This is a genomic window from Methylorubrum zatmanii, assembly GCF_014845115.1.
GTDB classification, from domain to species: domain Bacteria; phylum Pseudomonadota; class Alphaproteobacteria; order Rhizobiales; family Beijerinckiaceae; genus Methylobacterium; species Methylobacterium zatmanii.
Window position 1 is genome coordinate 1 of record NZ_NKUI01000030.1, and the last position, 48017, is coordinate 48017.

Consider the following 48017-nt stretch of genomic DNA (forward strand, 5'->3'; position numbering starts at 1 on the left):
CGCCCCGTACGCCCACAAGTCAAATACCCTGAAGGTCCCTGGTTCAAATCCAGCCCCCGCAACCAACACCACCGACACACCACCTCCCGCTCAAGACCAACCGACACAACCCGCAGGGCCAAATGCCACGCGGGATTTTCGACGTTCAGACCTCAGGCAATCTGAAGAGACGCGGTCGGAACCGACGCCCCTCCTCCGGAACCGGCCCTAGCTTCAAGAGGGGGGGGGCGTTCCCCGGTCACAGCTGCTCCGCGTACCCCCGAAACAGGCGATCCCGCCTCGCGACCACGCCGACCGGGCCGCCTCACTTCCAACAACCGAACGAGCGCTCATCGGCCTCAGGCCCTGGATCGCTCCGGCTCCGCCTCGCGATGACGGGACCCAGGATGGCCACGTCTCGTTACCGACGTGATCCTTCAATGCTGCCCCCTGTCCGATGGCCAGGATCGTCACACCCAACACGGGTCACGCCGAGACGGCACGTGCTGTCCGTGCCTGGTGGCCTTCGTATCCTGGCCTCCGCTGGCCTGACGATGGCGATACAAAAGCCCGCCGTCTTCCTGCGGGGAGACGGCGGGCCATTTGGTCACGGAAAGCCAGGGGCCTGGCGTACCCTCACGCGAACACGTATCCGTCCACAATCCGCAACCCGACTTCGCGGCCGGCGGCGAGGCGCGCCGTGTCGGAGGCCTCGACCACCACGACCTTGGCGCCGGGACGGTCGACTTCGATGCGTTGGCGCCCTTGCGTCCGATACGAGGAACGGACCGTACCGGTCAGGTGGGCGGCGTCGGCTTCGGCGAATTGCAACTGCCACGGCCGGGCGTAAAGCTTGACCGGGCCGACCAAGCCTTCCGGCGCCTTGAGCGGGGTCGGACGGCCGCTGACCAGCACCTGTCCGTCCTGCGCGATCGCCTCGACCTCGATCGTGTCGCCGAGGAACTTGAGCACGGTCGGCGAAACCGGATGCTCCTGCACCTCGTCGGGGGTGCCGACCTGTTCCAGACGGCCACGGTCGAGCACGGCGACGCGGTCGGAGAGTTCGAGCGCTTCGTCCTGATCGTGGGTGACGAAGATCGTGGTCTGGCCGGTACGGTCGTGGATCTCCCGCAGCCAGCGGCGCAGATCCTTGCGGACCTGCGCGTCGAGGGCGCCAAAGGGTTCGTCGAGCAGGAGGACTCGAGGCTCGACAGCGAGCGCGCGGGCGAGCGCGATGCGCTGACGCTGGCCGCCGGAGAGCTGGCTCGGATAGCGGTCGGCGAAGCCCGACAGCTTGATGAGGTCGAGCAGATTGCCGACACGGCGCTTGATCTCGGCCTTGTCCGGCCGCTCCGAGCGCTTCCGCGCGTTGAGCCCGTAGGCGATGTTCTGCGCCACCGTCATGTGTTTGAACAGGGCGTAATGCTGGAACACGAAGCCGACGGCTCGCTGCTGCACCGGCACCTGCGTGGCGTCGTCGCCGCCGAAGATGATCCGGCCGCGGTCGGGGAAATCGAGCCCGGCGACGATGCGCAGAAGCGTCGTCTTGCCCGAGCCCGAGGGGCCGAGCAGGGCCAGCAACTCACCCGCCCGCACGTCGAGGGTGAAATCGTGCAGGACGGCCGCCGTGTCGAAAGTCTTCGAGAGATTTTCGATCCGGATCGCGGCGGGCTTGCCCACCGGGTCAGTGACGCCGTGCGCCCGCCGCGATGTCGTCGGCGTAGCGCCATTCGAGGACGGATTTGATGGCGAGGGTGACAAGAGCGAGGCCGGCAAGGAGAGAGGCGACGGCGAAGGAGGCAACGAAGTTGTACTCATTGTAGAGGATCTCCACATGCAGCGGCAGCGTGTTGGTGAGGCCCCGGATGTGACCCGAGACCACGGAGACCGCGCCGAATTCGCCCATCGCCCGGGCATTGCAGAGCAGGACGCTGTAGAGCAGCCCCCAGCGGATATTGGGTAACGTCACCGTCCGGAATGCGTGCCACCCGGAGGCGCCGAGCGTCAGCGCCGCCTCCTCCTCCGTCGTGCCCTGTTCCTGCATCAGCGGGATCAACTGCCGGGCGACGAAGGGAAAGGTGACGAAGATCGTCGCGAGTACGATGCCGGGGATCGCGAAGATGATCTGAATGTCGTGATCGAGAAGGTAGGGGCCGAACAATCCGCGCGAGCCGAACACCAGCACGTAGATCAGGCCCGACACCACCGGCGAGACCGAGAAGGGCAGATCGATCAGCGTCACCAGCAGGTTCTTGCCGCGGAACTCGAATTTGGCGATGGCCCAGGCCGCGGCCACGCCGAAGACGAGGTTGAACGGCACGGCGATCGCCGCCACGATCAGCGTCAAACGGATCGCGGCCTGCGCGTCGGGCTCGGAGAAGGCGGCGAGATAGGCGGTCCAGCCCTTGGCCAGCGCCTGCGCGAACACCGTGAAGAGTGGCAGCACGAGGAACAGGCCGAGGAAGATCAGCGCGACGGCGATGAGCAGCCAGCGCACGAGGGGCCGCTCGGTCACGACGCTGGCCGGCGGCCTGACGGTCTCGCCGTGGGCGGATGCGAAGGGGCCTTGAGCCAGGGCCTCAGACATAGCCGAACCTCCGCCGGCTCCAGGCCTGGATCAGGTTGATGGCGAGCAGGGTCACGAAGGAAATCGCCAACATGATCACCGCGATGGCGCTCGCGCCCGCGTAATCGAATTCCGACAGCTTGATGACGATGAGCAGCGGCGCGATTTCGGAGACGTAGGGCAGGTTGCCGGCGATGAAGATGATCGAGCCGTACTCGCCCACGCCCCGGGCGAAGGCGAGGGCGAAGCCGGTCAGGACCGCCGGGATCAGCGGTGGCAGCACCACCTTGGTCAGCGTCGCGACGCGAGAGGCGCCGAGGATGGCGGAGGCTTCCTCCACCTCCTTGTCGATCTCGGCGATCAGCGGCTGCACCGTGCGCACGGCGAAGGGCAACCCGATGAAGACCATGGCGATGAAGATGCCCACCGGGGTGTAGGCGACCTCGATGCCGAACTTCGCCAATTGCTCCCCGACCAGGCCGTTCGGTGCGTAGAGCGAGGCCAGGGCGATGCCGGCCACGGCGGTCGGCAGGGCGAAGGGAAGGTCGACCACCGCATCGGCGAACTTGCGGCCGGGAAAGTCGTAGCGGGTCAGCACCCAGGCGACGATCCCGCCGAACACGGAGGCGGTGAGGGCGGCCAGCAGCGACACGCCGAAGCTGATGCGCAGGGCGCTGAAGACCCGCGGATCGGTGGCGACCTCCCAGATCCCGGAGAGACCAAGCCCCGACGCCCGCACCACGAGGGTGGCGAGCGGCAGGAGCACGATCAGGCCGAGGCAGGTCAGCGTGTAGCCGAGGGTGATCCCGAAACCGGGGATCACGCTCTTCTGGCGGAAGCGCCGCCGGGGTTTCACGGGCTCGCCCATGCGTTCAGCGCCCGGCCTTGCTCAGCTGATCGAACAGGCCGCCATTGTCGAAATTCGCCTTCTGGATATCGTCCCAGGAGCCCTGGAGATCCTCGATCTTGAACAACTTGATCTCGGGCAGCAGGGCGAGATCCTCCGGCTTGGCCACTTCGCGCTTGATCGGGCGATAGTGGTGCTTGGCGAAGATCGCCTGCGCCTTGTCGCTGTAGAGGAACTGCAGATAGGCCTCGGCCTGCTTGCGGGTGCCTCGCTTGTCGGCATTGGCATCGACCAGCGCCACCGGCGGCTCGGCGTAGATCGAGGTCGGCGGCACCACGATGTCGAACTTGTCCTTGCCGAACTCCTCCAGCACGAGGAATGCCTCGTTCTCCCAGGTCGGCAGCACGTCTCCGAGACCGCGCTGAGCGAAGGTCACGGTCGAGCCGCGGGCTCCGGTATCGAGCACGGGCACGTTCTTGTAGATCTGGCCGACGAAGGCGTTGGCCTTCTCCTTGTCCTTGCCGTCCTTCTCGTAGGCGTAGCCCCAGGCGGCCAGGAAGTTCCAGCGCCCGCCGGCCGAGGTCTTCGGGTTGGGCGTGATGACCTTCACATCCGGCTTGGTCAGGTCGGCCCAATCCTTCACGCCCTTCGGGTTGCCCTTGCGGACGAGGAACACGACGGTGGAGGTGTAGGGCAAGGCCTCGTTGGGCAGCTTGCTGCGCCAATCCGGGGAAATCTTCTTCGACAGCTTGACGATGGCGTCGATGTCGGAGGGGATGCCGAGGGTCACCACATCGGCGGGAATGCCGTCGATGACCGTGCGGGCCTGGGCGCCGGAGCCGCCATGGGCGGCGCGGACGGTGATCGTCTCGCCGGTCTTGGCCTTCCACTCCTCGGAGAAGGCGGCGTTGATATCCCGGTAGAGCTCACGCGTCGGATCGTAGGACACGTTGAGGATCTCGGTCTGCGCCTGCGCGCCTCCCGTGACAGCGAGACCGGCCGCCAGGGCGAGACCGAGGAGCGCCGCGCGCCGATGCGTCGCTGCGCCGAGCTTGATCGGATTGCCGTCGAACACGTCTCGCCTCCGCTACATGGACTGATGCTCGTCCATACAGGAGGAAGTGTTCGTTTTAACGAACGATGTCAAGCTAATCGGACGAGGCGGCGAGCCGCTGGCAGGGGCATTCGGATGGGCAACCCTGTTTCAAAGCTTGGCCGGCAAGTAGACAGGCGATAACATTCTCCTTTTTTGCGCTTATGCAAAAAATCCATCTAGAGGCGTTTCGTTCTCTAGAAAGAACGTTTTTTGTGCGTGTGGGGATTCAGACCTCAGGCCGAGGCCCACGTGATCGCCATCCACACCCCGCGCGCGACGACGAGCCACCATGTGATGGTGACGGCAAGGCCGCAGAGCAGGCCGAGAACGGCGAAACGGCGCTGGAGCGGAAGCAGGAGGGTGTCGAGCGCGAACTTCATCGGAGGGCGTCTTCTTCTGTGGCCGGTGGCACATCTCGGAATGGGCGCCCGGCGTCTCGCTTCGGACCTGATGACGTTCCGTCGCGAGACGTTCGGCGGCCCATCGGGCGGTTCCGGCCCGACATGGCAATCGCCGAACCAGACCGAGATCCCGGGCACGGTCCTGAGCGGCCCGGAGGCACCTGTTCCGCCGTGAGACGGAAGCGTCAGGCTTCGGATTTGCAGCGATGGGGGAAGAGCGTCCCGAAATTGGACGATCGCCTCATTCTGCGAGAAAGCTTTTCGACATGTCCCTGCCCGACCTCGCGACGAATGCCTCGCGGAGCGGTTCGCGTCCCATCCTGTTCGGGCTGCTTGCCGACGGCTCCGGCGCCGCGCGTTTCTCCGCCGGTCCGGCGCCACTCATGCCGTCTCCCGGTGAGCCGGCCTGCTCCCGGTTCTCCCCGTCCGCTGACTGGTATGGCCGCTGGGCCGTGCGGCCCCTTCGGGGTGTCCTGGCGGCTGGCCCGGATGCGGCCGCCCCGATCCGCCCCGAGGACATCGTGGTTCTGGCTCCGAGGCGTGCGTGATACCGCCTCCGCTCGATCGGAGCGGGTTGCGTCTCGGCAAGCCCGCGCGGCGTTTGAGCGAAGCCCCAATCCGCCCTCCCGAAGGGATCAACCGGACTGGGTATGAGACATCGGCGGCCATGTCTCTTCGAAAGCGTGGCTTCCGCGCTTCCCCGGATGGCGTACCATCCCCTAAACTCGCCGGATGGACGAACACGAGCTACATGAGTCGCGGGCGGCCCTCATCCTGATGGCCGTGGCAGTGCTCGCCGTGCTGTTGTTCGGCGCCGTGACCTTGATCGCGCAGGTCGGCTGACCGACGATCACTCCGAGAGTGCGCGAAGCTGCCGATCGATCGCCTCCAGGGCGCGGGCCTGCTCCGGCTCCGGTTCCGGGCCGCTGACATAGGCCAGCGTCACCCGGGCGATGCGAAGAGCCGTGGCGAGATCGCGCCCCTCACTCCGTGCCCGCTCGATCACGGCGGCGACATCCGCCATGACCTGCGCATTTCCCTCATATCCCCGCATGATGTCCGGGTCATCGATGTCCGGGCCGCGAATTGTGCGGCACCGCTTTCTCTAACATTCCCGGCCGGCCGATCAAATACAGGGGCGGTCGGCCCTCCGTGCGCGGGCCCGCCGGACGCGCATGATCGTCCTGTCGAGCCCTGCCGATGCGCCGGAAACCCGGCACGGCTCTCGGTTTTCGTGGCATTCGTCTCCGTCGATACACCCCGGCGAGAGACCCGCGACATCCATTGCGTGGGGGGAGGCGCCGACACGCTCGACACCTTCATCCGGCGGGCGGATCGACGCTCAGAGCACTTCGCTTCCGGCCGGGGCGGCGGGATGCGGCCGGGCCGCGTCGGCGGCGCCCTGGAACAGACGTTCGCTCGTCAGCTTCAGGAAGTAGAAGCCGAATTCGGGGTTCTGATAGTAGAGCTGCTTCACTTCGGAATAGGACAGGCAGCGGGCGCTGCCCGCCTCCACGCAGGCGAGCGAGCCGGTGCGACGGTTGCCGGGCGAGAGCATGCCGAGCTCGCCCACGATCTGGCCCGGCGTCACGTCGAGGTTGTGCTCGGCGATGCGGAAGCGCCCGCTCTCGATCAGATACATCTCGTGGGCCGGATCGCCCTTGAGGAACAGCACCTCGCCGGCGCGGAAGCGCCGGGACACGCCGAAGGGCTTCAGCCAGTCGAGGGAGAGGTCGCCCGAAGCCGCCTGCTCGGTGTCGCGCACGAGGCGGACCATCTCGTAGAGCCGCCACGCGTTGAACGGAATCTGGATCGCCTCGGTCAGCATCACCGGCACGCTGCCGATCAGGAAACCGTAGGTGATCACCGCGCAACTCGCGCACAGGGCGACGATGCGCAGGGGGATCATCGTGCTCATCGCCGAGGAGGCGACGGTGAGTGCCGTGCCGAGATAGCCGATCGCCTCGACCCAATCCATCGCGATCCCCTCCGCTCGGTCCTGCACCGCAGGCGCCGCCGGGTGTCTCCCCGTTCTTCGCTTGAAGCGGCGGTTCGCCCATCCCGCCGGGGGATGCAAGTGCGGAGGCACTCAGGCGGCGCGGTGAGGTTCAGCCGGCGAGGGTGTCGGCGACATGCTCGGCCGCGCGTTGCCCCTCCTCGTACGCGCCGCCGGCGGTGCCCCATTGCGCGCGGGAATTGGCTTCGCCCGCGAACCAGATCCGCCCGCCGACCGGCTCGCCGAGGAGATCCCGGGCGGGTGCGTGCCCCGGCGGGACGACGGCCCAGGAGCCCCGCGACCAGGGATCGTGCCGCCACGCGGTGACGGCGGGAATTGTGAGATCGGAAAGGGAGCCGCGGCCGAAATGCTCGGCCAGCACGGCGCGGGCGAGGCGGCGCGCCCCGTCCGGCCCGGCTCCGGCCGCATCCAGCGCGCGGGCGCAGGCTGTGTCCAGTTCGAAGTAGTGGAACGGGGTGTCGTCGATCCGGGTCAGCATCCCCGGCGGCTTGTGACGACCGCCGACGATGCTGGCGAGGCGGTCGCGGCCCCGGAACGGGGCGGAGGGCCAGTGCAGGACGATGTGCTCGTAGATCCCCGGCAGGAAGCCGTCGATCGCCGCGCGGATGCGATCCGGCAGGGGCGGATCGAACCGGACCTCCGTCCGCAGCACCGGCACCGGGACGGTGACGATGGCCGCTCGCGCCGCGATCCGCCCTCCATCGGCGAGGTGGACCCGTACGCCGGGGCCGGACCAATCCAGGGCGACGACCGAGCAATCGAGGCGGATCGGCAGGCCGAGCGCCAGCCGCGCCAGATAGGCGCCGTATCCGCCGCCGATGAAGAAGTTGTCGCCGTATTCCAGGCTCGGCCAATCGTGCAGCGACACCTCGTCGAGGGGGCGCCCCGAGACGAGGCCGTGAACCAGGGCGATGCGCGCGCGCCAAGGGCCGAGATGGTGCGGCAGCGCGCGGCCCGCCGGCCCGTCCGTCTCGCGGGACGCCGCCCCGGTGATCGCCCGGTCGGCGACCTCGAAGGCGCGGGAGAAGGCGGCCCTCTCGGCCATCCGCCCCGGCCTGCGCCCGACCCAGAGATGCTCGTCCTGGGCGGCCCGCCGCAGCGGTTCGCCGCGGGCATGGCCGAGGGCGACGAGCGGGTTGACCGGCCCGGCATGCAGCCAATGCGCGCCGAGATCGATGGCGTGGCCGCGCAGATGCGTCGTTACCGCCCGCCCGCCGACCCGTCCGCGCGCCTCCAGCACCGCCACCGAGAGGCCGCGGGCGAGCGCCTGCCGGGCCGCCGCGATGCCGGCCGCGCCGGCCCCGATCACCACCAGATCTGGGGAGGTGGGCAGGGGCGAGACGCGCGGCGCGACGATCGGGCGGAAGCGGGCGTGCTCTGGCGTGGGCGGCATGGTCACGGGGCGATCCGGGCGGCGGGTGCCCCTGATGTCGTCCGCGCACCGGTTCGCGGCAAGCTCGGCCGCGTCATTGTTCAGCGGGCGGGCGCGGCATTGTTCGGATCGAGCACCTCGACCGTCCCCGACTTGTCGCCGCCGGGCCGCGGGCTGCCGGTCAGGGTATAGATGCGGCCCTTGTAGGTCACCGCGCCGAAGCCGTGGCGGGCGGTCGGCAGGCGGGCGAGGGCGCGCCAGACATTGCCCGGCAAGTCGAAGGCCTCGACTTCGTCATAGGTCTTCCGGTTCGACTCGCCGCCGATGACGAAGACCTCGCGGCCGAGCACCGCCGAGGCGGTGCCGCTGCGGGCGGTCGGCAGGGGCGCCGCCTCGCTCCAGGCGTCTCGCACGGGGTCGTAGACCTGATTGGCCGAAAGATTCTTGCCCGAATCGCCGTCGATCCGTCCGCCGCTGGCGACGATGCGGCCCTCCACATTCTGCACCGAGAGGTGGTCGCGGGGCGTCGGCAGGTCGGCCGCCCTGGTCCAGGCGTCGCGGGCGGGATCGTAGACCTCGTGCGAGCGGACATTGCCGCGCCCCGAGCCGCTGCCGCCGACGACGTGGATCGTCCCGTCGAGCGGTGTCGCGCCACCGGCCGCGCGCGCCGTCGGCATCGGGGTGCGGGGCTGCCAAGTATCCTTGGCCGCATCGTAGGCCCAGACCCTGTCGGTCGCCTCCCAGCCGTTGACGTAGCCGCCGAACACGTAGATCCGCCCGCCCTGCTCGGCGGCCATGGTATGGTGGACCGGGTAGGGGAAGGGCGCGCCCTTGCTCCATGTGTCGGTCGCCAGATCGTAGATCAGCAGCTCGGTCGCGCCGTTATAGTCGCCGATGACGTAGGCCTTGCCGTCGAGGGCCGCGACCGCGACCTCCGAGCGCTCGGCCGGAGCCGAACTGGCCCCTGCCCAGGCGCCGACTTCGTGGGCGAGGGCGGCCGGGGCCGCGGGCAGGGGAGCCAGCAGGGCAAGGGACGCGAAGGGGACGAGGAGCGGGCGGGTCATGCGGAGCCTCCGGGCCGGCGATCACCGGGGCAACGCGTCAATCCTCCGCAAGAGCCGCCAGAACAACCTGCGTTCCGGCGGGATGGGGCTTGCGCGGCCGGCGCGGAGCGGCGAGAAACCGGCCCCGGGCGGGCGCGGATCATTGGAAGGACCGGGAGCGCGATGCTCATCAAGGCCGCCGTCGCAGCCCTGCGGCAGGTTTTCTCCCCCGCCCTGCGCGGCATCCTGTTCAAATCGCTGGCCCTCACGGTGGGGCTGCTCGTCGTGGTGTGGTTCGCCCTGACGCGGCTGATCCAGGCCTTCCAGGCGAGCCATCACATCTCGGCCGACTACCCGTTCCTCGACACGCTCGCCTTCTTCCTGGCCGGCGCCGGGTTGTTCGTGGCCCTGGCCTACATCATGCCCGCCGTCTCGATCCTGGTGGCGGGCTTCTTCCTCGACGACGTGGCCGAGGTCGTCGAGCGCAGCGATTTCCCGGCCGACCCGCCGGGGCGCGCTCTACCCTGGGGGAAGGCCATGGCCTCGGCGATTCGCTTCGCCGGTTTGGCGCTGCTGGTGAACTTCGTGGCGCTGATCCTCGTCTTCGTGCCGGGCGTGAACCTCTTCGCCTTCTTCGGGGCCAACGCCTACCTCCTGGGGCGCGAATATTTCGAGCTGGCCGCCGGCCGTTTCCGTCCCCTGGCGGAGGCACGGGCCATGCGTGAATATTACGGCTTCACAGTCATCGCCGCAGGCTGCCTGCTCGCCGGCCTGATGATCGTACCGCTCGTCAACCTCATCACCCCGCTCTTCGGAGTGGCCTTGATGGTCCACCTGCACAAGGGATTGGAGCGCCGGGCGCTTCCCGGCGGCGCCGGCACGGAGGCCCGCCTGCCGAATCGGCAGTGAGCGCTGCTCGACCCGCCGTACGGGCATCGGGGTCGTCGGCCTGATCGTCCCCGTCTCGCCTGCATGGTCGATGGTAGGCGTCGCGGCTTCCGAATGCGTCAGGCCGGCTCCGATGCTGGCGCTGTCGCCTCCGGACGCCCCGCCCGAGCCAGCGCCTCATCCCGAAAGGTGGTTGCCGCCTTTCGGAAAAGACGCTGTGCTCGACCGGCGTCCCGGACCCGTCTGGCGTGACCGGGCCGGGGCCACCGACCTGCGGGGATGACGGATGCGGATCACGGCCGAACACATGCCCCTGCCCGGTGGGCCGGCGCCGGGGGGCGGCCTCGGCACCATGGACGAGCGGTACGAGGCGAGGCTGCACAGTGAACCGGCGGCGCTCGCCCCGCTCTGGCATCGCCTGCAGCGGGAGGGGGCCTGCACCGCCTATCAGCGCTTCGAATGGATCGGCAGCCTCGTGCGCATCCTCGCGGACAAGCACGGGGCACGGCCGCTTCTCATCGAGGTGAGGCGTGGCGGTCATCCGGTGATGATCCTGCCGCTCGTATTCCTGCGCCGCCAGGGTCACCGGGTGATCGAGGCGCTCGATCTCGGCGCCTGTGAATACGCCGCGCCGGTGCTCGCCCCCGGCTTCGACCCATCGCCCGAGGAGGCGGAGCGGATCTGGCGGGCGGTGCGGGCGATCCTGCCGGCCGCCGATCTCATCCGCTTCGACCGCATGCCCGCCCGGGTACAGGGCGTGGCGAACCCTCTTGCGCTGCTGGCTGGCACGCGCCGCCTCGATCTCACCGCCTCCGGCTTCGTGCTGGAGGGCGATCCCCAGACGCTGCTGAAGCGGGTCTGCACCCCGTCCCTGTACAAGGATCTGTCCCGGCGCAACCGTCGCTTCGACAGCCTGCCGGGCGCCCGCTTCGTCGCCACCGCCGCCACCGCCGAGATGGACGCCTTGTTCGAGGTGATGATCGCTCAGCGTCGGGCCCGCTTTCACGAGCTCGGCCGCCACGAGCCCCTCGATCGCCCCGGCTTCGTCGACTTCTACCGCGCGGCCGCGCTCGCCGCGCCCGGCGGTCCCGTGTGGATGTTCGGCCTGTGGGCGGACGGCGAATGGCTTGCCGCGTCCTACGGCCTCGTCCACGGCGGAACCTTCCACGGCGTTCTTCTGACCATGGCCGGCGACAAGTGGCGCAGCCTCGCGCCCGGCCTCCTTATCGCCGCTCGCATCATGGTCTGGGCCCGGGAGCAGAAGCTCGACTATTTCGACTTCACGATCGGCCGGCAGGCCTACAAGCGCGGCTTCAATCCCATCGACCAGACGTTGTTCGAGCGGGCGGAGCCGGTCACCCTGCGAGGCCGGATCGCCCTCGGGCTGATCCGCGCCAACGCTTCGGCCAAGCGGCGCCTCGAGCGCCATCCGGCCCTGTTCGAGCGGGCCCGGGCCGGTATCCGGCTGCTGCGCCGCCTACGTGCCGAGAAGTCTTGAGACGAACTCCGGTATTTAATCCCTGATGGTAGGTGCGTACCAGCACAGACCGCTAAACAGCGCGGCTCTATAACAGCAGAGTGCCGAGAAATTTCAACTCAGCGCGCTGGATTAAAAGCCATCAGGGGGATGAACACAAGATGAAGATGCGAGTTTCCGCCGCCGTTATCGCCGCCATGCTCGGCGTGACCGCTCCGGTTTCGTCCGCGATGGCTTTTAATCCCTATGCCAGTTCCGCCGTCCCGTCCGACGTGACGGTGACGGGATCGCTCGGTGTTCACGATCATCCGGAACACACCGCCTGCCCGATGAGCTCGGCCGCCGAAGGCAATGCCAACCAGCAGAACTTCCCTGTCAAGCAATATGGCCAGACCTCCGGCGGGACGCGCTGCTGAAACGCGGCGAAGCAACCTCAAAGTCTTGCTGGCTGATATATCGTGCATTTCCGACCAAAAATCGGAAATTTATCGGTAAAATCCACCGACTGTTATCAAAATACCGTGCGCCGGGGTGACTTTCATCGTCTCGACGCACTTTTCATGTCGCTTTGACGGATCGACCGGGCCGCCTTGGTCCGGATTCTGCCTGTCGTCTAGGCGCCGGATCGCACGGCCTCCTGCGGGGGTCGCGGTGCCGATGCGGCCGACAGGAGCCACCACTCGAAGGGATCGACCGACCATGCAGCTGAAGCCCGTGTCCTACGCCATGATCGCCGTGTTCGCCTGCGGTCTCGTGATGACCGTGATCGGTTCGATGAACGTGCTGCTCGGCGGCCTGTAACGGTCACCGGCACGGCTTTCGGCCGGATTCGGCTCGAGGCGGTGCTGCCGCGCCCGGCGGCATTCCTCCTCGCGCGACGATCTTCTCAAAGCCCCTGGGGCATGCTATCGCCCTCTCCGGTGCCGCTCACCCTGCCGCCACGCGATGGCGGAAAGTATCCCGGATTACCGGGGGCTCTGCGGGAGAGGCAGTCAGCGGGTGTAGCTCAATGGTAGAGCAGCAGCCTTCCAAGCTGAATACGAGGGTTCGATTCCCTTCACCCGCTCCAACGGTTCAAGGCCGGAAAGCTCTGCCCGAACAGGGGTTTGGCTCTCCGGCCTTTTCCTTTGCCGGTGCCGCCCCGTTCGAGTGATGCCAGCCTGATACCAGTTTCGGAGCTGAAACCGCGTCCCCCTGCGGTGCGCCGATTCGGGGCCGATCCGGCCATCGGCCCGTGCGGGCGCAGGCGGTAGCCGATGCCCCTCGCGCATGCCGCAAGGCTTGTCGGGACCGCCGATGCCCCAGGGCTAAGCGCCCGGCGCCGCCACGAAGGCGGCGAGTTCCCGCAGGACTGCGAGCGTGAGGCCGTTGCCGGACAACTGCGAGGTCGGCTTTGCCGACCTTCAGCGCCTCCGCCGAACGCGACGACCTTGAGGCGGACGCCGAGTTTTCGCTTGGCGCGTTCGCCGGATTTCGAGGGCCCAGATCGCGGACGGCCGGAATCCTAATGAACCGCTTATGAGATTGGCTCCGCTTCCCGCTCGAACCCTAACGCGGTCGGGCGCAACTGAGGGGCGCGGTTTCCTGAAGGCCGCGCGAACCCCAGACGCACGATGTCTCCCACCGTCCAAGTCGCCGCCATCCATGCCGAGGCCCCGGCCTCGGACGCGGCCCGGTTCATTGTCGGCCAGGACCCGGAAGGTCACTGGGTCGCAATAGAGATCCACGGGCGCGCCGGCGGCCTGTTCCGGAGCCGCAAGGCCGCAGTCGATTACGCCGAGGACGAGACCGACCACCGGCCCGACGCCGTGCTCCTGTCCGGGGAACGGATCGAGCTGCGCATCTGATACGGACCCCGCTCTGATCGAGCGGATGCCGTATCACGCCTTGCTGGGTGACCGGGCGCTGGCCAACGCGTAGAGGCATGCCGCGTCCCGTGCGCCCCGCAGGGCTGCGGCGGTCTCCGGGTCCCTGAGCTTTCGCGCCACGCAGGCCAGGGCATTCAGGTGCTCGCCGCTTTCGCCCGTGGGCAGCAGCAGCAGGAAGACGAGATCCACCGGTCGCTCGTCGACCGCGTCGAAATCGAGAGGGTCCCGCAGGCGCGCCAGCAGGCCGAAGGGCTTCCGGACCCCTTCCAGCCGCGCGTGCGGCAGCGCCACGCCGTTGCCGACCCCGGTCGAGCCGAGCCCCTCCCGGCGGATGAGGGCATTAAGGATCGTGCCGGCATCGAGGTCGAGCGATTGCGCGGCGCGCTTTGCAAGATCCTCGAGGAGGGCGGCCTTGCCGGAGACGCGCAGGCCAGGGATCACGTTCGCCGGCGCGAGGATGTCGTCGATGGTCATTGCGTCGGCCGGCCGCATGCGGGGCTGGGCTTCAAGGGTTCGTCTCCGTGACCGCCGGCTTGGCGTCGTTCGCCGCGCGCCGCTTGAGGTTCGGTTCGTCGTCGGGCGCGCGCAGGCGATAGCCGACGCCGGTCTCGGTAAGAAGGATGCGCGGGCGCTCGGGGTCGGCCTCGAGCTTCTGGCGGAGTTGGCGCATGTAGACGCGCAGGTATTGCGGATCCGAGGAGACCGAGACCTCGTGCATGAGCTGGGCATGCGTCAGCACCTTGCCGGCGTGCAGCACGAGAATACGCAGGAAGTCGTACTCCCTCGGGGTCAGCTTCACCTCGGCGTCGTCGACCTTCACCACGCGCCGGACGAGGTCGACCGAGAGCCCGTCGACGCGGAAGACCGGGCGCTCGCCCCGGGCGGCCAGTTGGTGGCGCAAGGCCGCGCGCAGGCGGGCGAGCAGCTCGGCCATGCCGAAGGGCTTGGTCACGTAGTCGTCGGCGCCGAGGTCGAGTGCCTCGACCTTACCGCTCTCGTCGTCCCGGCTCGACAAAACCACCACCGGCAGCCCCGGATGGCTCGCCCGGATCGCCCGGAGCAGGTCGTGCCCGCGCATGTCCGGCAGGCCGAGGTCGAGGATGACGAGGGCCGGGCTTTCGCGACCGAGCACTTCCAGGGCGGTGACGGCGTTCGGCGCCTCCAGGATGGCGTAGCCCTGCGTGGACAGCCCCATGCGCAGGAGCTTGCGGATCGGCGGCTCGTCATCGATGACCAGGATGGTCGGGCTCATGCGGCGATCTCCCTTGGCGTCGTCCGGGTCGGGACCGGCAGTGTCACGGTGAAGGCGGCCCCCAACCGGTCGCGCCGGTTGGCGGCGGTGACGGTGCCGCCCATCGCCTCCACGAACCCCCGGGAGATGGCGAGGCCGAGCCCGGTGCCGGCCCGGACGTGATCGCTCTTCCGGACCCGGTAGAACTTGTCGAACACCCGCTCGACATCGCCTTCGGGCAGGCCGAAACCCTCGTCCAGCACCTCGATTCGCACCGTCCGGCCGTCGTGCCGGGCGCGCACCGTCACGGTCGAGCCCTCCGGCGCGTATTTGGCGGCGTTGTCGAGCAGATTCACCAGCACCTGCTCGAACAGGACCGGATCGAGCCGCAGCGTCGGCAGGTCGGGATCGATCTCGACCGCGACACGATGGCCGCCCAGGATTTTCTGGGTGCGCCGCAGGGCGGTGTCGACGGTCTCCGCCACGTCCTGGGGGGCGAGGTTCGGCGCCACCGCGCCGGCCTCCAGGCGGGTCATGTCGAGCAGGTTGACGATGAAGCGGTTCAACCGCTCCGATTCCTCGATGACCGTCGCGAGAAGGTCCGCCTTGGCCTCGGCCGGCAGCGCCGCGTCGAGGTCGCGTAGCGTGCTCGCCGCGCCGATCACCGAGGCGAGCGGGGTCCTCAGGTCGTGGCTGATGGAGGTCAGCAGCGCTTGGCGAAGGCGGTCGGTCTCGGCGGCGCGCTCGGCCCGGTCGAGATCCTCCACGAGGCGCACCCGCTCGATGGCGAGCGCGCCCATGTCGGCGAGCGCGTCGAGGAGGCGGCGGCCCTCCGGCGTCAGGATCGGTCCCGTGCCATCGGCGTCGAGGCCGATCACGCCGATGGTGCCACGTCCGGTGCGCATGGGCAGGAACAGGCGCTTGGCACCGGGGAGCGTGTCGGCGCACCGCCCCGCGGGGCGCTCGTTGTCGAAGGCCCATTGCGCGGCGGCAAGGTCGGCCTCGTCGAGCATGTCCTCGGGCGGATAGCCGGCCCGGACCGTGACGGCCTTGCCGTCCGGAAGCAGCAGCACGACGCGGACCTTCAGCATGGCGGCGACCTGGGCGGAGGTGGCCCAGAGCACGTCGTCGAGGGTGCCGCAGCCCGCAAGCTTGCGTGAGAACCCGAACAACCGCTCCGAGGATTTGGCGCGCGCTTGGCTGACCACCGCCGTCAGACGGGCGCGGGCAGCGAGATTGGAGACGACCACCGCCACGACGGTGAAGAGGACGAAGGCCGCGACGTTGGTCGGGTCGGCGATGGTGAGGGTGTAGACCGGCGGCAGGAAGAAGAAGTTGTAGGCGAGCGAGGCGGCGACGACCGCGGCGAGCGAGGGCCCGAGACCGAAGCGGACGGCCACGCCAACGATGGCGGTGAGCAGGAACAGGTCGGCATTCTCTACCCCGGCATGGGGCTGGAGCAGCAGGGCGAGGCCGAGCCCCAACGCCGTCGCGCCAAGAGCGAGAGCGTAAGGGCGGATGTCAGGGGACGCAGTCACGACCGTGGTCACCGCCCGCGGAGGGGATGCCTCCACGGGCACGGCTTCGCCAGGCACCACGTGCACGCCGATATTGCCGCTGCGGCGCACGAGGTCGTGCACTACCGAGCCGTTCGCGAGTTCGAACAACCACGAGCGCGCCGCCTTGCCGACGACGATGTGGTTGACGTTGGCCGAGCGGGCATAGGCCAGGATGTCGTCGGCGATGCGCCGCCCGCCGGGCAGGGTCACGGCGTCGCCGCCGAGCCGGTCGGCCAGCCGCAGCGCCTCGGCGATGCGGTCGCGTTCCGCCTCGGTGAGGGAGGCGGCGCGCGGTCCCTCCACCACAAGGGCGGTCCAGGGCGCATGCAGGCGGTCGGCCAGCCGCTTGGCATAGCGCACGAGGCCGGCGGAGCGCGGGTCCTCGCTGACGCAGACCAGAACCCGCTCGCCCGCCGCCCAGGGACCGGCGATGGCGTTGGCCCGCATGTGGCTGAGGAGTTCGTCGTCGACCCGGTCGGCGGTACGCCGGAGCGCCAACTCGCGCAGGGCCGTGAGATTGCCGCGGGAGAAGTAGTGCTTCAGCGCCCGCTCGGCGTTCGTCGGGACGTAGACCTTGCCGTCCTTGAGGCGCTGGATCAGGTCGTCCGGATTGAGATCGACCACCTCGATGTCGTCGGCACGGTCGAGGACGCCGTCCGGCACGGTCTCGCGCACCCGGATGCGGGTGATCGCGGCCACCACGTCGTTGAGGCTCTCCACGTGCTGGATGTTGAGGGTGGTGAGGACGTCGATGCCGGCATCGAGCAGCTCCTCGACGTCCTGGTAGCGCTTCGGATGGCGCGAGCCGGGCGCGTTGGTATGGGCGAGTTCGTCCACGAGGGCGATTTGCGGGCGACGTGCCAGCAGGGCGTCGAGGTCCATCTCCTCCAGAACCGTGCCGTGGTAGGGCACGGCGCGCCGTGGAACGACCTCGAAGCCGTCGAGCAGGGCCTGCGTCTCGGCGCGCCCGTGAGTCTCGACCACGCCCACCACGACGTCGGCGCCCGCCTTGAGCCGGGCGCGGCCGATGGTGAGCATCTCATAGGTCTTGCCGACTCCGGGCGCGGCCCCGAGGAAGACCTTGAGGCGGCCGCGCGTCCGCTCCTCCCGGCGGGCCGCTTCGAGCAGCGCGTCGGGCGAGGGGCGGTTCGGGTCGCGGCCGGTCTCGGGCATGATGCCTCCTCAGCGCTTGGCGAGGTCGTCCAGGGCGAGGTTCAGCGCCAGCACGTTGACGCGCGGTTCGCCGAGGAGGCCGAGGGTGCGGCCCTGGATCTGGCCGGCGACAAGGTCGCGCAGCGTGTCCTCGGGCAGGCTGCGGGCCTTGGCGACCCGCGGCACCTGGAACAGGGCGGCCTCGGGCGAGATATCGGGGTCGAGGCCCGAGCCGCTCGTCGTGACGAGGTCGACCGGCACCGGCCGGCCCGGATTCTCGGCGCGCAGCGCGTCGAGGTCGCCCTTCACGCGTTCCGCCAGCGCCGCGCTGGTGGGCCCGAGGTTCGAGCCCATCGAGTTCGCGGCGTTGTAGGGCGCCGGCACGGTCTTGCTTGCATCGGCCGGGTCGGCCGCGGTGGTGGCCGAGGGGCGGCCGTGGAAGTAGCCCTCGCCGGTGAAGCCTTGCCCGATCAGACTGGAGCCGACGACCTTGCCGTCGCGCTCGATCAGGCTGCCGGCGGCCTTGGCCGGGAAGACCGCGCCGGCGATGCCGGTGACGGCCAGAGGATAGGCGAGGCCGGTGACCGCGGTCAGGGCGACGAGCAGGACGAGGGCGGGGCGAAGCTGGTTCAACATCGGAGGTCTCCTTCGACCCTTCGTTCAAGCGAGGTGGAGGGCGGTGACGGCCATGTCGATGGCCTTGATGGCCACGAAGGGCACGAGGACGCCGCCGAGGCCGTAGACGAGCAGGTTGCGGCGGAGCAGCGAGGCGGCGCCGACCGGCCGGTAGGTTACGCCCCGAAGCGCCAGCGGGATCAGCGCCACGATGACCAACGCGTTGAAGATGATCGCCGAGAGGATGGCACTCTGCGGCGAGGCGAGGCCCATGACGTTCAGCGCCTGGAGCTGCGGATAAAGGGTCAGGAACATCGCCGGGATGATAGCGAAATACTTGGCCACGTCGTTGGCGATGGAGAAGGTGGTCAGCGCGCCGCGGGTCATCAGCAACTGCTTGCCGATGCCGACGATCTCGATGAGCTTGGTCGGGTCGCTGTCGAGATCGACCATGTTGCCGGCTTCGCGGGCGGCCACCGTGCCGGTGTTCATGGCCACGCCGACATCGGCCTGGGCCAGCGCCGGGGCGTCGTTGGTGCCGTCGCCGCACATGGCAACCAGCTTGCCCTCGGCCTGCTCGCGCCGGATGAGCGCCAACTTGTCCTCGGGGGTCGCCTGGGCCAGGAAATCGTCGACCCCGGCCTCGGCCGCGATGGCGGCGGCGGTCATGGGGTTGTCGCCGGTAATCATCACGGTGCGGATACCCATGCGGCGCAACTCGGCGAAGCGTTCGCGGATGCCGCCCTTCACGATGTCCTTCAGGTAGACGACGCCGAGCAGCCGGCCGTCCTGGGCCACCGCGAGCGGGGTGCCGCCCGCCTTGGCGATATCCTCGGCGATAGCACGGATCTCGCCCACGACCTCGGTCTCGGCGGTCGGCTGGTAGGCCAGCGCCGCGCTGGAGCCGCGGGTGGCCATCGGCGGCCTGGAGACGGAGGCGATGACGGCGTCGACCGCGCCCTTGCGGATAGACGAGCCCTCAAGGTCGACACCCGACATCCGTGACTGCGCGGTGAAGGGCACGAAGGTGGCGTTGAGCCCGGCCATGTCGCGGGCGCGGATGCCGTACTTGTCTTTGGCGAGCACCACGATGGAGCGGCCTTCGGGGGTCTCGTCGGCGAGCGAGGCGAGCTGCGCGGCGTCGGCGAGGTCCTGCTCGGAGACGCCCCGGACGGGCCGGAACTCGGTCGCCTGACGGTTGCCGAGCGTGATGGTGCCGGTCTTGTCGAGAAGCAGCGTGTCGACGTCGCCCGCCGCCTCGACCGCGCGGCCCGACATGGCCAGCACGTTGAAGCGCACGAGGCGGTCCATCCCGGCGATGCCGATGGCGGACAGGAGCGCGCCGATGGTGGTCGGGATCAGGGTCACGAACAGCGCCACCAGCACGATGACGGGGATGGACCCGCCGGCATAGCTCGCGAAACTCGGGATGGTCGCCACCGCGAAAACGAACACGATGGTGAGACCGGCGAGCAGGATGTTCAGCGCGATCTCGTTCGGGGTCTTCTGCCGGGCGGCGCCCTCGACGAGGGCGATCATGCGATCGACGAAGGTCGAGCCGGCAGCGGCGGTGATGCGGACCTTGATCTCGTCGGAGAGCACCTGGGTACCACCGGTCACCGCCGAGCGGTCGCCGCCGGATTCGCGGATGACGGGGGCGGACTCCCCGGTGATGGCGGCCTCGTTCACGGAGGCGACACCCTCGATGACCTCGCCGTCCGAGGGGATGAGGTCACCGGCCTCGACCAGCACCACGTCGCCGACCTTGAGGCTTGTGCCCGGCACGGTCTCGTAGGCACGGCCCTGCCCGGTGAGGCGCTTGGCCGTCATCTCGGTTCGGGTGCGGCGCAGGCTGTCGGCCTGGGCCTTGCCGCGGCCCTCGGCGAGCGCCTCGGCGAAGTTGGCGAACAGCAGCGTGAACCAGAGCCAGAGGACGATCTGGCCGGAGAAGAACAGGTCGCTGCCTCCGGCGACGAGGTCGCGGGCGAAGAGCACGGTGGTGAGCGCGGCCACGACCTCGACCACGAACATGACCGGGTTGCGGATCATGGCGCGGGGGTCGAGCTTCCTGAAAGAGCCGATGAGCGCGGGCCCGACCAGGGCGGCGCTGAAGAGCGATGAGGTCTTGCGGGACATGGGTTCGGGTGTCCGGAGAGGGCGAGGAGGCCCGGCGGGCGACGCCGGGCCTGGCCGGTTCAGGGGGCGGTCGCGCCGGCGGCCAGGGTGAAGGCCGCGCCGAGGGCGAGGCCCCCGAGCAGGACGACGCCGAGGAGGGCCAGCACGAGGTCCGAGGTGCGCAGGGGCTTGGCCTGGGCGCCGTGCGCGCGATGGTGCGGCGACCGGTGTATCGTCAGGTGGTGGCGCGGGATGCGCCGATTCGGGAAAGGCTGCGGCACCTCAGCCTCCCGTCGCGAAGGTCTGGCCTGCGGCGCCGGCGAGGTGCTCGACCACGGGACCGAGCGCCAGCGACGGGAAGAAGGTCAGGCCGCCGACGATCAGGATGACGCCGACGAGCAGGCCGACGAAGAGGCCGCCATGGGTCGGGAAGGTGCCGGCGGAGGCCGGAACCCGCTTCTTGGCCGCCAGCGACCCGGCGATGGCCAGCGCCGGGATGATGACGAAGAAGCGGCCGACCAACATGCCGAGCGCCAGCAGGCTGTTGTAGAACGGCGTGTTTCCGGAGAGCCCGCCGAAGGCCGAGCCGTTGTTGGCCGCCGCCGAGGTGAGGGCGTAGAGGATCTCCGAGAAGCCGTGCGGTCCGGCATTCGCCGGACCGGCGAGCCCAGCCGGTAGGACGGTCGCCAGGGCGGTGCCGCCGAGCATCATCAGGGGCAGGCAGAGGATGGCCAGCATCGCCATCTTGACCTCGCGCGCCTCGATCTTCTTGCCGAGGTATTCCGGCGTGCGCCCGACCATCAGGCCGGCCACGAAGATCGCCACCACGACGAAGACCAGCATGCCGTACAGGCCCGCGCCGACGCCGCCGACGATGATCTCGCCGAGCTGCATGTTGATGAGCGGAATCAGGCCGCCGAGCGCCGTGAAGCTGTCATGCATCGCGTTGACCGCGCCGCAGGAGGCGGCCGTCGTCACGACCGCGAAGAGCGCGGAGGCCACGATGCCGAAGCGGACCTCCTTGCCCTCCATGTTGCCCCCGGTCAGGCCGAGGCCATTCAGCACGGAACTTCCCGACGCCTCGCTGGCGTAGGTGACGGCGACGCCGGCGAGGAACAGCACGCCCATGGTAGCGAGGATGGCCCAGCCCTGGCGCTCGTCGCCGACCATGCGACCGAAGACGTTGGTGAGCGCGGCGCCCAGCGCGAAGATCGAGACGATCTGCACGAAGTTCGAAAGGGCGGTCGGGTTCTCGAAGGGATGCGCGGCGTTGGCGTTGAAGAAGCCGCCGCCGTTGGTGCCGAGCATCTTGATGGCGACCTGGCTCGCCACCGGGCCGACCGCGATGGTCTGCTTGGCGCCTTCCAGGGTCGTGGCGTCGATGTAGGCCGAGAGCGTCTGCGGCATGCCCTGGGAGACCAGGAACAGCGCGTAGACGACACAGATCGGCAGCAGCACGTAGAGGGTGCAGCGGGTCAGGTCGACCCAGAACGAGCCCACCGTCCTCGCCGAGGCGCGGGCGAAGCCGCGGATCAGGGCGACGGCAAGGGCGATGCCGGTGGCTGCCGAGAGGAAGTTCTGGTGCGTCAGCCCCAGCATCTGGCTGAGGTACGAGAGGGTGCTCTCGCCGCCGTAGTTCTGCCAGTTCGTGTTCGTGACGAAGCTCGCCGCGGTGTTGAAGGCGAGGTCGGGTGCCACCGCCGACTGAACCATGGGGTTGAGCGGCAGCACGTCCTGCAGGCGCAGCACCGCGTAGAGCAGCAAGAAGCCGAGCCCATGGAAGGCGAGCATGGCGAGGCCGTAGCCGAGCCAAGTCTGCTCGTGGCGCTCGTCGATGCCGGCCGCGCGGTAGAGCCCCCTCTCGACGGGGCCGATCACGGGCGAGAGCGGGGTGCGCTCCCCGGTGAAGACGCGCGTCATGTACCAGCCGAGGGGCTTCACGAGCGCAAGGACGACCGCGCAGAACAGCGCGGTCTGTATCCAGCCGTTAGGGGTCATGGGATGTGATCCGGCAGGGCCGCTCAGAACCGCTCGGGGCGGACGAGGGCGTAGGTGAGGTAGACGAGGAGCCCGGCCGTCACGAGGGCGCCGAGGGCGAGGTCGAGGGTCATGGGGGCGTGCCTCAGAGGCGTTCGCAGAGCGTGGCGTAGCCGGCGGCCAGGCCGAAGAAGGCGAGCCCGCCGGCGATGAAGATGATGTCGAGCATGGTGCGTCCCGGGTCTGTTCGGCCCATCGGTCGCGGGCGCACCGCGACCGACCTGGGCCGAGCCCGAATGTGGACGGGAACCGCGTTAGGGTTCGAGACGGAAAGGGATGCGATCCTATAAGGATCTCATGAGGATCGGCCTGATTCCGGGCTTCGTCCGGGGCCTGCCGGGCGCGTCATCGGACGCCAAGCGGCCTGCAACCTCTGGCAGGCGCCGGGGGCGTCGACGAGCATGGCCCTCGGGCAGGCGGCGCGCCAGAGGGTGCGGTCCACCAGGATCACCCCCGTCTCCGCGCCGGCGAAACCGCTGTAGGGCACGCCGCAGGCCGGGCAGCGCCCAACGACGCGGCGAAGGCCCCCAGCGCGGGCGCCTGCATGGACCGGCTCGGGGGGAGCCGGAATGGACGGGAAGCGTGGCGGGACGTCGGCGAGGCGTGCTCGCAGGCCGAGAGGGGACCCGGCACTCAAGACGCGGGCAGCAGGTCGAGGACGCTGAGGGCGAGCAGCGCGAGGGACAGTGCCAACCACGAGCCGAGGCCCAGGACCATCAGGGCGAAAACGCGGTCGGCCCTGCATTCGGCGGCGATGTGCCGGATGACGATCATCTGCAAACTCCACGCGGGCGACGGCCCGGTGGAGCGAGAAGTCCTCGTTACCCCATTAGGGAACAAGACGAAGACGAGGCCTCCGGCATAGGTAAGTCATCAGGACCGGTCGACGGGGCTGGGCGCCATGAGACCGATGCCGACGCGTGGGATCCTCGACTCCGAGGGGACGGTATTGGCGGCGCGTCGTTCACGGAGGTGACGGTGTAGCTGAAGCTCGCCAAGCCGTTGAGATTGGCGGTCGGCTGCCAGGCCGCTGTTCAAAAATCGCTGGCCAAGCCCTTCACTTCCCAATCCTCGTACCGCACCGGCTCCAGGCCGCCCCGTCCCAGGGTCTCGCGGCGCTCGGCGATCTTGGCGGCCCGCGCATCGATGGAAGCCCGCCGCTCGGCCGCTTCCGCCAGCGCCCTCTGTGCCGCCGGGCTGAGCGGCCGGCGCGTCTCGTCGGGGTTCGTCGTCGTCTCGTTCGCCATCTCGTTTGCCATGCCGAAATCCTTCATCGCTTGCATCCCTCGTCCACAGATGTGACTGCATTGGGCTCCGAACGAGATCCTGCGATCCTTTTTACCGAGAACGGCACGTCACGCGTGGCACCGAGAACCAACACCCGCACCCCCCCCTCCTTCGACCCGTCCGTGCCCGGACTGGCGGCGCGTCACGTCGCGCGGGAGGCGGTGGCGACCCTGCTCGGCGCCGCCCGCGGGCTGGCCCTGGAGGATGCGCTGGCCCAGGCCGGGCGCGGGGTCGGGCTGGCGCCCGCAGACGCGGCCCTTGCCCGTGCCATCGCGACGGCGAGCTTTCGCCGCCTCGGCTTCATCAGGGCGGCTTTGGCCGCCCGCCTGCGGGACGGGTTGCCCGACGACAGGCCGCATCTCCTCGCGCTGCTGGTTACCGGCGCGGCCCAGATCCTCGACCTCGCGGTCGCCGACCACGCCGCCGTCGATCTTTCGGTGCGCCTCGCCAAGGCCGATCCGCAGCTTCAGCATCTCGCCCCCCTGGTGAATGCGGTTCTGCGCCGGATCGCCCGGGAGCGCGACGCCATCCGGGCGGAGGAGGGTGATCCGCTCGGCGGCAACACGCCGGATTGGCTCGCCCGGCGTTGGCGCGAGGCTTATGGCGAGGAGGCCGCGCGAAAAATAGCCGCCGCGCATCTCGAGGGAGCCGCGGTCGATCTGACGATTCCCCGCGACCCGGAGCTCTGGGCCGAGCGCCTGGGCGGCACGCTGCTCGATCTCGGCTCCGTCCGTCTCACCGAGGTGCGGGAGGCCGTAGCCGATTTGCCGGGCTATGCGGAGGGGGCGTGGTGGGTGCAGGACGCCGCCGCGTCGCTCCCGGTGCGGCTTCTCGCGCCACAGGCCGGCGAGCGGATCGCCGATCTCTGCGCGGCGCCGGGGGGCAAGACCGCCCAACTCGCCGCCGCCGGCGCCGCCGTGACGGCGGTGGACCGGTCCGGGGCGCGGCTGGAACGGCTGAGCCGCAATCTCGACCGTCTCGGTCTCTCAGCCGAGGTGGTGACAGCCGATGCCCTCGACCTGCCGGAGGACCGGCCCTTCGACGCGGTGCTGCTCGACGCACCCTGCTCCGCAACCGGCACGATCCGGCGCCATCCCGACGTCGCCTGGACCAAGAACGAGGCCGACCTGATCCGCCTCGCCGGCCTGCAGCGGCGCCTGCTCGACAAGGCCGCCCGGCTGACCCGCCCCGGTGGCCGGTTGGTCTATTGCACCTGTTCCCTTGAGCCGGAGGAGGGCGGGGCGCAGATCGCGGCGTTCCTCGCGCGCAATCCCGACTACGCCCGTGTCCCGATCACCGCCGAAAGGCTCGCTGGCCATGCCGAGCTGATCGACGGCTCCGGCGATCTGCGTACCCTGCCCAGTCACCTCGGCGGCGGCTCCGGCCGGGCCGGCGGCCTCGACGGATTTTTCGCCGCCCTTCTGCAACGGCGCGCCTGAGACGGCCTCCGCTTGATCGGAGCGGGTTGCGTATCAACAGTCTCGCGCGACGTCTGAGCGAAGCCCAAATCCGCCATCCCGAAGGGATCGACCGGATTGGGTATGACACCGAGTGGCCGGGAGGCCGCCCGGAGGTCGGCCTCCCACAGCCCCGCATTCGCTGCGTCAAGCAACGACGGCGCGTCGTCGATCGCGGCAAGTCCGATCTTTTGCGGCCGGCCATCGGTTGCTGCCTCGCCGGCCTGTCCCGAAAGGCCGGGGGAGGGCCTCCGATCCTGTGATCCTCGTTTCCCGTGACCGGCCTCCGGGCGGAAGGGAATCAGGCCCTCAGTCCGGCCCCGATCATCGCGAGCCCCGCGATGAGGGCGACGCCGCCGGCCGTCTCCATCCTGGCTGTCCAGGCAGGGTAGCGTGAGGCTTGTCCGGCGAGAACAAGTCCACCGGACAGGCTGAACAGACTGAACAGGGCGAGCATCCGTTCTCCCGAGCGGTGCCGACAGGCCGGCATCCGACAACCTCGCCGACAAGATCTTCGATGCCGTTAACGAGCGATGCCGGCTGTAGGGTCATCGCTGCCGGCCGCCGGCTTTGGAGGGCGGGTGCCAAGGTCAGGCCGAGGCACAGGCGGCGCCAGGGGGCTTCGATTTCGGGGAGCGCCTTATCAATTGTAAGGAATACGCTCGTTAACCAAATGCGTGAAACGGTAAACAAAGCCTTAGCGGGTCGTTTCAACTTCGAGTAAGTTTCTTCGCATCAGGAACTTACCTCCCGTCCCGGCGGCCCCATGATCCACGTGTCCAGCTTTTGGGTGCGCTCTCCTGTCATGCTTGCAGGCGCAGCAAGCTTCCTCCTGCTTGGAACGGCGGCGGCCAGCGCCCACGTCAAATGGTTCTGCGCCTTCGACGTGGCCGGCCAGCCGCGGGGGCTCGAACAGGTGCTCTGCGCCGATTTCGAGTGGCTGACGGGCCTGGCCCTGGTCTGCCTGATGTTCGGCTGCCTCGCGGAGGGCACGACCCTCGGCGCGGCGATCCTCAACGCCTTCGACCGCGTCACCGAGCGCCTGCGCCGCGACAGCGCCCTGATCGTGCGGGCGGTCGTCGGCTTCTTCCTCATCTCGCTGTGGAACCTCGGCGGCATCATCCTGACGCCGGAATTGAAGACCGATGCCAATTGGATCCCCTGGCTTCAGCTCGCCATGGCCGCCTGTCTGCTCTGGAAGCGGACGCTGCCGCTGACCGCCGCCGGCATCGTCTTCCTGTTCGGCTTCGCGGTGTGGACCTACGGCGCCTTCCATCTCGCCGATTACCCGGTCTTCCTCGGCGTGGCCGCCTTCCTGGCGCTGACCGCCCTCGACCGGAACCTGTTCGGCCAGCGTCCCATCGACGTGGTGCGCATCGCCGCCGCGATCACCCTAATGTGGGCCTCGGTGGAGAAGTGGGCCTACCCGCAATGGACCGATCCGCTGATCGCCGCCAAGCCCGAGATGACCATGGGCGCTTCGCCGGAACTCTTCATGCAGGCCGCCGGCGTGATCGAGTTCACCCTGGCCTTCGCCCTGATCTGGACGCCCCTGGTGCGGCGGGTCTCGGCCGTGATCCTCGCCGCAGTCTTCGTCTCTGCGATCCTCGAATTCGGCAAGATCGACGCCATCGGCCATTCGGGCATCATCGCCGTCCTGATCGCCATCGCCGCCGACGATGCCCGTGTCCCCGCCACCCGCCGGGACGTGGTCCTCGCCCCGCTCTACTACGCCAGCGCGCTGATGATGTTCTTAGGCATATACTATGTCGCCCATAACATCCTCTACGGCGACCACTACGGCCTCGCCACCGGCGCCGCCGCGATGCTGCCGGTGATCTGAGACAGTCTCAGTGAGCCCGCGCGGCCTCTGAGCGACGTCCAAATCCGCCATCCCGAAGGGATCGACCGGATTTGTCGGACACGGCCGAGCGGCGGGACGGCATGACCGGTGGGGCGCTCCTGATCGAAGGGGCGCCCCGTCCGGTTTCGGCAATCGATCGATGCAGTCGAGGGATCTCGGTAAGACTTTCTCAAACAGATTTGAGCTTTCCGCTCCGCTCATCGGATGCGTCGCGCGGCGATGGCCGGTTCGGTTAAAGAATTGACGAGGTGATCCGGCCGGTCGCCGATAGCAATTCGTTAAATACGCGGCGATGCATTCGTCCTCGACCGGCGCTGTTTAACGCGATGGCAAGCCGCCGCCGCCGACAGTCGGGACCAGAGAACGACGCGGCATCGGACGGGATGGCATGAGACATCGTGAGCAGACCGACACCGGAGCCCCGGACCGCGCAGGCAGCCTGCGCATCCTCCCCACGATGGGAGCCGGCGACGGCACGCCGCCCCGTGGTCTCGACTTCGCCTCCCAGGACTGTCTCGGCCTGTCGACCCATCCCGAGATCGTGGAGGCGGCTGCCGAGACCCTGCGCCGCTTCGGCGTGCGCAGCGTCTGCTCGGCGGCGGAGTCCGGCGACACCAACCTGTCGGTGGCGCTGGAGCGGCGGATCGCCGACTTTCTCCAGATGGAGGAGGCGATGCTGTGTCCGACCGGCCGGTCGGCCGGCCACGCCGTGATCCGCGGTCTCGTGCGCCCCTCCGATCACGTGGTGATCGATGAGGCCGTCAGGGGCGGCCTCAGGGAGGCGACCGAGGCGGCGACACGTCACCTTCAGCCCTTTCGCCATCTCGACGCCGAGCATTGCGGCAGCTTGATCCGGGCCATTCGGGCGCGCGATTCTCGCACCGGCATCCTCGTCGTCACCGAGAGCCTGTCGCCGCTCGATTCCGGCACGCCCGACCTCGCCGCCCTGCGCTCGCTCTGCGACGAATGCGGCGCGACGCTTCTCGTCGACGTCGCCCAGGATCTGGGCTGCCTCGGAGAGGATGGGCGCGGCCATCTCGGTTTGCAGGACATGCTCGGCAGGGCGGATCTGGTCACGGGCAATTTCTCGAAGAGCTTCGCCTCGAATGGCGGCTTCGTCGCGGCCCGCACCCGCGCGGTCACCGCCTATCTGCGTGCCCGGGAAGCCGCCGAGACCGCGCTCTCGCCGATTCAGATCGCGGTGATCCTCAAGGCCTTCACGATCATCGACGAGGCGGAAGGGCGCGAGCGCCGGGCCCGCTTGATGCGAAACGTCCTCACCCTGCGCGCCGCCCTGCGGGAGCAGGGGCTGGAGGTCTATGGCGAGCCCTCCGCCACCGTCTCGGTGAAGATCGGCTCCGCCGACCTCGCCGATTGTGTCGGCCGCCGCTTGGCCGAACTCGGCCTGCTGGCCGAGATTGTCGTCTCGCCGGAGGCCGACGAGGCCGCGCGTCTGCGCCTGCACGTCACCGCCGGGCATTCCGAGGCAGACACCGCTCGGGCCGCCGCCTGCCTCGCCGAGGTGCTGGAGCGGGCGCGGGGCGATCTCGCCGTCCCCGCGCGACGGCCGGCGCTCCGCGCCGCCTGATCGGAGCGTCCCCGTTCTCCACGGGAGGCGCGTCCCGTCGGACTCACTCCTAAAGAACCATGCCCCGGGCGTCGGCTTCCCGATCCACGGCATCGAGCAGCGCACGGGAGGCGATGAGGCGCCGGTCGATCATCGGGTCGGTGAGCCGGTCGATCCAGATCGGCCAGGTCGTTCGGGCCTCGACGGTGCGGCCTTCGAGATCGTTGCGCACGGCGCGGAGATAGGGCGTCGCCCCCGGTCCGAGCCGGTCCAGGGTCACGCCGAGATCGCGGCGGAACTCGTGCGAGATGCGGGCGAGGCCGGCATGAGCGGTCTCGTAGGCGCCGATCAGGGCATGGGCGTGCCCGACCGCTTCCTGAGGGAAAGTCGTGCGGAACATGGCGGCGATCTCGCAGGGCCTGCTTGAATCAATGCGCCGAAGCGCGCGCGGTTCGATGCGTGTCTCCGGCAATGTCCGTGCGGATCGGCGGATCGGGTGCCGGAGGTTGCGTCCGGGGTTACTTCCGATGGGCTCTTGTGCGCCGCATTGTTGACACCCGCTCTCCGCGATGCGAGTGCGCCGCTCTTTAAAGTAGGGGCCTCGCGGCGATCCCGGCCACCGGCAGTCCCGTCTCGGGCTGAGAGGAGATCGGGGATCGTCCGGTGAGGCGTCCATCCGCCGGGGCCTTCGCTCCGGCGCCGAGGCGACGGGGCGTCATGACGCGAGCGTTCATCTTTCCGGGGCAGGGCAGCCAAGCGGTCGGCATGGGCAAGGCCCTGAACGAGGCCTCCCCCGCGGCCCGGCGTGTCTTCGAGGAGGTCGACGAGGCGCTCGGACAGAATCTTTCCCGGCTGATGTTCGAGGGCCCGGCGGACGAGCTGACCCTGACCGCCAACGCCCAGCCCGCCCTGATGGCGGCGAGCCTCGCCGTCCTGCGCACGCTGGAGGCCGAGCGCGGGCTCGACCTCGCCCGCGATGCCGCCTTCGTCGCCGGCCACTCGCTCGGCGAATATTCGGCCCTGGCCGCGGCCGGCACCTTCTCGATCTCCGATGCCGCCCGCCTGCTGCGCATCCGGGGTGAGGCGATGCAGCGGGCGGTGGCGCCCGGCATCGGCGCGATGGCCGCCCTGCTCGGACCCGACCTCGCGACCGCCCAGGCCATCGCCGAGGAAGCGGCGCAGGGCATGGTCTGCGACGTCGCCAACGACAACGGTGCCGGGCAGGTCGTGCTGTCCGGTCACAAGGAGGCCGTCGAGCGGGCGATGGTGCTGGCGCAGGGTCGCGGCGTGCGCCGCGCCGTGCTCCTCAACGTCTCCGCTCCGTTCCACTGCGCGCTGATGGCACCCGCCGCCGAAGCGATGCGCGGGGCGCTGGCCGAGGTGACCATGCGGGCTCCCGTCGTGCCGGTCTATGCCAATGTGACCGCCGGCCCGCTCACCGATCCGGACGCGATTCGGGCCGCGCTGGTGACTCAGGTCACCGGCACCGTGCGCTGGAGCGAGAGCGTCGCGGCCATGGCCGAAGCCGGCGTCGGTCGCTTCGTCGAACTCGGCGCCGGCAAGGTGCTGACCGGCCTCGTCAAGCGGATCGCGCCGAGCGCCTCCGCCAGCCCCGTCGGCACGCCCGACGATGTCGCCGCCTACGCCTGACGTTTTTCCCCCGACCACGGGAGCCCACATCATGTTCGACCTCACCGGCCGCAAGGCTCTCGTCACCGGCGCGACCGGCGGCCTCGGCGGCGCCATCGCCCGTGCGCTTCATGCCCAGGGCGCCCATGTCGCGCTCTCCGGCACCCGCCGGGCCGTGCTCGAGGAATTGGCGGCCGAACTCGGCGGCGAGCGCGTCGCCGTGGTCGAGGCCAACCTCGCCGACAAGGAGGCGGTCGAGGCGCTGCTGCCGGCCGCCGAATCGGCCCTGGGCGGCCTCGACATCCTCGTGAACAATGCCGGCATCACCCGCGACAACCTCTTCATGCGGATGAAGGACGAGGAGTGGGAGGCGGTGCTCAACGTCAACCTGACCGCCGCCTTCCGGCTCTCCCGCGCCGCCCTCAAGGGCATGATGAGACGCCGTTACGGCCGCATCATCGGGATCGGCTCGGTGGTCGGCGCCACGGGTAATCCGGGCCAGGGCAACTACGCCGCCGCCAAGGCGGGCCTCGTCGGCATGACCAAGGCGCTGGCGGCGGAGGTCGCGACGCGCAACATCACGGTCAACTGCATCGCCCCGGGCTTCATCACCTCGGCGATGACCGATGCCCTGAACGAGAAGCAGCGCGAGACGATTCTCACCCGCGTGCCGGCGGGACGGCTCGGAACCGGCGCCGAGATCGGCGCGGCGGCGGTCTATCTGGCCTCGGAGGAAGCGGGTTACGTGACGGGGCAAACGCTCCACGTCAACGGCGGCATGGCCATGTACTGAGAGCATCCACAGAGAAGCTTTCCGACCGGAAAACCACGCCGATGAACGCTTTCTGAACCTCCCCTCGCCAGAGCGGAAACCCTGTGTTAACACCCGGCTCAGCCGTGCAGGGGAGTTGACGGTTCAGCGGGTTGCGGCTTTTTCCAAACCACGCGCGATCGAACACCGGCCGTTCGGAAAAACCCCAGAAGCGGGTGGGCGGCCACGGCGCTTTCGTCAGAAGCACACACCAACACGATCGAGAAGACGAGGACCAAGAACGATGAGCGATATCGCCGAGCGCGTGAAGAAGATCGTCGTCGAGCACCTGGGCGTCGAGCCTGAGAAGGTCACCGAGGCCTCCAACTTCATCGACGATCTTGGCGCCGACAGCCTCGACACCGTCGAGCTGGTGATGGCGTTCGAGGAGGAGTTCAACGTCGAGATCCCGGACGACGCGGCCGAGACCATCCAGACGGTCGGCGACGCGATCAAGTTCCTGGAGAAGAACTCCGCCTAAGGCGGTGTCCTCGTGCGGGCGGGGTCGCAAGGCCCCGCGCGCCGTTTTGTTTTAAATCACGAGAGTCCTTCGGGGACTTACGGATCGGTTGGGATCGGACAATGCGTCGGGTGGTGATCACGGGTCTCGGGATGGTCACGCCGCTGGGTGGCAGCGTCGAGCATACCTGGAGCCGTCTTGTCGCTGGCGACAGCGGAGCTTCCGCCGTGACCGGCTTCCCCACCGACGATCTCGCTTGCCGGATCGCCTGCACGCTGCCCTTCGGTGACGGCTCGAACGGCACCTTCAATCCCGATGCGTGGATGGAGGTGAAGGAGCAGCGCAAGGTCGATCCCTTCATCGTCTACGCCATGGCCGCGGCCGGCCAAGCGCTCGACGACGCCGACTGGCACCCGAAATCCGACGCGGACCAGGAGGCCACCGGCGTTCTGATCGGCTCCGGCATCGGCGGCATCGGCACCATCTACGATGCCTCGGTGACCCTGCACGAGAAGGGCCCGCGGCGCATCTCGCCGTTCTTCATTCCCGGCCGCATCATCAACCTCGCGTCCGGCCAGGTCTCGATCCAGCACGGGCTCAAAGGTCCGAACCACGCTGTGGTCACCGCCTGCTCCACCGGCGCGCACGCCATCGGCGACGCCTCGCGGCTGATCGCCCTCGGCGATGCCGACGTGATGGTGGCCGGCGGCACCGAGGCTCCGGTCAACCGGCTCTCGCTGGCCGGCTTCGCCGCCTGCCGCGCCCTCTCGACCGGCTTCAACGACCAGCCGACCAAGGCGTCCCGGCCCTACGACCGCGAACGTGACGGCTTCGTCATGGGCGAGGGCGCCGGCATCGTCGTGCTGGAGGAATACGAGCACGCCAAGGCCCGCGGCGCCAAGATCTACGCCGAGGTGATCGGCTACGGCCTGTCGGGCGACGCCTATCACATCACTTCCCCGGCGCCGGATGGCGACGGCGGCTTCCGCTGCATGACGGCGGCGGTGAAGCGGGCCGGCATCGATCCCTCGGAGATCGACTACATCAACGCCCACGGCACCTCGACGCCGCTCGGCGACGAACTGGAGCTGAAAGCCGTGGAGCGCCTGCTCGGCGCATCGGCTTCCAAGGTCTCGATGTCCTCCACCAAATCGGCCATCGGCCATCTGCTCGGCGCCGCCGGCGCGGTCGAGGCGATCTTCTCCGTGCTTGCGATCCGCGACGGGGTGATGCCGCCGACCTTGAACCTCGACAACCCCTCCGTCGAGACGCAGATCGACCTCGTCCCGCACGAGGCCAAGCGCAAGCGCGTCGATACGGTACTCTCGAACTCGTTCGGCTTCGGCGGCACCAACGCCTCGCTGCTGATGCGCCGGGTGGCGTGAGGGCGGGGAGGCCCCACATCCGGTTCCAAGGCGCTCGACCGCCGCTCGCACGTCACCGTCATGCGGCTTCGATGCCCCGGATCGAGGCCGAAGAGGCGACGGGGTGCCGCTCAAGGAGGCGGCTTGACTGATCGGCCTGGGTTTCGAGGCTCGGCGTCAGCTCAACCTCGGCTTGACGAACGAGCGTGGCGGCATCTGTGTCGTCCAACGCCATTTCGCCACAAAACTGCTTAATCTTCGGCCCGTCGCGCTGTGGCGTCGAGCGTTCGGCTCGATGCCCGGCGAACGGGGCGAGACGCTCCGGGCGGGCCTTCGCGAGGCCCCCACGAGATCACAGCAGGATCCCGATGTTCCGCAGACGACAAGAGCCGTCCTCGCCGTCGCCCGCTCCCGAGGAGCCGTCGCTGCCGAACCGGCCGTCGCCGCGCAGCCCGAGCGAGGCCATCAAGCCGACCGTCGCACCACCTCCGCCGGAGAAGCCGGAGCGCCGCCGCGGCGGCCTGCTCGCCACCATCAGCGGCTTCCTGACCCTCGGCGTGGTCCTCGCTCTCGGCGCCCTGATCGGGCTCACTCTGCTCAACCGTCAGGCGGCCGAGCCCGGCCCGCTTCAGGCCGACAAGGTGGTGGTGATCCCCAACCGCAGCGGCACCTCCGAGATCGCCACGATCCTTGCCCGCGAGGGCGTCATCGACCATCCGAACCTGTTCGAGATGGCCGCCCGCTTCGGCGGCAAGGGACCGCTCAAGCATGGCGAGTACGTGTTCAAGGCCCATGCCAGCGTGAAGGACACGATCGAGACCTTGACCAACGGGCGTCAGGTCCAGCACGCGATCACCTTTCCCGAGGGCTTGACCTCCGAGCAGATCGTCGCCCGCTTGAATGACAATGATGTCCTCTCCGGCGAGATCGGCGAGATTCCGCCCGAGGGCTCGCTCCTGCCCGACACCTACAAGTTCGAGCGGGGCGCCACCCGCCAGCAGATCGTCAACCTGATGCGCACCAAGCAGCGCGAGGTGCTGGGCCAGATCTGGCAGCGCCGCAGCGCCGACGTGCCGGTCAAGACGCCGGCCGAGATGGTGACGCTGGCTTCCATCGTGGAGAAGGAGACCGGCCGCGCCGACGAGCGCCCGCGGGTGGCCGGCGTCTTCGTCAACCGCCTGCTCAAGCGGATGAAGCTGCAATCCGACCCGACCATCGTCTATGGGCTGGTCGGTGGGCGCGGCACCCTGGGACGCGGGATTCTCCGCTCCGAGATCGAACGGCCGACGCCCTACAACACCTACGTGATCGAGGGGCTTCCTCCGGGACCGATCGCCAATCCGGGCCGGGCCGCTCTGGAGGCTGTCGCCAATCCATCGCGCACCAAGGATCTCTACTTCGTCGCCGACGGCACCGGCGGGCACGCCTTCGCCGACTCGCTGGAGGGGCACCAGCGCAACGTGACCCGCTGGCGCCAAGTGGAGCGCGCCCGCCAGCAATCGCAGCAACCCGATCCCGGTGCAGTCGACAAGATCGATCCGAACGCCGCCGAACCCAATGCTGCGCAGCCCGGCGCGGCCCCCGGTCGGGCCTCCGCCTACGCGCCGGGCTCAAACTCGGCCTTCGCCCTCGATGGGGCGCCGGCGGACGGGCAGCGGCCGAAGGCCTTCGACGCTTCGGAGGGCACCAAGCTCGATCCCCTGCGCAACAAGACCTACGATCTCGGCTCGCCGAAGACCGTACCGGTGCTGCGCAACCCTTGAGGCGCCTCCTGAGGGCTTCGGCTGAAACTGTGTGATGACGGGCAGCGGATCACCGCTGCCCAGCCCACCCCGTCAGGAAGCGGACGCCGGGATTGAAGGGATTAGGTCGCTCGGGCCTGCCCAAAAGCCTCAGCCGAACTGCTCGCGCAGGATGCGCTCTTCCAGGCTGTGTCCGGGGTCGTGCAGCAGGACGAGGTTGGTGGCGTGGTCGAGCCACGTCTCCACCGTGCAGACCCGGCGGAACTCGGTGTGATCGGCCACCGCCGCGACCGGCCGGTGCTCGGCGTCGATCACCTCGATGCGGATGCGGGCGTAGTTCGGCAGCAACGCGCCGCGCCAGCGGCGGGGACGGAAGGCCGAGATCGGCGTGAGCGCCAGGAGATGCGCGTTCAGCGGCAGGATTGGGCCGCCGACGGAGAGGTTGTAGGCGGTCGAGCCCGCCGGCGTGGCGGCGAGGATGCCGTCGGCGATCAGTTCCGGCAGGCGCACATGGTCGTCCACCGAGACGCGCAGCTTGGCGGTCTGGTGGGTCTGGCGCAGCATGTAGACTTCGTTGATCGCCCGCGCCGTGTGGCTGCGCCCCTCCGTATCGGTGGCGACCATGGTCATCGGGTGGATCGTCGAGCGCTTGGTGGCCTCCAGCCGGTCGAGCAGCCCGTCCTCTCGGAACTCGTTCATCAGGAAGCCGACCGTCCCGCGATTCATGCCGTAGATCGGCTTGGGCGCGTTCATGAAGCGGTGCAGCACCTGAAGCATCAGGCCATCGCCGCCGAGGGCGACGACGACATCCGCCTCCTCGGGCGAGACGTGGTCGTAGCGGCGCATCAGGGCGTCCGCCGCGTCCCGCGCCTCCGCCGTGGGGCTCGCCACGAAGGCGATCCGTGAAAAGCGCCGCGGCATCCGTGATGCGAGCCCTGTTGACGGGGAAGGCCGAGCGGGTCTCACTCGGGGTCGGTCCGGACGCCCTGAACGGGTGCGGGCCCACCGAGGGAGAGCCATAGCATGGAGCGACCGCTCCTCGTCTACACCACCTTTCCCGATGCGCCGACTGCGCTCGCGATCGGCGAGGCCCTGGTGCGCGCCCGCCTCGCCGCCTGCGTCAACGTGATCCCGGGTATGCTGTCGGTCTATGCCTGGAAGGGAGCCGTGGAGCACGGCCAGGAGGTCGTGGCGATCGTCAAAAGCCGCGAGGGGCTGGCGGAGGCTCTGACGACCGCGCTGAAGCAGCGCCACCCTTACGAGACGCCGGTCATCCTGCGTCTGCCGGTCAGCGGCGCCGACCCCGACACGGCGGCCTGGATCCAGGCCGAGACGGCATCAGTTTGACAAGGTCGTCCGCACCGCGATGATGCCGTCACGCATCTGTGAAGGGCGCGGAATCCGTGCCGGACCCGCGCCCTCGTACCGTCGATGGGAAGTATTCAGAGGCCCATGAGGGGCGAGACCGCGCGCGGCTGGCGCGCGATGCTGGCTTCGTAGCGCTCGGCTTGGAGCCTCGTAAGGCCCGCCACGAGAGCGAGGGACCCGCGATAGACGGTATAGGTGCCGTCCTGGGTCGGTTTCACGCGGATGAGCTCGGACATGGGACCGCTCCCTGCCAGGGGTCAAACATCGAACGCGTTACGATGCGGCCTACGTTAATCTGGCATTCAGGCCGTGCAAGTCCCTTCGTTGTTCTCTTCTCCAATAATTTTTTGCTGCAGCGCAATGTAATCTGCGACGTGATTGCGGTGCAGTGTAGATCAGTATCCGGCAAACCTCGTATTGTCGTGTGCGAGCAAAAACGGCACCACCCGTGCGGATGGGGGTCGCACATTTTGTGTCAACACTCTTTCGCTAATGGAATTCGAGGTTGCCACGCCGTAGTATCGATGCCGAATTTTCCCTTTCAGCCCGCCGATCTCGCCTTCGCCGGTACGGTGAACGAAGCCGAAGTGCCTTCCGAGGCTGGCCTCGTCGCGCGGCGGGAGGAGCGCTCCGCCACCAATTGGATCGCGATGATCCGGTTGTTCGACGGAACCGAGATTCCCTGCAACGTCAAGGATATCTCGAAATCCGGCGCCAAGCTGGGAGTCCCTGAGACCTACGCGCTGCCTCCGTCCTTCATGCTCAAGATCGTCGGCCGCGACTTCGTGCTGCGGGTGATCCTGGCGTGGCGGCGGGGCAATTATGCCGGCGTGCGCATCGACCGAATCGCCAAGTTGCCGGTCGCCGAGGACAAGAAGGCGGCGGCTTCCGAAGCGGCGCCGAACTATCGCTCCATCGGTTCGCGGCGCGACCACTCCTTCACCGGTTGAAGTCGGCGGGTCTGTTTCCATCCTTGGAGAGGCTGCTTGGTGATGACAGAAACGGCCGCCTCGCGGACCTCATGCGGCGTCGCACTTGCAATGGACTTGCAAGCCGTCGCCCTGAGCCGATAACCCCACTCTGCCGGAGACCGCAGGGTGTTTCGGCGTTCAGTGCGGCACAGGCGGCACGTTTCCGCGGACCGCGCTCCGAACCACGTGCGAATCATGGGAGCCGTGCTTGGCCACCATCATCCCCGTCTCGCCCTTCGATTACGTCGTCTTCGGTGCCACCGGTGACCTGACTCAGCGCAAGCTTCTGCCCGCGCTCTATCAGCGTTTCCGCGATTCGCAGATCCCCGAATCGAGCCGCATCATCGGGGCTTCGCGCAGCCACATGCCGGTGGAGGAGTTCCGCGAGCGCGCCCGCGACGCCCTCAAGAGCTTCGTGCCCGCCACCGAGATCGACGAGGCCAAGCTCGCCGGCTTTCTCGACCACCTGTTCTATGTCGCCGTCGACGCTCTCGGCGACGAGGGCTGGAACGATCTGAAGGCGATGCTGGAGGAGCGGCCGGATCGGATCCGCCCCTATTACCTCGCCACCGCGCCCGACCTCTACGGCGCGATCTGCCGCAACCTCGACCGCTACGGGCTGATCAGCGCGCAGAGCCGCGTCGTGCTGGAAAAGCCGATCGGCAAGGATCTGAAATCAGCCCGCGCCATCAACGATGCGGTCGGCGCGGTGTTTCCCGAGAGCCAGATCTTCCGGATCGACCATTATCTCGGCAAGGAGACGGTTCAGAACCTCCTGGCCCTGCGCTTCGCCAACACGATCTTCGAGCGGCTCTGGAACGCCGACGTGATCGACCATGTCCAGATCACCGTCGCCGAAACCGTCGGCGTCGAGGGAAGGGGCGGCTATTACGACACCTCGGGCGCCCTGCGCGACATGGTGCAGAACCACATCCTCCAGCTGCTCTGCCTCACGGCGATGGAGAGCCCGATCTCCCTCGATGCGAACTCGGTGCGCGACGAGAAGCTGAAGGTGCTGCGTGCCCTCAAGCCGATCACGGCGGCGGACGTGCAGAGTGTGACGGTGCGGGGCCAATACGCTGCGGGCGCGGTGAACGGCCGCCCGGTCGAGAGCTATCAGGCCGATCTCGGCAGCGATGCCGCCAGCCGGACGGAGACCTTCGTCGCCCTCAAGCTCGAAGTGCGCAGCGGGCGCTGGGCAGGGGTGCCGTTCTATGTCCGCACCGGCAAGAGGCTGCCGAAGAAGCTCTCCGAGATCGTGGTGCAGTTCCGTGCCTCGCCCTTCTCGATCTTCCCGGCGGAATCCTTCGGGCGCGAGCCGAACCGCCTCGTCATCCGCCTGCAGCCGGAGGAGGGGATGAAGCTCGAGGTGATGACCAAGGATCCGGGGCCCGGCGGTATGCGCCTGCGCCCGACCAACCTCGACATCTCCTTCGAGGAGACCTTCAAGCAGCGCTATCCCGACGCCTACGAGCGCCTGCTGATGGATGTGGTGCGCGGCAACGCCACCCTGTTCATGCGCCGCGACGAGGTCGAGGTGGCCTGGGCCTGGGCGGATACGCTGCTCAAGGCCTGGGCCGAGCGCCCCGAGCCGCCGCGCCCCTACGCCGCCGGAAGCTGGGGACCGACCGCCTCGATCGCCCTGATCGAGCGGGACGGCCGCACTTGGCACGAGGAGATCGGCTGAAGCCGCGCGGTCGAGACCACGGGAGGAGGCGGCCTCGAACCGGTTGTGGCCGGAGGCTTCGCCGTCGAGGCGCCGAATCATCCGGTTTTCGGCTCGCGCTTCAAACGGCCGAGCGCGGTGACGGAGGGAGACCGGTTCCGCGTCGCCCGGCTGGAGACAGTGTCAGTGCACCGGAAGCGGGGCCGGGTTCTTCGCCCGGCTTACCCCGGTCATCTCGCAGATCGCGGTGAGGCTGTCGCGCTCCGCCTCGCGAGCGATTTCGCTGAGGAGCGCGGGCGTCGGCATCGGCAGCCGGACCAGCACCAGGGTGCCGATCCCTTCCTCGGAGCGGATGCGGACCGAGCCGCCATGCAGCTCGGCGGTGGAGCGGGCGATGGCGAGGCCGAGGCCGGAGCCCTTGTAGCTGCGGGTAAGGTTGGTCTCCACCTGCTCGAAGGGCTGCCCGAGCTTGGAGAGGGCGGATTTCGGGATGCCGATCCCGGTATCGCCGATGAACAGGTGGACGAAGCCGTTGCAGGAGCGGCCGCGCAGGGAGACGCGGCCCCGCTCCGGCGTGAACTTCACCGCGTTCTGGATGATGTTGAGCAGGATCTGCTGCAGGGCCCGTTCGTCGGCCAAAACGTTCAGCGCGGGAGCCAGCTCGACATCGATGGCGACGGATTTGGCCGCGGCTTCCTTGGACACGAGCAGCACGGCCGAGGCGATCGCGCTTTCGAGGTCGATATCGCGGCGCACGAGCTTCACCCGCTTCGCCTCGATCCGCGACATATGCAGGATGTCGTCGATGACGGAGAGCAAGTAGGTGCCGCTCTGCTGGATGTCGCGGCAGTAATCGGCGTAGCGGGGTGAGCCCAGCGCGCCGTAGACCTCGCTTTCCATCAATTCGGCGAAGCCCATGATGGCATTGAGCGGCGTGCGCAGCTCGTGGCTCATATTGGCCAGGAACTCGGACTTGGCTTGGTTGGCGATCTCGGCCCGGGCCTTCTGGTCGAGATGCTGCTCGGCGAGGTCGGCGAGCTGCTGTGTCTGCAGCTCCAGGGTGCGTCGGGACCGCTTGAGATCCTTGACCGTCTCGATCAGTTCGCGCTCGGAGGCGACGAGCTGCTCCTGATGGCGCTTGAGGCTGGTGATGTCGGTGCCGACCGAGACGTAGCCCCCATCCTTGGTCCGCCGCTCGCTGACCTGAAGCCAGCGGCCGTCGGTCAGTTCCAGCTCGAAGGTGCGGGAAGTGCCGCGGTCGGCGCCGGGGATGCCGCGTCGCACCGGGGGGAGGGCACCGCGGCCCATGATCTCGTCGTAGCGCCGGCCCGGCACCGCATCTTCACTCGACAGAGCGTGGAGGTCGCGGAATTTGGAGTTGCACAGCACCAGCCGGTTGCTGGCATCCCACAGCACGAAGGCCTCGGAGATCGCCTCCACCGCATCGCGCAGGCGCATGTCGGCGGTGGCGGTGAACTCGGCGAGCCGGCGCTGCTCGGTGACGTCCATGGCGATGCCGACGAGATGGCGGCTGCCGTCGATGCTGTCCTCGACGATCTCGGCGCGGGTGCGCAGCCAGATCCATTCGCCGGAGGCATCCCGGATGCGGAACTCGTGATCGACGGTGGCGTGGCTCGCGGCGAGATGGCGCGCGAGGCTGTAGAGGTCGCCGTCCTCGGCATGCAGCAGGGCGTTGACGTCGCCGAAGGAGAGCAGATCCTTCTCCGGCGTGTAGCCGAGCAGGGTGTACATCGAGTCGGACCAGAAGATCGTGCCCCTGGCGATGTCCCAGTCCCAGAGGCCGCAGCGACCGCGGCCCAGGGCGGTGTCGAGACGCTGCTTGACGAGATCGCAGACCTCGTCCGCGGCCTGTGCCCGGCGCGTCTGCAGGATGTAGGCGGCTGCGGTGCCCGTCAGCACGAGGCTGACCGCCACCAGCGTGACGGCCTGATTCCACAACAGCCGCCACCACTCGCTCTCGATCTGCTCGAGCGGCTGCACCACGGCGACCTGTCCGACGCCGTCGGGCAGGCGCCGTGCCGCGACGATGGCCTGCCCGCCGGCTTGGAGACCGACGGTCATGGCGCCGGCGCTCTCCCCCAGGATCGCGATGGGCTCGCCCTCCGCGAGGTAGCCGGCGAAGCTGTCGGCCGGGACGGGACCGGGATAGGCGCGGCGGATTTTTCCCGAGGGGCCGATCACCAGCACCTTGCAGCCGGCCGGCAGCAGATGAACCGGCAGCATCCGGTCGAGCTGCGTCTCGTCGGCCGCCGACGTGCCGGCCAGGGCGAGGGCGGTGAGCCGGGCGAAGCTCTCGACCTCACGGGTGGCGGTGCGGGTCGCCTCGTCATGGCGCCCGCACAGCTGCATGACGGCCACGCCGATGAGCGTGAGCATGAACGCGACGAGGAGGGCGGGCAGGGCGTAGCGCAGCCAGGTCTCGGCCCGGATGAGACGGGCCTGAGCTGTGCCGGTCGTACGCTGGATCCCAAGGATCGTGTCCGCGCGCGCGCGCGCGGACAGGGACGCGGAGACCGCCCCCGGCATATCGACACCTCTGCACTGGCTGAGAACGGCGCTTCGGCCGGGGTCAAACCGGCAGTTCCGAATCGTATTCACATTGGACATCGCGAGTCGGCTTTTGTCCACGCCGTTTTTGGAGAGGAGAGTTGACTCTTCCGGCCCCAAAAGCGGCTCCACGATGCGCGCGAGTCGCGAAAAGGCTTTCCTCAACAATCCTTTAACTAGCCGGCCAAGCTTCGTGTCCCGATATCGGTCACATCCCGAGAAAGGCCGGGCGTGGCAGCGATGCGACGCAGGGCCGTTTCGGCCAGAGACCGCCGCCGCCCCTCAAGCCGGCGCCAGGAGCCGAAGGCGGTCATCAGGCGGGCCGCGACCTGCGGATTGGTGCCGTCGAGTGCCAGGACCGTCTCGGCGACGAGGTCGTAGCCGGCCCCGTCGAGCCGGTTGAACTGCGTCGGGTTGGCGAGGCTGAAGCTGCCGACGAGGGAGCGCACGCGGTTCGGATTCGTCATGGCGAAGGCTGGGTGCCGCTGAAGCCGGCGGATGCGCTCGACCGTCCCATCCTCCGGGATCGTCGCCTGGATCGCGAACCACTTGTCGAGCACGAGCGGCTCGTCCGCGTAACGCTCGGCGAAGGCGGCGAGCCCCGTCTCCCGCGCCTCGCCCGGCAGCAGGGCGAGGGTGGACAAGGCCGCGAGCCGGTCGGTCATGTTGGGGGCGGCCGCAGCCTGCGCCTGCGCGAGTTCGGCTCCCGTCGCGGGATCGGCGACGGCGATCAGATCGAGGGCGGCATTGCGAAGGGCCCGGCGTCCGGCCGAGGCGGCATCCGGCGAGAAGAGGGTGCCGGCAGGCTCCGCCAGGGCCTCGCGCAGGGTGAGAAGCCGGTCGCACAGGCCGGCGCCGAGGCGTCGGCGCAGAGCGCGGCGGGCTGCGAAGATCGCGTCCGGATCGATCTCCTGACCGATCTCGTCGGCGATGTCGCCCTCGCTCGGCAGGGCCAGAACCTGAGCGGCGAAGGCCGGGTCGCGTAGGGCTTCCGCATCGAGGAAGGTGTCGAGGGCGGCGACGAAGCGGTCCGCGCCCGTCATCTCCATCATGTCGCCGCGCACCTGCGCGGTGATGAGGCCGGTGGCGACGCGCTGGGCCGCCTCCCAGCGATTGAAGCTGTCGGAATCGTGGCGCAGCAGGGTCAGGCGGGCCGCGTCGTCGAGACTGGCCTCGACGCGGACCGGCGCCGAGAAGCCGCGAAACAGCGAGGGCACCGGCTCCGCCGCGACGTTTGTGAAGGTCAGGCTGTCCTCGGCCGCCTCGAGGACGAACACGCCGTCCTTCACCCGGTCGCTCACCGCCTGATCGAGCGGGCCATCCGCCCCGACGAGGCCGAGACTGACGGGGATGACGAGGGGCGGCGCGTCGGCGCCCGCGCCGGGCCGGGCCTGGCGGAAATCGAGGCGGTAGGTCCGGGTGGCCGCATCGTATCGGCCCGATACCGCGACCCGCGGGGTTCCGGGGCGCTCGTACCACTCGGCGAAGCGGGAGAGGTCGCGGCCGGTCACCGCCTCGAAGGCTCTCAGGAAGTCCTCGACCGTGGCCGCCCGGCCGTCGTTGTCGGCGAAGTAGCGATCCATGCCGGCGCGGAAGGCGGTCTCGCCGATCAGCGTGCGCAGCATCCGCACGATCTCGGCGCCCTTCTCGTAGACGGTCGCCGTGTAGAAGTTGTTGATCTCGGCATAGTGCTTGGGCCGCACCGGATGGGCCAGTGGCCCCGCATCCTCCGGGAATTGGCGGGCGCGCAGGGTCCGCACCTCGCCGATCCGGTGGACGGCACGGGAGCGCATGTCGGACGAGAATTCCTGGTCGCGGAAGACCGTCAGACCCTCCTTGAGGCAGAGCTGGAACCAGTCGCGACAGGTGACGCGGTTGCCCGACCAGTTATGGAAATACTCGTGGGCGATGATCGCTTCGATCGCGGCATAATCCGCGTCGGTCGCCGTCTCGGGCGAGGCGAGCACGTATTTGTCGTTGAAGATGTTGAGGCCCTTGTTCTCCATCGCGCCCATGTTGAAGTCGGACACGGCGACGACGTTGAATACATCGAGATCGTAGGCGCGGCCGAACGTCTGCTCGTCCCAGATCATCGAGCGTTCGACCGCATCGAGGGCGTAGGCTGCCCGCTCGGCCTTTCCCGGCTCGACATAGATCGCGATCTCGATGTCGCGCCCCTCGATGGTGGTGAAGCGCTTGGCTACCCGGTCGAGGCGCCCGCCGACCAGCGCGAACAGGTAGGCGGGCTTGGGCAGCGGGTCGTGCCACACCGTGTAGTGACGCCCGGTTCCGGGGATGTCGCCGGCCTCCACGGGATTGCCGTTGCCGAGCAGGACCGGGGCCGTCTCGCGATCCGCCTCGATGCGGGTGGTGTAGACCGACAGCACGTCGGGCCGGTCGAGGAAATAGGTGATCCGCCGGAAGCCGTCGGCCTCGCACTGTGTGCAATAGACCCCGCTGGAGCGGTAGAGCCCCATCAGCTTGGTGTTGGCGGTCGGATCGAGCCGCGTCTCGATCCGGAGTGTGAAGGGCCGCTGTGGGCAGGATGGCAGGGTCAGGCTCGCGGCATCGGCCCGGTAGGCCTCCGGCGCGAGCACCTCGCCGTCGAGGGCGAGTCCCAGCAGGGTGAGGTCGTCCCCGTCGAGGACGACGGGGGCGTCCGGCCGGCCCGCCGGGTTGGGGCGGAGCGCCAGCGTCGCCGTCACGCGGGTGTCGCGGGGATCGAGACGCACATCGAGCTCCACCCGGTCGATCAGGTGATCGCTCGGACGGTAATCGGCGAGGCGAACGGTCGGGGGCGTCTCGGTGCGCATGCCAGCGTTCCTCGTTGCGGCTCGGGTGGCGGCTCGGGGCAGGCGCTCTTGTGCGGCGCGACCGGTCGGGAGGCAACGCGGAAATGGCGACAAGGAGAGGGCGAACGGGAGCAGGCCCCGGGAGCGGCGGCGACGCGGGCCCGATTGACCTCGCCCCCGCAGCGCCCAGATAGGCGGCGATCAGGAGGATCTCGCAATCATGGAATACCTGCACACGATGGTCCGTGTGGCGGATCTCGACCGCGCGCTCGCCTTCTACGTCGATACCTTCGGCCTCAAGGAGGTCCGGCGGGTCGAGAACGAGAAGGGCCGCTTCACCCTGGTCTTCCTCGCCGCGCCGGGGGACGTGGCGCGGGCCGAGGCCGAGAAGTCGCCCCTGATCGAGCTGACCTATAACTGGGATCCGGAGGAATATTCGGGCGGGCGCAACTTCGGGCACCTCGCCTATCAGGTCGACGACATCTACGCCTTCTGCCAGCGGCTGAAGGAGGCCGGGGTGACCATCAACCGGCCGCCCCGCGACGGGCATATGGCCTTCGTGCGCTCGCCCGACGGCATCTCCATCGAAATCCTGCAAAAGGGCGGCGCGAAGCCGCCGCAGGAGCCCTGGGCGTCCATGGAAAATACCGGCTCGTGGTGACGGGGCGGGCGCCGCGCGGGAGCGATCCGGCGGGCGCCCTCCGCTCGCTCAGAGTTCGAGCTTGGGGGTGATGCCGAGTTCGGCGAGCTTGGCACTCACCGCATCGACGGGCCGCTTCAGCCGGAGGCTGATGACGGAGACGGGAACGCCCTCGCGGGCCATGCTGCGCAGGCTCTGAACGGCGTCGAGGCTCCAGTGGGTTTCGGCCGACATGGTCTCCTCCTTGTCTCTCAAACTGCGGAGCAGTCTTAAGAGCCGCCCCGCTCGGACGAGGTGGATCCCGGCACCGCCTCCGGCAATGTTACGCCGAACATCTGTGCATGCCCACGGATTGAGCTGCGCGCAGGGTCTGCCGGCCGCGAACCGAACCCCGGAAGACGACGCTCAGGCTCGGCCGCTCGATCTTGAGCAGGATGTTGGAGGCCCCTACGGCCGCGCCGGTCCTGTCGCGCAGCAGGGTCGGGTAGGGCATGAACGCCACCCGCGATCCGTCCGGCCGTTCGAGGCAGATCTGCGATCCGCGGATCGCGCGCCCATCCTTCAGCGTCAGCGCCAGGGGCGACAGATCGTGCGGCAGCGGCGCGCCGCTCGCTTCGAACAGCTGCCACGCCCCGCACCAGCGGGCTTTGCCGAGCACCGGGCGAAAACCCCACAATTCCGTGGGGGCCTCGTTGTAGTAGGTGAGCCACCCTTCGGAGTCGGTGGTGTAGAGGGGCGCATCGATCTGCCGGAACAGATCGGCCCGCGAGGGCTCGTAATTCCAATCCGAGCCCGGCGCCTCGAAATCGTAAGCGAAATCGTCCGTGTCCATCCTGCTCCCCACGACGTCCGGGCATGCGAAATGCCCGTTGCCAGCACTTCGTGCCCCCCTCTGTCGTGGGTGCCTGGGGGCCCTTCCGGCGTTGCAGCCGGTTGCGCGAGCCCTTCGGTGGGGCGCAAGATGCGCCACCCGCCAGATCGTCCAACCCTCACGAGATTGTGCCTCGGAGCTTCCGGGGGCGGTCGCTCGTCGACGCCATGAACGGCGAGTACTGCCGAGCTGGGCTCTCCCGCAGGGTCTGGTGCGGACAGAAAGTACAATGCATGTCTCGCCCAGCGAGGCAAGACCCGCAATTGCATTTCGCAAAGCGAGAGGGTGGCGAGGTCTCGATTGGATCTATTGCAATGCAAAAATGGGTGAAGATTCAGGCGAGACGATGATGTTTCCCGGGCAAACGATTGCGCGAATACATCATTTGTTGAGCGGTGTATCGATCGGGGCTGGATTGCGTACTTCCGATTTGCGTGCGGGCGCTCTTGGCATGTCGCCGTCATCTGGGGTGGCGTCGATGATTCGCCCTCGTCTCACGTCGCAGCCGCCTCAAAGTGCCTCATAAGACTTCCGGCCGCGCACTGTGCTCTCTTCGGCCGCGACGGCGCAACGGGGGTTTTGTGAGACACTCAGCTTCTTCCCTAGCGATCCAATCTTCGGTCGAGCATCCCTCATGTCCCGCCTATCGGATGCCGTTTCCGTCGCGCCGCCCAACCGGCAAGGTGATCGATCACCCGCGACCCGCGGCGGCTCACGCCCGCGGCGATCATCCAGACCTCGATGGGCCGCCGGCCGCCAAACCCCTTCCGGTTGTGCCTCGTGTCGCATGCATCCGAGCGATGATCGAGCATTCGTGATGCCGAGCTTGGCCGCACATCACAGCTACGACTTGTTCGGAAAGGATGGTTCTGTCGACTTGTGGACGGCCCGGAACGGCCCTAACCCGCATACGTTGACCGGCGCGGGACCAGGTTTCCTTTCAGGCTAAAGCGGCGAGCGAACGACGAGCGGAATGGGTGCTGACACGCCAATGAGCGGACACGCGGGACCGGACGGAGCCCAGAGCCCGTTCGATCTGGGCGATGGGTTTCGCCGATTCGCCGATCATGTGCCGCTGATGATGTGGCGGACGGATCATGCCGGCCGCTCCACCTACCACAACGAGTGCTGGCTTCAGTTCACCGGGCGCCCGCTCGCCGACGAGATCGGTGACGGCTGGCGCCGGGGCCTGCATCCGGACGATTTCGAGCGCCATGCCCGCATCGTCGCGGAGGCGCTGGAATCGCGTCTGCCCTTCACGGTGGAGTTCCGCCTCCGCCGCCATGACGGTGCCTATCGGTGGCTGCTCGATACCGGCCGCCCGCTCGAGGAGAACGGCGTCTTCCACGGCTATCTCGGTTCGTGCTTCGACATCACCGACCGCAAGAACGCGGAGGAGCATGCGGAGCGCGCACTCATCGAGAAGGAGACGCTGCTCGCCGAGATCTATCACCGGGTGCGCAACAACCTTCAGGTGATGGTGAGCCTGATCGGCCTCTACGGCCGCGCCGCGCCGGAGAATTGCCGCGGCAGCTTCGACGCCCTGGGACAGCGCGTGCGCGCCATCGCCCTGGTCCAGCAGCACCTGCACGAGGCGCCCCACATCGCCTCGATCGATCTGCGCGATTATCTCCACCGCCTCGCCTCCGGCCTCGGGCAGCTGCGCCGGGCCGGGCGGATCGGCGTGGCGGTGGAAGGGAAGGGGACGAGCCTCGTCGAGCCTCGCACCGCCAACGCGCTGGGCATGATCGTCGCCGAGGTCGTTGCGGAATGCCTCGACGCCACCACCGAGGCCGTGACCTGCAGCATCGTCATCCGGATCGATGCCGGTATCGGCGCCCCGGTCACCCTGTCGATCGTCTCCGGTTCGGGCGAGGCTGCCGCCGAGGGGCGGGATTGCGTGCCGAAGCTCGGGCCACGCCTCATCGCCGCCTATGCGTCCCAGGCGGAGATCGCAGTCAGCGGTACTGCTACGGCGGAGGACCCCCTGCTGCTGCACCTGCCGGAACCGCGGGCCTACGTCCCGCCCTCGCTTCCCCCGGCCCTGCGCTGAGGCCGCCTCGCGGCGGAGCCCCGCCCTCGCTATATCGGGCCTGAGTTCCGCCCGTCTCCGAAACCGAGTGCCATGCTACCCAAACTCGACGCCATCATCGAGAACTTCGAGATCCTCGACGATCCCTATGATCGCTACGAATACGTCATCGAGCTGGGCAAGCTCATGCCGAAGATGCCGGACGAGCGGAAGACCGAGGACAGGCGCGTCTTCGGCTGCGAGAGCCAAGTCTGGATCGATACGTCGCTCGAAGAGGCGCAATCCGCTCCGGTCCTGACCCTGAGCGGCGACAGCGACTCACATATCGTCAAGGGCTTCGTGGCGCTGATGGTGGCTCTGTATCAGGGCAAGACACCGGCGGAAGCGATGAAGGCGGACGGGTTCGATCTGCTGAAGCGACTGGATTTCGGAGCGCATATCACGTCCAAGCGGTCGAACGGCGTGCGTGCCATGGTGGACCGCATCCATCAGGACGCGGCCCGCCTGTCCGCCGGGGCGTAGGCTTCGAGAGGCCGAAGTCGCGTCTGCGTCGAGCGGCCTTTCGGATGAACTCATACCCAATCCGGTTGCTTCCTTTCGGGAGGGTGGATCTGGGCTTCGCTCACACGCCGCTCGGGCTTGCCGAGACGCAACCCGCTCCGATC

General features: G+C 68.6%; 45 protein-coding genes and 1 tRNA gene. 19 read left to right on the forward strand and 27 right to left on the reverse strand.

Annotation, left to right across the window (positions count from 1 at the left end; all coding sequences use genetic code 11):
• Positions 1 to 615 precede the first annotated feature (615 nt).
• The 9 genes from MZTS_RS03955 to MZTS_RS03995 form a co-directional block, all read right to left on the reverse strand.
• Entirely contained in the window at positions 616 to 1659 is a 1044-nt protein-coding gene (locus MZTS_RS03955) for a sulfate ABC transporter ATP-binding protein (protein ID WP_192281811.1), read from the reverse strand.
• 4 nt (positions 1660 to 1663) lie between these two features.
• Positions 1664 to 2566 carry a sulfate ABC transporter permease subunit CysW gene (gene cysW / locus MZTS_RS03960; protein ID WP_192281814.1) on the reverse strand — a complete coding sequence of 301 codons (903 nt, stop codon included), beginning with the start codon at positions 2564 to 2566 and terminating at the stop codon, positions 1664 to 1666.
• Positions 2559 to 3413, reverse strand: a complete 855-nt coding sequence (gene cysT, locus MZTS_RS03965; RefSeq protein WP_192281817.1) for a sulfate ABC transporter permease subunit CysT — start codon at positions 3411 to 3413, stop codon at positions 2559 to 2561. Before cysT ends, cysW begins: the two co-directional genes overlap by 8 nt.
• 4 nt (positions 3414 to 3417) lie before the next feature.
• Complete coding sequence (locus tag MZTS_RS03970; RefSeq protein ID WP_192281820.1) at positions 3418 to 4467, reverse strand: sulfate ABC transporter substrate-binding protein; 1050 nt, start codon at positions 4465 to 4467, stop codon at positions 3418 to 3420.
• Positions 4468 to 4721: 254 nt separating this feature from the next.
• Positions 4722 to 4868 carry a hypothetical protein gene (locus MZTS_RS03975; protein WP_192281823.1) on the reverse strand — a complete coding sequence of 49 codons (147 nt, stop codon included), beginning with the start codon at positions 4866 to 4868 and terminating at the stop codon, positions 4722 to 4724.
• Positions 4869 to 5739: 871 nt separating this feature from the next.
• Positions 5740 to 5913 (reverse strand): hypothetical protein, encoded by a 174-nt coding sequence (locus MZTS_RS03980; RefSeq protein ID WP_246481981.1) that lies wholly within the window; start codon positions 5911 to 5913, stop codon positions 5740 to 5742.
• A gap of 318 nt (positions 5914 to 6231) precedes the next feature.
• Positions 6232 to 6867 carry a cyclic nucleotide-binding domain-containing protein gene (locus MZTS_RS03985; protein ID WP_192281826.1) on the reverse strand — a complete coding sequence of 212 codons (636 nt, stop codon included), beginning with the start codon at positions 6865 to 6867 and terminating at the stop codon, positions 6232 to 6234.
• A 130-nt stretch (positions 6868 to 6997) separates the two neighbouring features.
• Positions 6998 to 8299: a flavin monoamine oxidase family protein gene (locus MZTS_RS03990; protein ID WP_192281908.1), complete on the reverse strand. Its 1302-nt coding sequence runs from the start codon at positions 8297 to 8299 to the stop codon at positions 6998 to 7000.
• An 80-nt stretch (positions 8300 to 8379) separates the two neighbouring features.
• Positions 8380 to 9342 (reverse strand): Kelch repeat-containing protein, encoded by a 963-nt coding sequence (locus MZTS_RS03995; protein ID WP_192281829.1) that lies wholly within the window; start codon positions 9340 to 9342, stop codon positions 8380 to 8382.
• Positions 9343 to 9504: 162 nt separating this feature from the next.
• Here MZTS_RS03995 and MZTS_RS04000 point away from each other — a divergent pair, with 162 nt between their 5' ends.
• The 5 genes from MZTS_RS04000 to MZTS_RS04020 all read left to right on the forward strand — a co-directional run bounded on the left by MZTS_RS04000 (position 9505) and on the right by MZTS_RS04020 (position 13533).
• The gene (locus tag MZTS_RS04000) at positions 9505 to 10230 is read left to right on the forward strand and encodes a sulfate transporter family protein (protein WP_192281832.1); all 726 of its coding nucleotides are present in this window, start codon (positions 9505 to 9507) and stop codon (positions 10228 to 10230) included.
• A gap of 265 nt (positions 10231 to 10495) precedes the next feature.
• Entirely contained in the window at positions 10496 to 11707 is a 1212-nt protein-coding gene (locus tag MZTS_RS04005) for a GNAT family N-acetyltransferase (protein WP_192281835.1), read from the forward strand.
• Positions 11708 to 11847: 140 nt separating this feature from the next.
• A complete protein-coding gene (locus MZTS_RS04010; RefSeq protein WP_192281837.1) occupies positions 11848 to 12102 on the forward strand; it encodes a hypothetical protein in 255 nt (84 codons plus the stop codon).
• A 579-nt stretch (positions 12103 to 12681) separates the two neighbouring features.
• A tRNA-Gly gene (locus tag MZTS_RS04015) sits at positions 12682 to 12755 on the forward strand.
• A 544-nt stretch (positions 12756 to 13299) separates the two neighbouring features.
• The gene (locus MZTS_RS04020; RefSeq protein ID WP_192281840.1) at positions 13300 to 13533 is read left to right on the forward strand and encodes a hypothetical protein; all 234 of its coding nucleotides are present in this window, start codon (positions 13300 to 13302) and stop codon (positions 13531 to 13533) included.
• A 33-nt stretch (positions 13534 to 13566) separates the two neighbouring features.
• Here the strand turns inward: MZTS_RS04020 and MZTS_RS04025 are convergent, their stop codons facing one another.
• The 10 genes from MZTS_RS04025 to MZTS_RS04070 form a co-directional block, all read right to left on the reverse strand.
• Complete coding sequence (locus tag MZTS_RS04025) at positions 13567 to 14028, reverse strand: PTS sugar transporter subunit IIA (RefSeq protein WP_192281843.1); 462 nt, start codon at positions 14026 to 14028, stop codon at positions 13567 to 13569.
• Between the two features lie 31 nt (positions 14029 to 14059).
• Positions 14060 to 14806, reverse strand: a complete 747-nt coding sequence (locus tag MZTS_RS04030) for a response regulator (protein WP_192281845.1) — start codon at positions 14804 to 14806, stop codon at positions 14060 to 14062.
• The gene (locus MZTS_RS04035; RefSeq protein ID WP_192281850.1) at positions 14803 to 17517 is read right to left on the reverse strand and encodes a sensor histidine kinase; all 2715 of its coding nucleotides are present in this window, start codon (positions 17515 to 17517) and stop codon (positions 14803 to 14805) included. Before MZTS_RS04035 ends, MZTS_RS04030 begins: the two co-directional genes overlap by 4 nt.
• A 9-nt stretch (positions 17518 to 17526) precedes the next feature.
• Positions 17527 to 18132 (reverse strand): K(+)-transporting ATPase subunit C, encoded by a 606-nt coding sequence (locus MZTS_RS04040; RefSeq protein WP_192281853.1) that lies wholly within the window; start codon positions 18130 to 18132, stop codon positions 17527 to 17529.
• A gap of 24 nt (positions 18133 to 18156) precedes the next feature.
• Positions 18157 to 20247 carry a potassium-transporting ATPase subunit KdpB gene (gene kdpB / locus MZTS_RS04045; protein ID WP_192281856.1) on the reverse strand — a complete coding sequence of 697 codons (2091 nt, stop codon included), beginning with the start codon at positions 20245 to 20247 and terminating at the stop codon, positions 18157 to 18159.
• A gap of 59 nt (positions 20248 to 20306) precedes the next feature.
• Positions 20307 to 20507, reverse strand: coding sequence for a hypothetical protein (locus MZTS_RS04050; protein ID WP_192281859.1), 201 nt, complete (start codon positions 20505 to 20507; stop codon positions 20307 to 20309).
• 1 nt (position 20508) lies between these two features.
• Positions 20509 to 22224 (reverse strand): potassium-transporting ATPase subunit KdpA, encoded by a 1716-nt coding sequence (gene kdpA, locus MZTS_RS04055; protein ID WP_192281862.1) that lies wholly within the window; start codon positions 22222 to 22224, stop codon positions 20509 to 20511.
• 23 nt (positions 22225 to 22247) lie between these two features.
• Complete coding sequence (locus tag MZTS_RS04060; RefSeq protein ID WP_017484418.1) at positions 22248 to 22337, reverse strand: K(+)-transporting ATPase subunit F; 90 nt, start codon at positions 22335 to 22337, stop codon at positions 22248 to 22250.
• 559 nt (positions 22338 to 22896) lie between these two features.
• Complete coding sequence (locus tag MZTS_RS04065; protein WP_192281865.1) at positions 22897 to 23037, reverse strand: hypothetical protein; 141 nt, start codon at positions 23035 to 23037, stop codon at positions 22897 to 22899.
• Positions 23038 to 23297: 260 nt separating this feature from the next.
• Positions 23298 to 23522: a DUF1674 domain-containing protein gene (locus MZTS_RS04070; protein WP_246481982.1), complete on the reverse strand. Its 225-nt coding sequence runs from the start codon at positions 23520 to 23522 to the stop codon at positions 23298 to 23300.
• A 102-nt stretch (positions 23523 to 23624) separates the two neighbouring features.
• Between MZTS_RS04070 and MZTS_RS04075 the strand changes: the two genes are divergently transcribed.
• Positions 23625 to 24989, forward strand: coding sequence for a transcription antitermination factor NusB (locus MZTS_RS04075; RefSeq protein WP_192281868.1), 1365 nt, complete (start codon positions 23625 to 23627; stop codon positions 24987 to 24989).
• A gap of 319 nt (positions 24990 to 25308) precedes the next feature.
• Here MZTS_RS04075 and MZTS_RS04080 read toward each other — a convergent pair whose 3' ends face one another.
• Positions 25309 to 25464, reverse strand: coding sequence for a hypothetical protein (locus MZTS_RS04080; RefSeq protein WP_009861498.1), 156 nt, complete (start codon positions 25462 to 25464; stop codon positions 25309 to 25311).
• A 348-nt stretch (positions 25465 to 25812) separates the two neighbouring features.
• On the opposite strand from MZTS_RS04080, the gene MZTS_RS04085 reads away from it, so the two are divergent.
• Both MZTS_RS04085 and MZTS_RS04090 read left to right on the forward strand, forming a co-directional pair.
• Complete coding sequence (locus tag MZTS_RS04085; protein WP_246481983.1) at positions 25813 to 26850, forward strand: hypothetical protein; 1038 nt, start codon at positions 25813 to 25815, stop codon at positions 26848 to 26850.
• Positions 26851 to 27259: 409 nt separating this feature from the next.
• Positions 27260 to 28459 (forward strand): aminotransferase class I/II-fold pyridoxal phosphate-dependent enzyme, encoded by a 1200-nt coding sequence (locus MZTS_RS04090; protein WP_192281871.1) that lies wholly within the window; start codon positions 27260 to 27262, stop codon positions 28457 to 28459.
• 49 nt (positions 28460 to 28508) lie between these two features.
• Here the strand turns inward: MZTS_RS04090 and MZTS_RS04095 are convergent, their stop codons facing one another.
• The gene (locus tag MZTS_RS04095) at positions 28509 to 28838 is read right to left on the reverse strand and encodes a hypothetical protein (RefSeq protein WP_192281874.1); all 330 of its coding nucleotides are present in this window, start codon (positions 28836 to 28838) and stop codon (positions 28509 to 28511) included.
• A 317-nt stretch (positions 28839 to 29155) separates the two neighbouring features.
• On the opposite strand from MZTS_RS04095, the gene fabD reads away from it, so the two are divergent.
• The 5 genes from fabD to mltG all read left to right on the forward strand — a co-directional run bounded on the left by fabD (position 29156) and on the right by mltG (position 34465).
• Complete coding sequence (gene fabD / locus MZTS_RS04100; protein ID WP_192281877.1) at positions 29156 to 30088, forward strand: ACP S-malonyltransferase; 933 nt, start codon at positions 29156 to 29158, stop codon at positions 30086 to 30088.
• A 31-nt stretch (positions 30089 to 30119) separates the two neighbouring features.
• Positions 30120 to 30860 carry a 3-oxoacyl-[acyl-carrier-protein] reductase gene (gene fabG, locus MZTS_RS04105; protein WP_009866167.1) on the forward strand — a complete coding sequence of 247 codons (741 nt, stop codon included), beginning with the start codon at positions 30120 to 30122 and terminating at the stop codon, positions 30858 to 30860.
• A gap of 262 nt (positions 30861 to 31122) precedes the next feature.
• A complete protein-coding gene (locus MZTS_RS04110; RefSeq protein ID WP_003599981.1) occupies positions 31123 to 31359 on the forward strand; it encodes an acyl carrier protein in 237 nt (78 codons plus the stop codon).
• A gap of 101 nt (positions 31360 to 31460) precedes the next feature.
• A complete protein-coding gene (gene fabF, locus MZTS_RS04115) occupies positions 31461 to 32723 on the forward strand; it encodes a beta-ketoacyl-ACP synthase II (protein ID WP_192281881.1) in 1263 nt (420 codons plus the stop codon).
• A 347-nt stretch (positions 32724 to 33070) separates the two neighbouring features.
• Positions 33071 to 34465, forward strand: coding sequence for an endolytic transglycosylase MltG (gene mltG / locus MZTS_RS04120; RefSeq protein ID WP_192281884.1), 1395 nt, complete (start codon positions 33071 to 33073; stop codon positions 34463 to 34465).
• A 129-nt stretch (positions 34466 to 34594) separates the two neighbouring features.
• On the opposite strand, the gene MZTS_RS04125 is transcribed toward mltG, so the two are convergent.
• A complete protein-coding gene (locus MZTS_RS04125; RefSeq protein WP_009865487.1) occupies positions 34595 to 35365 on the reverse strand; it encodes an NAD kinase in 771 nt (256 codons plus the stop codon).
• A 102-nt stretch (positions 35366 to 35467) separates the two neighbouring features.
• On the opposite strand from MZTS_RS04125, the gene cutA reads away from it, so the two are divergent.
• On the forward strand, positions 35468 to 35791 hold the full coding sequence (cutA, locus tag MZTS_RS04130) for a divalent-cation tolerance protein CutA (RefSeq protein ID WP_009865486.1): 324 nt from the start codon (positions 35468 to 35470) through the stop codon (positions 35789 to 35791).
• A gap of 95 nt (positions 35792 to 35886) precedes the next feature.
• On the opposite strand, the gene MZTS_RS04135 is transcribed toward cutA, so the two are convergent.
• The gene (locus MZTS_RS04135; RefSeq protein WP_009865485.1) at positions 35887 to 36048 is read right to left on the reverse strand and encodes a hypothetical protein; all 162 of its coding nucleotides are present in this window, start codon (positions 36046 to 36048) and stop codon (positions 35887 to 35889) included.
• Positions 36049 to 36336: 288 nt separating this feature from the next.
• Between MZTS_RS04135 and MZTS_RS04140 the strand changes: the two genes are divergently transcribed.
• Together MZTS_RS04140 and zwf are read left to right on the forward strand one after the other, a co-directional pair.
• The gene (locus MZTS_RS04140) at positions 36337 to 36762 is read left to right on the forward strand and encodes a PilZ domain-containing protein (protein WP_246481984.1); all 426 of its coding nucleotides are present in this window, start codon (positions 36337 to 36339) and stop codon (positions 36760 to 36762) included.
• Positions 36763 to 36991: 229 nt separating this feature from the next.
• Positions 36992 to 38470, forward strand: coding sequence for a glucose-6-phosphate dehydrogenase (gene zwf / locus MZTS_RS04145; RefSeq protein WP_192281887.1), 1479 nt, complete (start codon positions 36992 to 36994; stop codon positions 38468 to 38470).
• Positions 38471 to 38632: 162 nt separating this feature from the next.
• Here zwf and MZTS_RS04150 read toward each other — a convergent pair whose 3' ends face one another.
• Positions 38633 to 40996 carry a PAS domain-containing sensor histidine kinase gene (locus MZTS_RS04150; protein ID WP_192281890.1) on the reverse strand — a complete coding sequence of 788 codons (2364 nt, stop codon included), beginning with the start codon at positions 40994 to 40996 and terminating at the stop codon, positions 38633 to 38635.
• Between the two features lie 197 nt (positions 40997 to 41193).
• A complete protein-coding gene (gene pepN, locus MZTS_RS04155) occupies positions 41194 to 43830 on the reverse strand; it encodes an aminopeptidase N (protein WP_192281893.1) in 2637 nt (878 codons plus the stop codon).
• 199 nt (positions 43831 to 44029) lie between these two features.
• Here pepN and MZTS_RS04160 point away from each other — a divergent pair, with 199 nt between their 5' ends.
• A complete protein-coding gene (locus MZTS_RS04160; protein ID WP_009861712.1) occupies positions 44030 to 44470 on the forward strand; it encodes a VOC family protein in 441 nt (146 codons plus the stop codon).
• Positions 44471 to 44518: 48 nt separating this feature from the next.
• On the opposite strand, the gene MZTS_RS04165 is transcribed toward MZTS_RS04160, so the two are convergent.
• Positions 44519 to 44683, reverse strand: coding sequence for a hypothetical protein (locus MZTS_RS04165; RefSeq protein ID WP_192281896.1), 165 nt, complete (start codon positions 44681 to 44683; stop codon positions 44519 to 44521).
• An 88-nt stretch (positions 44684 to 44771) separates the two neighbouring features.
• The gene (locus MZTS_RS04170) at positions 44772 to 45281 is read right to left on the reverse strand and encodes a hypothetical protein (protein WP_192281899.1); all 510 of its coding nucleotides are present in this window, start codon (positions 45279 to 45281) and stop codon (positions 44772 to 44774) included.
• A 1012-nt stretch (positions 45282 to 46293) separates the two neighbouring features.
• On the opposite strand from MZTS_RS04170, the gene MZTS_RS04175 reads away from it, so the two are divergent.
• Positions 46294 to 47373 carry a sensor histidine kinase gene (locus tag MZTS_RS04175; RefSeq protein WP_192281902.1) on the forward strand — a complete coding sequence of 360 codons (1080 nt, stop codon included), beginning with the start codon at positions 46294 to 46296 and terminating at the stop codon, positions 47371 to 47373.
• A 72-nt stretch (positions 47374 to 47445) separates the two neighbouring features.
• Positions 47446 to 47874, forward strand: coding sequence for a SufE family protein (locus MZTS_RS04180; RefSeq protein ID WP_192281905.1), 429 nt, complete (start codon positions 47446 to 47448; stop codon positions 47872 to 47874).
• Positions 47875 to 48017 lie beyond the last annotated feature (143 nt).

Bases quoted from the DNA above. Each gene is read 5' to 3' on its own strand.
- cysW (WP_192281814.1), bottom strand. From the start codon at position 2,566: ATGTCTGAGGCCCTGGCTCAAGGCCCCTTCGCATCCGCCCACGGCGAG.
- cysT (WP_192281817.1), bottom strand. From the start codon at position 3,413: ATGGGCGAGCCCGTGAAACCCCGGCGGCGCTTCCGCCAGAAGAGCGTG.
- MZTS_RS03975 (WP_192281823.1), bottom strand. From the start codon at position 4,868: ATGAAGTTCGCGCTCGACACCCTCCTGCTTCCGCTCCAGCGCCGTTTC.
- MZTS_RS03980 (WP_246481981.1), bottom strand. From the start codon at position 5,913: ATGGCGGATGTCGCCGCCGTGATCGAGCGGGCACGGAGTGAGGGGCGC.
- MZTS_RS03985 (WP_192281826.1), bottom strand. From the start codon at position 6,867: ATGGATTGGGTCGAGGCGATCGGCTATCTCGGCACGGCACTCACCGTC.
- MZTS_RS03990 (WP_192281908.1), bottom strand. From the start codon at position 8,299: ATGCCGCCCACGCCAGAGCACGCCCGCTTCCGCCCGATCGTCGCGCCG.
- MZTS_RS03995 (WP_192281829.1), bottom strand. From the start codon at position 9,342: ATGACCCGCCCGCTCCTCGTCCCCTTCGCGTCCCTTGCCCTGCTGGCT.
- MZTS_RS04000 (WP_192281832.1), top strand. From the start codon at position 9,505: ATGCTCATCAAGGCCGCCGTCGCAGCCCTGCGGCAGGTTTTCTCCCCC.
- MZTS_RS04005 (WP_192281835.1), top strand. From the start codon at position 10,496: ATGCGGATCACGGCCGAACACATGCCCCTGCCCGGTGGGCCGGCGCCG.
- MZTS_RS04010 (WP_192281837.1), top strand. From the start codon at position 11,848: ATGAAGATGCGAGTTTCCGCCGCCGTTATCGCCGCCATGCTCGGCGTG.
- MZTS_RS04020 (WP_192281840.1), top strand. From the start codon at position 13,300: ATGTCTCCCACCGTCCAAGTCGCCGCCATCCATGCCGAGGCCCCGGCC.
- MZTS_RS04025 (WP_192281843.1), bottom strand. From the start codon at position 14,028: ATGACCATCGACGACATCCTCGCGCCGGCGAACGTGATCCCTGGCCTG.
- MZTS_RS04030 (WP_192281845.1), bottom strand. From the start codon at position 14,806: ATGAGCCCGACCATCCTGGTCATCGATGACGAGCCGCCGATCCGCAAG.
- MZTS_RS04035 (WP_192281850.1), bottom strand. From the start codon at position 17,517: ATGCCCGAGACCGGCCGCGACCCGAACCGCCCCTCGCCCGACGCGCTG.
- MZTS_RS04040 (WP_192281853.1), bottom strand. From the start codon at position 18,132: ATGTTGAACCAGCTTCGCCCCGCCCTCGTCCTGCTCGTCGCCCTGACC.
- kdpB (WP_192281856.1), bottom strand. From the start codon at position 20,247: ATGTCCCGCAAGACCTCATCGCTCTTCAGCGCCGCCCTGGTCGGGCCC.
- kdpA (WP_192281862.1), bottom strand. From the start codon at position 22,224: ATGACCCCTAACGGCTGGATACAGACCGCGCTGTTCTGCGCGGTCGTC.
- MZTS_RS04060 (WP_017484418.1), bottom strand. From the start codon at position 22,337: ATGACCCTCGACCTCGCCCTCGGCGCCCTCGTGACGGCCGGGCTCCTC.
- MZTS_RS04065 (WP_192281865.1), bottom strand. From the start codon at position 23,037: ATGATCGTCATCCGGCACATCGCCGCCGAATGCAGGGCCGACCGCGTT.
- MZTS_RS04070 (WP_246481982.1), bottom strand. From the start codon at position 23,522: ATGGCAAACGAGATGGCGAACGAGACGACGACGAACCCCGACGAGACG.
- MZTS_RS04080 (WP_009861498.1), bottom strand. From the start codon at position 25,464: ATGCTCGCCCTGTTCAGTCTGTTCAGCCTGTCCGGTGGACTTGTTCTC.
- MZTS_RS04085 (WP_246481983.1), top strand. From the start codon at position 25,813: ATGCTTGCAGGCGCAGCAAGCTTCCTCCTGCTTGGAACGGCGGCGGCC.
- MZTS_RS04090 (WP_192281871.1), top strand. From the start codon at position 27,260: ATGAGACATCGTGAGCAGACCGACACCGGAGCCCCGGACCGCGCAGGC.
- MZTS_RS04095 (WP_192281874.1), bottom strand. From the start codon at position 28,838: ATGTTCCGCACGACTTTCCCTCAGGAAGCGGTCGGGCACGCCCATGCC.
- fabD (WP_192281877.1), top strand. From the start codon at position 29,156: ATGACGCGAGCGTTCATCTTTCCGGGGCAGGGCAGCCAAGCGGTCGGC.
- fabG (WP_009866167.1), top strand. From the start codon at position 30,120: ATGTTCGACCTCACCGGCCGCAAGGCTCTCGTCACCGGCGCGACCGGC.
- MZTS_RS04110 (WP_003599981.1), top strand. From the start codon at position 31,123: ATGAGCGATATCGCCGAGCGCGTGAAGAAGATCGTCGTCGAGCACCTG.
- fabF (WP_192281881.1), top strand. From the start codon at position 31,461: ATGCGTCGGGTGGTGATCACGGGTCTCGGGATGGTCACGCCGCTGGGT.
- mltG (WP_192281884.1), top strand. From the start codon at position 33,071: ATGTTCCGCAGACGACAAGAGCCGTCCTCGCCGTCGCCCGCTCCCGAG.
- MZTS_RS04125 (WP_009865487.1), bottom strand. From the start codon at position 35,365: ATGCCGCGGCGCTTTTCACGGATCGCCTTCGTGGCGAGCCCCACGGCG.
- cutA (WP_009865486.1), top strand. From the start codon at position 35,468: ATGGAGCGACCGCTCCTCGTCTACACCACCTTTCCCGATGCGCCGACT.
- MZTS_RS04135 (WP_009865485.1), bottom strand. From the start codon at position 36,048: ATGTCCGAGCTCATCCGCGTGAAACCGACCCAGGACGGCACCTATACC.
- MZTS_RS04140 (WP_246481984.1), top strand. From the start codon at position 36,337: ATGCCGAATTTTCCCTTTCAGCCCGCCGATCTCGCCTTCGCCGGTACG.
- MZTS_RS04150 (WP_192281890.1), bottom strand. From the start codon at position 40,996: ATGCCGGGGGCGGTCTCCGCGTCCCTGTCCGCGCGCGCGCGCGCGGAC.
- pepN (WP_192281893.1), bottom strand. From the start codon at position 43,830: ATGCGCACCGAGACGCCCCCGACCGTTCGCCTCGCCGATTACCGTCCG.
- MZTS_RS04160 (WP_009861712.1), top strand. From the start codon at position 44,030: ATGGAATACCTGCACACGATGGTCCGTGTGGCGGATCTCGACCGCGCG.
- MZTS_RS04165 (WP_192281896.1), bottom strand. From the start codon at position 44,683: ATGTCGGCCGAAACCCACTGGAGCCTCGACGCCGTTCAGAGCCTGCGC.
- MZTS_RS04170 (WP_192281899.1), bottom strand. From the start codon at position 45,281: ATGGACACGGACGATTTCGCTTACGATTTCGAGGCGCCGGGCTCGGAT.
- MZTS_RS04175 (WP_192281902.1), top strand. From the start codon at position 46,294: ATGGGTGCTGACACGCCAATGAGCGGACACGCGGGACCGGACGGAGCC.
- MZTS_RS04180 (WP_192281905.1), top strand. From the start codon at position 47,446: ATGCTACCCAAACTCGACGCCATCATCGAGAACTTCGAGATCCTCGAC.